Here is a 55,622-nt window from a genome sequence, read left to right as displayed (position 1 = left end):
GCTGGCCTTGGTGTGCGGTAATTCGGTGATCTGGAAACCGTCGGAGAAAACCCCGCTGACCGCCCTGGCCTGCCAGGCATTGTTCGAGCGCGTACTGGAGAATTTCAGTGATGCGCCGCCGTACCTGAGCCAAGTGATCATCGGTGGCCGCGATGCTGGCGAAGCGTTGGTGGATGACCCCCGCGTCGCGTTGATCAGCGCTACCGGCAGCACCCGGATGGGGCGCGAAGTCGCACCGAAAGTCGCGGCGCGTTTTGCCCGCAGCATCCTCGAACTGGGTGGCAACAACGCCATGATCCTGGCCCCGAGCGCCGACCTGGACATGGCAGTGCGGGCGATCCTGTTCAGCGCCGTCGGCACCGCCGGCCAGCGCTGCACCACCTTGCGCCGTTTGATCGCCCATGAATCGGTGAAGGAGGAGATCGTCACGCGCCTCAAGGCCGCCTACTCGAAAGTGCGCATCGGTCATCCGCTGGAAGGCAACCTGGTAGGGCCGCTGATCGACAAGCAGAGCTTCGACAACATGCAGGATGCGCTGGAACAGGCCCTGAGCGAAGGCGGTCGGGTGTTTGGCGGCAAGCGCCAGCTCGAAGACCAGTTCCCGAACGCTTACTACGTTTCGCCGGCCATCGTCGAAATGCCCGAGCAAAGCGACGTGGTGCGCCACGAAACGTTCGCGCCGATCCTCTACGTGGTCGGTTACAAGGATTTTGCTGAAGCGCTGGATTTGAACAACTCCGTGCCCCAAGGCCTGTCGTCGTGCATCTTCACCACTGATGTGCGTGAGGCCGAGCAGTTCATGTCGGCGGTGGGCAGCGATTGCGGCATCGCCAACGTCAACATCGGCCCGAGCGGCGCGGAGATCGGCGGAGCCTTTGGTGGCGAAAAGGAAACCGGCGGCGGTCGCGAGTCCGGCTCCGATGCGTGGCGCGGCTATATGCGTCGTCAGACCAATACCGTGAACTACTCGCTGGAATTGCCGTTGGCGCAGGGGATTACTTTCGACTGAGAACCGGTCAGCGAAAGCTCTCTGTGGAAATAGTCCCCCTGTGGGAGCGAGCCTGCTCGCGAAAGCGTCGGATCAGCCAATATGAAGGTTGGCAGATGAAACCGCTTCGCGAGCAGGCTCGCTCCCACAATTGAATTCAGTGTTTGTTAGGTTTCTGTTGGAGTCTGGCAATGCCGTTACGCGAAGAATGTCTGTGGGAAAAGCTGACGCCACAAAGGCCCGAAAACACCGCGCTCAAAGGCGAGGTCACGGTAGATGTCTGTGTGATCGGCGCTGGTTTTACCGGTCTGTCAGCGGCGGTGCACTTGCTCGAACAGGGCAAACGCGTGGCAGTGCTGGAAGCCCATCGGGCCGGACATGGCGGCTCGGGGCGTAACGTCGGGCTGGTGAACGCCGGCCTGTGGATCCCGCCGGATGATATCGAGGCCGGTTTTGGCGAGGCGGTGGGCAGCCAGCTCAACCGCATGCTCGGGGCCGCGCCGGCCTTGGTGTTCAGTCTCGTCGACAAATACAACATCGATTGCCAGCTGCGCCGCGAAGGCACCCTGCATATGGCCCACAACGCCCGGGGCGAGGCGGACCTGCGCAGCCGCGAAGAACAATGGAAACGCCGTGGCGCGCCGGTGGAACTGCTGACCGGCCAAGCCTGTGCCGAGGCTACCGGCACCGACAGGATCGCCGCGGCATTGCTTGATCGCCGCGCCGGCACGCTCAACCCGATGGCCTACACCAGCGGGCTGGCCAAGGCGGCCAAGGACCTTGGCGGCCAGTTGTTCGATCATTCGCCGGTCACGCGCCTGGAGCGCCAGGGCCAGCGCTGGTCAGTGCAGACTGCCCAGGGTTCGGTGCTGGCCGAGCAAGTCGTGATCGCGTCCAACGCCTATACCGAAGGCGACTGGACCGAACTGCGGCGCAATTTCTTTCCCGGATATTACTATCAGGTCGCTTCGGTCCCACTGACCGACGCGGCCGCCCACCGCATTCTGCCGGGTGGGCAAGGTTCCTGGGATACTCGCCAGGTATTGAGCAGCATCCGCCGGGACAAGGACGGTCGCTTGCTGCTGGGCAGCCTGGGCAATGGCAACCGTAAGCCAACCTGGTTTCTCAAGGCCTGGGCGGACCGGGTGCAGCAGCATTATTTCCCTTACCTCAAGCCTGTGGAGTGGGAGTGCACCTGGACCGGTTGCATTGCGTTCACGCCCGACCATCTGATGCGCCTGTTCGAGCCGGCGCCAGGCCTGGTGGCAGTCACCGGCTACAACGGTCGAGGCGTGACCACCGGCACCGTGGTCGGCAAGGCATTCGCCGACTATCTGTGCCACGGCGATGCCAAGGCATTGCCGATCCCTTTCGCGCCCATGCAACCCTTGGCCGGCGTGGGCCTGCGCAGTTGCCTGTATGAGGCGGGCTTTTCCCTGTATCACGCGGGCCAGTGCCTGCGAATCGTCATCTGATTGTTGAAAAGTGTTACGGGCAGCGGCGTTTTTCAACACAGCGGCTAGCCTGTTATGGTGCGGGCTGTAGCAGCCGCGCACCGGCAGTGTGCAGTTAGGTGACGCAGGTTGTTACACAGTGGTTGCACGCCGTTTCGTATGGCGGTTGCAATGATGGCTCATGGAGGGTTTCACCTACTTGTAAAAACGGTTGCACCTCGTCCGGTTTAGACGGTTGCACGCCCTGTGAAAAAGGGCCCGAAACAGTCGAAATAACAATAAAGCAGCGACTTTTTTAAGAATAAAAAACCGATGGCACGGCCCTTGCTCTTAGCTTTTCAGTGAAGTGAAGTCGCAGTGCCAACTAAAAAAAACCTTGGAGCACCACCTCATGTCCCAGACGTTTTACAAGAAAGGCTTTCTGGCCCTCGCAGTGGCAGCTGCGCTGGGTGTTTCTGCGTTTGCCCAGGCTGACATCAAGATCGGTGTAGCGGGTCCCATGACAGGCGCCAACGCGGCATTTGGCGAGCAGTACATGAAAGGTGCGCAAGCGGCGGCAGACGAGATCAATGCCAAGGGCGGCGTGAACGGGGAGAAAATCCTCTTGGTCAAAGGCGATGACGCCTGCGAGCCGAAGCAGGCCGTTACGGTAGCCAAGGATCTGGCCAATCAGAAAGTGGCGGGAGTTGTCGGTCACTTCTGCTCTTCCTCGACCATCCCGGCTTCCGAGATCTACGACGAAGCCGGCATCATCGCAATCACCCCGGGTTCGACCAACCCGGCTGTTACCGAGCGCGGCCTGAGCGCCATGTTCCGTATGTGCGGGCGTGATGACCAGCAGGGCATCGTCGCCGGCGACTACATCGTTGACGTGCTCAAGGGCAAGAAAGTCGTCGTGCTGCACGACAAGGACACCTACGGGCAGGGCCTGGCGGATGCGACCAAGGCTCAACTGGCCAAGCGCGGTGTTACGCCAGTGCTGTACGAAGGCCTGACCCGTGGTGAGAAAGACTTCAGCACCATCGTCACCAAGATCCGCGGCGCTGGGGCCGATGTCGTGTACTTCGGTGGTCTGCACCCGGAAGCCGGTCCGCTGGTTCGTCAACTGCGTGAGCAAGGTCTGAAAGACGTCAAGTTCATGTCCGACGACGGTATCGTGACCGACGAACTGGTCACCACCGCTGGCGGTCCGCAATTTGTCGACGGCGTCCTGATGACTTTCGGTGCCGACCCGCGTCTGCTGCCAGACAGCAAGGCTGTAGTGGACGCATTCCGTGCCACGGGCACTGAGCCGGAAGGCTATACCCTGTACGCCTATGCTTCGGTTCAGACCCTCGCGGCTGCCTTCAATGGCGCCAAGAAAAACGATGGCGAAGCTGCGGCCAAGTGGCTCAAGGCTAACCCGGTCAAGACCGTCATGGGTGAGAAAACCTGGGACAGCAAGGGCGACCTGAAAGTCTCCGACTACGTGGTCTACCAATGGGACAAGGACGGCAAGTACCACCAGTTGGAAAAACAGAAGTAAACGCGATCGGCTAGATCCCCTGATTCATGTGGGAGCGAGCCTGCTCGCGATGGCGGACTGACAGGCGACATCTTTGTTGAATGTCAGTCCTCATCGCTGGCAGGCCAGCTCCTACAAGGGGGATGCAGTGCTCTGACTGACATTGCTCCGACGTAAATCTGTATTTTCCCTAGAAGAACCGCACACTCAAGAGTGTGCAGGTTCTCACTGCGTGAGATTGCGTTATGGATGGTATTTTCCTGCAGCAACTGGTCAACGGCCTGACCCTCGGGTCGGTCTATGGCCTGATCGCCATCGGCTACACAATGGTCTATGGCATCATCGGCATGATCAACTTCGCCCATGGCGAGGTTTACATGATTTCTGCGTACCTCGCGGCGATCAGTCTGGCTCTGCTGGCATACTTCGGTATTGAATCCTTTCCCCTGCTGATGCTCGGTACGCTGATCTTTACCATCGTCGTTACGGCGGTGTATGGCTGGGTCATCGAGCGTGTCGCCTACAAACCTCTGCGCAACTCCACCCGACTGGCACCGCTGATCAGCGCCATCGGTATTTCGCTGATCCTGCAAAACTACGCACAGATTGCCCAGGGCGCGAAGCAACAAGGCGTTCCAACCTTGCTGACGGGGGCTTGGCGTGTCGAAGTCGGCACAGGATTCGTGCAACTGACTTACACAAAAGTTTTCATTCTGATCGCCGCGTTTGCGGGGATGGCCCTGCTGACCTACATCATCAAGTACACCAAGCTCGGCCGCATGTGTCGCGCGACCCAGCAAGACCGCAAGATGGCTTCGATCCTGGGGATCAACACCGACCGGGTGATTTCCTACGTGTTCATCATTGGTGCGGCCATGGCGGCCCTGGCCGGCGTGCTGATCACCATGAACTACGGCACGTTCGACTTCTATGCCGGTTTCATCATCGGCATCAAGGCATTCACTGCGGCGGTACTCGGCGGGATCGGCTCACTGCCTGGCGCGATGCTTGGGGGAATCATTCTCGGGATCTCCGAGTCGCTGTTTTCCGGTCTGGTCAATTCGGACTACAAAGACGTCTTCAGCTTCTCGCTGCTCGTTCTCGTTCTGGTCTTTCGGCCCCAAGGCCTGCTTGGCCGTCCTCTTGTGTCGAAGGTGTAAGCGATGTCCTCAACCACCAAAAAAACCATTGATATCAAAAGAAGTCTGGTTGACGCGATTCTTACCGGTCTGGTTGCCCTTATTGTGTTCGGTCCGATTGTTGGCGTGGTCCTCGACGGCTACGGCTTCAATCTGGAAACGACCCGGGTGGCGTGGATTGTTGCCATTGTCATGGCTGGTCGCTTTGCCCTGGGCTTGTTCCTGCAAACGCCCAAGGGTCTGAAAATTCTTGAAGGTTTTGAAAGCACCGGCTCCGGGGTTCATGTCCTGCCCCCCGATTACAAAACCCGGTTGCGCTGGATCATCCCGCTGGTAGTCGTCATCGCCGTGGTGTTCCCGTTTTTCTCCAACTCGTACCTGTTGGGCGTGGTCATCCTTGGGCTGATCTACGTGCTGCTGGGCCTGGGCCTGAACATTGTGGTCGGCCTGGCCGGCCTGCTTGACCTGGGTTACGTGGCGTTCTACGCCATCGGCGCCTACGGGCTGGCGCTCGGTTACCAGTACCTGGGGTTGGGGTTCTGGACGGTGCTGCCACTGGCGGCAATCACGGCGGGGCTGGCCGGCTGCATCCTCGGCTTCCCGGTGCTACGCCTGCACGGTGATTATCTGGCGATTGTGACCCTGGGGTTCGGTGAAATCATCCGGCTGGTCCTCAACAACTGGCTGAGCCTGACCGGTGGCCCGAACGGTATGCCGGCGCCATTGCCAACCTTCTTCGGTCTCGAACTTGGAAAAAGGGCGAAGGATGGCGGCATACCCTTCCATGAGTTTTTCGGCATTGCCTACAACCCGGACGTGAAGTACTACTTCATCTATGCGGTGTTGTTTCTCGTCGTGCTGGCCGTGCTGTATATCAAGCACCGTCTGACCCGGATGCCGGTCGGTCGTGCCTGGGAAGCCTTGCGCGAGGATGAAATCGCCTGCCGCTCAATGGGGCTGAATCACGTGCTGGTCAAGCTCTCGGCGTTCACCATCGGGGCCTCGACGGCTGGCCTGGCCGGTGTGTTTTTCGCCACCTATCAAGGTTTCGTCAACCCGACCTCATTCACCTTCTTTGAGTCGGCCCTGATTCTCGCCATCGTGGTGCTGGGCGGCATGGGCTCGACCATCGGGGTGGTGATTGCGGCCTTCGTGTTGACCGTGGCCCCGGAACTGCTTCGCGGTTTCGCGGAGTACCGCGTGCTGCTGTTCGGCGTGTTGATGGTATTGATGATGATCTGGCGCCCACGCGGCCTGATCCGCATCAGCCGTACCGGTGTGACGCCGCGCAAGGGGGTAGCGCCATGAGCGAAGTCGTACTGAAAGTCGAAAACCTGATGATGCAGTTCGGTGGCATCAAGGCCCTCAGCGACGTCAGCCTGCAAGTCAAGCGCAACTCCATCTTCGCCCTGATCGGCCCCAACGGCGCGGGCAAGACCACGGTGTTCAACTGCCTGACCGGTTTCTACAAGGCTTCGGGCGGCAAGATCGAACTCAACGTGCGTGGCGAGCAGACCAACGTGATCAAGTTATTGGGCGAAGCGTTTCGCCCGACGGACTTTGTCTCGCCAAGGTCTTTCGCCAGCCGGCTGTACTACAAGATGTTCGGCGGCACCCACCTGGTGAACCGCGCCGGCCTGGCGCGAACCTTCCAGAACATTCGCCTGTTCAAGGAAATGTCGGTGCTGGAAAACCTGCTGGTGGCCCAGCACATGTGGGTCAATCGCAGCCTGGTGGCGGGCATCCTCAACACCAAGGGTTATCGCCAGGCTGAAAGCGATGCCCTGGATCACGCCTTCTACTGGCTGGAAGTGGTGGATCTGGTGGATTGCGCCAACCGCCTGGCCGGTGAGCTTTCCTACGGCCAGCAGCGCCGCCTGGAAATCGCTCGGGCGATGTGTACGCGTCCGCAGATCATCTGTCTCGACGAACCGGCCGCCGGCCTCAATCCCCAGGAAACCGAAGCACTGAGCGCGATGATCCGGCTGCTGCGCGACGAGCACGATCTGACCGTGGTGCTGATCGAACACGACATGGGCATGGTGATGAGTATTTCCGATCACATCGTAGTGCTGGATCACGGCAACGTGATTGCCGAGGGCGGTCCCGAGGCGATTCGCAACGATCCGAAGGTGATCGCGGCTTACCTGGGCGCCGATGAAGAGGAATTGGTATGAGTGGGCCTATCCTCGAACTCAAGGAGCTGGACGTGTTCTACGGGCCGATCCAGGCCCTGAAGAAAGTCTCGATGCACATCGGCGAAGGCGAAACCGTGAGCCTGATCGGCTCCAACGGTGCCGGCAAGTCCACGCTACTGATGTCGATCTTCGGCCAGCCCCGCGCAGCGGGTGGGCAGATCATCTACCAGGGCGTGGACATCACCCACAAGTCGTCGCACTACATCGCCTCCAACGGTATCGCTCAATCGCCGGAAGGGCGCCGGGTGTTCCCCGACATGACCGTCGAGGAAAACCTGCTGATGGGCACCATTCCTATCGGTGACAAATACGCCAGCGAAGACATGCAGCGCATGTTCGAGCTGTTCCCGCGGCTCAAGGAGCGCCGCAACCAGCGAGCCATGACCATGTCCGGCGGCGAGCAGCAGATGCTCGCCATCGCCCGGGCCTTGATGAGCCGGCCGAAGTTGTTGCTGCTCGACGAGCCGAGCCTGGGACTGGCGCCGATCGTGGTGAAGCAGATCTTCGCGACCCTGCGGGAACTGGCGTCCACCGGCATGACTATCTTCCTGGTGGAGCAGAACGCCAACCACGCGCTCAAGCTGTCCGACCGGGCCTATGTGATGGTCAACGGAGAAATCCGCCTGACCGGCAGCGGCAAGGAACTGCTCGCTAACGAAGAGGTGCGCAACGCGTATCTTGGCGGGCATTGAGGCGGCAGTTGCAATGAAAAAAACCGGCGAGTGATCGCCGGTTTTTTATCTATATCCACAAACCCTGTGGGAGCGAGCTTGCTCGCGATAGCAGTAGATCAGTCGATATCGATGCTGACTGAACCAAAGCTATCGCGAGCAAGCTCGCTCCCACAGGGTTTTTATGTATTTTTCGAAATTGTGGACAACAATCTTGAAGCTCTGCGAAACCGCGACATAAAGTCGCCGCAAACAGTTGTTTTGTCACGGTTTTGACTTGTCCCCGTTTGCTGTGGAACTGGCTGTGGGTAACGTGGGTGTACTTGGCTGTAACCCTTTGATTACGCGGCTTTCAGCGTGGTGAGCATTTTTTGATCAGGCGGTTTTGGTCATTCGGAAGCGGCAGTTGTCAACAGTTTTCTGAGCGTCATTGGCGTTCGGAAAACTGTCAGCGAGCCTGTGGATAAGTCTGTGACTAAACTCTGGAAAGACCGCGCGGAGCAGCGTCGTTGCTGGCTTGGCGCCATCGTCTATCTCGCCTCGGCTTATAGCAGATAACTTCGGCTGCACAACCTCACTTGGTGGGTCAAGCGAAAAAAATTTCCAAATGTCCCGCAAAGCCTTATACACAGCGGCTTCCAGTGTTTGTACTTGCCCCCGATTATTGTGGACGTGCCTGTGGATAAGATGCGCGCAACCCTCTGCAGCCCTTGTTTGGCAAGGCCTGGACTCGATTGGTTATTTTATGAGCAGCAGTGCAGGCAAAAACGCGCCCTCAAGCCTTGCCCATGGCGTGTCAGGGCGGGCATGCTGTGGGCCGATTTCCATTAATGGTTTGAAGCCCAAGCAAGGAGAACACGATGTCCGACACCCTGTTTATCACCGGCGCGACGTCCGGTTTTGGTGAAGCCTGTGCCCGTCGTTTTGCCGAGGCCGGTTGGAAACTGGTGCTGACCGGTCGTCGTGAAGAGCGCCTCAGCGCCCTCTGTGCCGAGTTATCGAAGCAGACCGAGGTCCATGGCCTGGTCCTGGACGTGCGTGATCGCAAGGCCATGGAAGAGGCCATCGCTAGCCTGCCGTCTTCGTTCGCCAAATTGCGCGGCCTGATCAATAACGCCGGCCTGGCCCTGGGCGTCGACCCCGCGCCCAAGTGCGACCTCGATGACTGGGACACCATGGTCGACACCAATGTGAAGGGCCTGATCTACAGTACTCGCCTGCTGTTGCCGCGGCTGATCGCCCATGGTCGTGGCGCCGGGATCATCAACCTGGGCTCCATTGCCGGCAACTACCCGTATCCGGGCAGCCACGTGTATGGCGCGAGCAAGGCGTTCGTCAGACAGTTCTCGTTGAACCTGCGCTGTGACCTGCAAGGCACCGGCGTGCGGGTGAGCAATATCGAACCGGGGCTGTGCGAGAGCGAGTTTTCCCTGGTGCGCTTCGGTGGTGATCAGGAGCGCTACAACGCGACTTACGCCGGCGCCGAGCCGATCCAGCCGCAGGACATCGCCGAGACCATCTTCTGGGTGCTCAACACGCCGGCGCACATCAACATCAACAGCCTGGAGCTGATGCCGGTGAGCCAGACGTGGGCTGGGTTTGCCATCGAGCGCAACAAGGCCTGACGGGTTTTCGAGATAGCTTTTTGTGGTGTGGGAGTTGCTCCCTCACCACAAAGGTGTGTCAGGCCAGATAGTCAGCCAGCCCGCGATAGCAGGTCAGCAGGTGATAAGGCGTAGTGGACGGCATATCCCGGCGGCTGACATTGCCGTTGGCATCAAGACATTCGTTCCAGCCCAGGGGATGCAGGAAATGTTGCTGCAACGCCCGTAACTGGCGCAGCAACGTCCCTTCGCTGCCAGGGCGCAGCGTGAGTGCCCGCAGGTATTCCGCCTGGGCCCAGATGCGTGGGGTTGCATCGCGCGGAGCCGTCTGCGGCTCCAGGGCCAGCATGGCGCAAACGCCAGCGGTGCCCGGATCGACGCCTTGTTGTTCGGTATCGCCGAAGCTGCGTTCCAGGGCCATGTGCAGTTTGCCGCCACGCAACAAGGGCGATGAGGCCAGCAGGAAATACCACTCGAACTGATGTCCCGGCTCGAACCAGTTATCCACAGCCTTGAGCGGTTTCTCCATCATGACTTGCCGTTGCGGATCAACGAAGCACTTGAGCATCCCCTCGCACAGGCTCAGCAACGCTTGGTGAACAGCGGCATCGTCGCGAACCGCAAGGGTCGCGAGAAAAGCCTCCGCCAGATGCATCAGCGGGTTCTGCAGCGGGCCGGTTTCGGCTGTCGACCAGTCGCGGCCAAGGCTGGCTTCGTAGAGACCGTCGCCAGTGGCGAAGCGTCGCGCGATGATTTCCAGGGCCGCATTGAGCACCGACTCCACCAGCGGCTCGCGAACCTTGCCCCAGTAATGGGCGCAGGCGAACAGGATGAAGGCGTGGGTGTACAGATCCTTGCCGGTATCCAGCGGTATCCCCTGCGGGTCGATGCTGTAGAACCAGCCGCCATGCTCGGCATCGTGGAAGTGCCGTTGCAGCGAGCGAAACAGCGCGGCGGCCCGCTCCTCGGCCTGCGGCACTTCGCCGATCAGGCTGGCGAACACATACAACTGCCGCGCACAGGCCATGGCGCGATAACGCTGGGGCGGCAGCGGCTTGTGCTGGGTATCCAGGGACTCATAGGGCAACGCCAGCTCGGCATTCCAGCCCGGACCTTGCCACATCGGCACGATCACATCGTGAAACTGCTGATGCACCGTGGCGAACAGCGTGGTCAATTCGGGTAGAAGGGCGGAGCGGGAGGCTTCAGGCATTGGCGGACGTCGTCACGGCGGGGGGCGTTTGCGCGACATGGTAGCAGAGTGACCGACTCTAGATAGGTGGCACCTGTAAGTCCGTCATCGCGAGCAAGCTCGCTCCCACAAGGGCCGGTGCACACCGATCAGACTGTGGGGGCAGGCTCCAACACAGGGGGCGGCATACGCCGATCAAACTGTGGGAGCGAGATTGCTCGCGATGAGGCCCGTGCGGGCGATAGAGATTCAGCTAGCCAACAACCAGACCCCAGCCGCCGCCGAAGCAGCCCCGGCCAACCTGATCACTGGCGCCGCCGCGCGTGGCAACACGCGAACCAGCGCAAAGCCCGCGCCGTGCAGCGCCGCCGTCGCGGCGACGAACCCCACCGCATAGGCCCACGGACTCGACATGTCCGGCAGCTCCAAGCCATGGGCCACGCCATGGAACAGCGCAAATATCGCCGTCGCACCGACTGCCAGGCTCAGCGGCGGACGCACCGCCAGCGCCACCGCCAGGCCCAGGGCCAGCACCGAGGCGGCGATGCCGCTTTCCAACGCTGGCAGATTCAGGCCTTCGAAGCCCAGCAAACCACCGAGCAGCATCGTCCCGACGAAAGTGCATGGCAGTGCCCAGCGCGCGGCGCCTTGTTGTTGGGCCGCCCACAAGCCGACCGCCAACATCGCGAGCAGATGGTCGAGCCCGCCGATGGGGTGGCCCAGGCCGGCGATCAGGCCGTTATCGCCGTGACCGGGGTGGGCAAAGGCCAGAGCCGGAGTCAGTAGCAAGGCGAGGGCGCCGAGGATACGTTTGAATGTCATGGATAGGCTTCCTTGTTCGAATGGGAAAAGTCACGCGGCGCTCAGCAGGCCCTGGCGCTCGATGAAGGCGATGATGTCGTCCAGGCCCTGGCCGGTCTTCTGGTTGCTGAACACGAAGGGCTTGCCGTTGCGCATCCGCTGGGTATCGCTGTTCATCAGTTCCAGGGAGGCGCCCACCAATGGCGCCAGGTCAATCTTGTTGATCACCAGCAGGTCGGATTTGCAGATGCCCGGCCCGCCCTTGCGCGGCAGCTTGTCGCCAGCCGATACGTCGATCACGTAAATGGTCAGGTCCGATAGCTCGGGGCTGAAGGTCGCGGACAGGTTGTCGCCACCGGACTCGACCAGGATCAGGTCGAGGCCCGGGAAGCGCCGGTTCAACTGGTCCACCGCTTCAAGGTTGATCGAGGCATCTTCGCGAATCGCCGTGTGCGGGCACCCGCCGGTTTCCACGCCGATGATCCGCTCCGGCGCCAGGGCTTCGTTGCGCACCAGGAAGTCAGCGTCTTCACGGGTGTAGATATCGTTGGTGACCACGGCCAGGTTGTAGCGCTCGCGCAAGGCCAGGCAGAGAGCCAGGGTCAGTGCGGTCTTGCCGGAGCCTACCGGGCCGCCAATACCGACGCGCAAAGGTTGTGTATTCATGTGTCTCTCCTATGAACGGAACAGGCGGCTGTACTGGCGCTCATGGGCCATGCACGCCAGGGACAGGCCAAACGCGGCACTGCCGTAATGGTCGGGGTCGATGTTCGAGGCGATCTGCTGGGCCTGTTGCAGCAACGGCAGCAGTTCGCTGGTCAACCTCTGCGCGGCTTGCTGGCCCAACGGTAGGGTTTTCATCAGCACCGCCAGTTGGTTTTCCAGCCAGCTCCACAACCAGGCGGCGAGGGCATCCTCTGGCTTGATGTCCCAGGCACGGGCCGCCAGGGCCCAGCCCAACGCCAGGTGCGGTTCGCTGCGCTGTTCAAGGAAGCTGCGCGCTGCGCTGTCGAGTTCCGGCAGGCCCGCCAGCAGTTGTTGCAACGAGTAGCCCATCTGCCGGCTTTCCTGGTACAGCTCGCGGGTTTCCCGGCTGGCACGGTGTTGTTCACAGAGTTCCAGCAGCGCGTGCCAATCGTCGGCAGCGGCCGCCGTGCAATGAGCCAGCAGCAAGGGCGCTTCGAAACGCGCGAGGTTCAGTAGCATCTGATCGCTGATCCAGCGGCGTGCTTCATCGGGCGTCTTGACCAGGCCGTTATCTACAGCCATTTCCAGGCCTTGGGAGTAGCTGTAGCCGCCAATCGGCAGTTGCGGACTGGCCAGGCGCAGCAGCGCCCAGGCCGGGTTCATGAACGCACGCCGAACTGGTGCAGGCGCGGTGCGTAATTGAAATCTTCGTCGCCGTGCCGGGAATGATGATGGCCGCCGCCGTAGGCGCCGTGTTCCGGCTGGAACGGCGCTTCAATGGATTCGACGCTGGCGCCCAATTGTTCGAGCATCGCCTTGAGCACGTAATCGTCCAGCAGGCGCAGCCAGCCATCGCCCACCTGCAAGGCAACGTGGCGATTGCCCAAGTGGTAGGCGGCACGGGTCAGTTCGAACGCATTGGCACAGGTAACGTGGAGCAATTGTTCAGGGCGGGCGCAGACACGCACGATGCGCCCATCCTCGGCCTGAAGGCATTCAGCGTCGTACAGCGGCGGCTGGCCTCGCTCCAAGAACAATCCCACGTCTTCCCCCGCGGCACTGAAACAGCGCAGACGGCTTTTGCTGCGGGCGTCAAAGGTCAGGTGCAGCTCGGCGTCCCAGCGCGGTTGAGTGTCGATTCTGCGGTGGATAACCAGCATCGGAGTGCTTCCAGCAATGAACGGTGCTGTGTTTAGAGCAAGGGGCTTGCCAATCGAAGGGGATGTAGGAAATGGCGGGGATGGCGTTCCTGAATGGGGCGGGTTTCGTGCCGTTATGGTGCGCCTGGCGAAATCGTGCACCACTTCGAATCACGCACAAAACATCGTGGGAGCGAGCCTGCTCGCGAAGCGGTGCACCGGGAAATTCAATGCTGGCTGACCCAGCGCTTCGCGAGCAGGCTCGCTCCCACATGGAAGGTGGTGGGGTGGGCGATTATTCGGTGCTACCCAACCCGTGCCAATGCTTGAGGCCGATGAAGATGAACCGCAGTTGCTGGGTGATCTTTGCCTGGGGGGTGAGATGTTCGGGAAGTGCTTTGGCGGGCGGGTCGATGATGTCCGGCAGGGTGGCGAAGACACTTTTGACGACGAGGTCGGCCATCACGCTGAGTCCCGCAAGATCCAGGTGCTGCAATTTGGGCATCAATGCCAGGTCGGCGGCGAGGTCCGAGCTGATGTCTTCGCGCAGCTTCGCGATGGCCTGGCGTACCGGTAGGGAGCCGCCGTACTGCTCGCGGGCCAGGAACAGGAACTGCGATCGGTTGGCATGCACCACGTCGAGAAAAATACGCACAGACGCATCAATGATGCCGCCCATGACAAATTCGTTGTGGCGCACCAGCCGGATGGTTTCGCGAAACGTCTGCCCGACTTCGCTGACGAGCGCCAGGCCAAGCTGGTCCATGTCGTCGAAGTGTCGATAGAACCCGGTGGGTACGATGCCGGCTGTCTTGGCGACTTCGCGCAGGCTCAGGCTGCCGAATCCCCTGCCGCACTCCATCAAATGGCGCGCTGCATCCATCAGGGCATTTCGGGTCTGTTGTTTCTGTTCGGCGCGGGGAAGCATTGCAGGCTGACTTCCAGGTCATGGGAGCGATGCACTCTAGCAAATCGTCTTTGGCGGCGTCGAACGATAGGGAGGGATCAGTCGGGAAAACGAGAGGCTTGAAAAGTCAAAAGCCCGATTCAGGGAATCGGGCTTTTTTGCGGGCCACCATGGGCTCAGCTCACTGCACTGTTGCGTTCGATTACACGGTCACCACCGCCTTCGGCAAGGGTTTGGCCTTGTGGAGTGCGATCGGAACCGTCAGCGGCCAGGGTTTCGCCCAGTGGAGTGCGATCGGAACCGTCAGCGGCCAGGGTTTCGCCCAGTGGAGTGCGATCGGAACCGTCAGCAGCCAGGGTCTGGCCTTGTGGGGTGCGGTCGGAACCGTCAGCTGCCAGGGTCTGGCCTTGTGGGGTGCGGTCGGAGCCGTCAGCCGCCAAGGTCTGGCCTTGTGGAGTGCGGTCGGAGCCGTCAGCTGCCAGGGTCTGGCCTTGTGGGGTGCGGTCGGAACCACCTTCGACCAGGCCTTTCTCTTCCAGGCGGTCACGGCCACCTTCGGCTACGGTCTGGCTATAGACAGAATGGCTGTCCTTGACTTGTGGCGTGGCCTGTTCGGAAGCTGGCAAGGCGAAGGCGGTAGAAGCCAGCAGGGAAAGGGAAAGGCTCATCAGTAATTGGCGTTTCATGATCGTTGCTCCTCGAGAGGGCTGGAAAGTGGGTACGAGGGCAATGCTACTCTCGATAAGTCGATATAAAAGTTCATAAACACAATGGTAATAATCAACGGAATTGATTGTTCTGCGGGAAGGCTCTAGAACGGGCCTTTCAGAGGGGCAGTTTTGCCCTGGAGTGGGTAGTTTGTACCCACTCGCGCCCAGCAAAAGTGCGGGCGCGGTAACAGGTAGCTGTCGAAACGGTCAGGTTCCGAGGCGTTTTTTCGTGCCGGTCGTCGCGCTTGGTGGTAAACCTGTCGGCCGTTTCGGCAGTCCAATCGTTTATCGGCAGTGAGCCAGTAGCGGTTCGTGTTGCCCCAGGCGTCGCGGTCCGCACGCCATATTGTCAGGAGCCTTGTGCATGACGCGCACCTCAAAAATTTTCGCCTGGGGCTTTGCCTGCCTCATCGCCCTGCTGGCCGCGCTTGTGCTGGTCATCGCTTTCTTCGACTGGAACCGCCTCAAGCCCACGCTCAACGCGAAGGTTTCCGAGGAGTTGCATCGTCCATTCGCAATCAATGGCAACCTGGCGGTGATCTGGCAGCGCGAACCGCAGGAAGGCGGCTGGCGCGCCTTTGTGCCATGGCCCCATGTCGTGGCCGAAGATCTGAGCCTGGGAAACCCGGACTGGTCGAAAACCCCGCAAATGGTCACGCTCAAGCGCGTCGAGCTACGTATCTCGCCCTTGGCCCTGTTGGCCCGGCGGGTGGCGATCCCGCGCATCGACCTGACCGAACCCAACGCCAGCCTGCAGCGCCTGGCTGATGGACGTGCCAACTGGACCTTCCAGTTCGATCCGAAGGACCCGGACGCCGAACCGTCCAGTTGGTCGGTCGATATTGGTGCCATCGGCTTTGACAAGGGGCATGTCACGCTGGATGACCAGACGCTCAAGACCAGGCTCGAGGTGTTGATCGACCCGTTGGGCAAGCCCATTCCGTTCAGCGATATCGTCGGTGAAAAGACCGCGAACAAAGCCCGGGAACAAGGTGCGGCGCCACAGGACTACGCCTTTGCTTTCAAGGTAGACGGGCAGTATCAAGGACAGAACCTGAGCGGTTCCGGCAAAGTCGGTGGCTTGCTGGCCTTGCAGGATGCATCGCAACCCTTTCCCCTGCAGGCCCAGGCGAAGATTGCCGACACCCGCATCGAGCTGGCCGGCATCCTTACCGACCCGAAGAACCTTGGTGCCCTGGACCTGCGTCTGAAACTGGCCGGTAAAAGCCTGGCCAATCTTTACCCGTTGACTGGCGTGACACTGCCGGATTCTCCACCCTATGCCACCGATGGTCGCCTGATCGCCAAGCTCCACGAACCGGAGGGGGCGCAGTTCCGCTACGAGGCGTTCAACGGCAAGATTGGCGAAAGCGATATTCACGGCGACCTGGCTTATGTTTCCAGCCAGCCGAGGCCGAAACTCACTGGCGCGCTGGTATCCGATCAGCTGTTGTTCAGCGACCTGGCGCCGCTTATCGGCGCCGACTCCAACACGCAACAGAAGGCGCGTGGCGGCGCCAGCAAACAACCGTCCGACAAGGTCTTGCCGGTGGAGGAATTCCGCACTGAGCGCTGGAGCGTAATGGATGCCGACGTGGAGTTCACCGGCAAGCGCATCGTCCACAGCGAGCAGTTGCCCTTTACCGACCTCTACACTCATTTGCTGCTGAACAATGGCCAGTTGAGCCTTGAACCCTTGCGCTTTGGCGTGGCTGGTGGTCGTCTCGATGCGCAGATTCGCCTAAATGGACAGACCCGGCCCCTCGAAGGCCAGGCGAAACTGACCGCGCGAGGCTTCAAGCTCAAGCAGCTTTTCCCGGGTTTCGAACCGATGAAAACCAGTTTCGGCGAGCTCAATGGCGACGCCGATCTGTCCGGCCGAGGTAATTCGGTAGCGGCGTTGCTGGGCACCGCCAATGGCAACTTGAAGATGCTCATCAATGACGGCGCTATCAGTCGGGAGTTGATGGAGCTGGCTGGGTTGAACGTTGGCAACTATGTGGTGGGAAAAATCTTCGGCGACAAGGAAGTGAAGATCAATTGCGCGGCGGCTGATTTCGGCATCAAGACCGGCCTGGCGACCACTCGCCTGTTCGTATTCGATACCGAGAACGCGATCATCTATATCGATGGCACGGCGAATATGGCTACGGAGCAACTGGACCTGAGCGTCACCCCGGAGTCCAAGGGCTGGCGGTTGATTTCCCTGCGTTCGCCGCTGTATGTACGAGGCACCTTCGCCAAGCCCGCCGCCGGGGTCAAGGCCGTGCCGCTGATGTTGCGTGGGGCCGGGATGGTCGCGCTGGGTGTCATCGCCGCGCCGGCGGCGGGGTTGCTGGCGTTGGTCGCTCCCAGCGGCGGCGAGCCGAACCAGTGTGCACCGTTGCTTGAACAGATGAAGGCTGGCAAGGCGCCGAAGACAGTAAAGGATTGATTGCGCCTGTGAAGTAGCGGATAACCGCGCCGAAGGCGGGCAGGAGAAATTTGCCGATTGTATTAGGCGCGGTTGGTTAGTTGGTTAGTTAGTTAATCGAATTGTAACGCTATCTTGATTTTTAACGAATCGGATAGGGTTGCATACGTATGCCTGGGTGTTGGTAATAAGCGGTCATGGATGAAGTGTGGTAAGTCTGGGCTTGGGTGATTAAGTTGTTGTTGTGCAGCCATGTGGCTGCACAACAACCACCTATTAAAAGGATAAGTGTCATGAGTATTTTATTGCCCGGCGCCGATGAGAGCAGGCGCTTTTTTGATTCGGTAAGGCTTGCGCCCGTCGCTCTTGCCGATTTTTCCGCTGATGCACCAAAAAATGCCCGCTTTACAAAGGCTGCAGATTCGGCAACTCAGTCGGTTTCCAAGGCGGACGTGTTATTGGCCAATGAGCATCCCGCCATTATCGGGTTCACCGACAATCTGGATGAAGATAAAAAGCAGGCGGCGGCGGACAGTATTCATTTTGCTGAGCGTTATGCCACTTCCCAGTTCAACAAGAACGTGCACCCCGTCCAGTGGCACGCGCACTATGCTACTGCAATGAGGCATTGCGGATGGACGATGACCAGCAGCAAATATCAGGAACTCACGACTTCACAAACAAGCCTGACGATGGATGCCATCGTTCTTAATATTATCCAGGCGGTGGCGGGACGAAACGCTCCGGCGATGCTGCAACTTCTGAGTGACGTATTCGGTCGGTTGCAATCCGATGAAAAGCTGGTCAGTCTTTTTGATAAAAACAGTCAGAAAGGTGCGGACAAGGATTTCAGGATTGTGCCCTGCATCCAATCCGCAACTGGAACAGCGATAACCGCTTTTCTGGCTGTCGACTGCAGTCTTTCTTCCCGTCAAGGTGGAGCTTGGTTCTGGAAGTGGAAAGTGTCGCGGCTTCGAATGAAACGCGTGGCTACGATGGTCGAGCTCAATATGGGCTTGCATGATCGGAATAGGGACATGATCTACCAGAAACTGGATAAGAGCTCCGAAGATTTTTTCAACGGGGTCAGCTTATAAGCGCCCATGGGGTTGTCGAATGAGCAACCCGTCTTAGAAGGTGGTTGTCATGTTGAATGAGGAAACTCTGCTGCTTCCGGAAGGGCTGTTGTCGATTTCGTCAGGGGTGCCGAAGGAATGGCGGCAGAAGTTGAAATATTCGTTGCTCTATTCGCATCTGTATGCTCGCTCGACCGGTGATAAGTTCGTTGCTCCGGGGAAGTGGCGCTCGGGTTATTCCCGCGCCATGGAAAATCTGGAATGGGCGACCCTGGCGAATAAAGCGTCCAGTTTCGCGCCGAAGGACGAGGCGGTCATTGTGCTGAGCGACTTGCTCAGGGAAAGATTGATATCAGATGTCGAGCCGCAGGCGCAGCTTGATCGGCTGGTAGCCAGTGTTGAGGATGCGCTGGGTTCAGAGGCATTGGGTGCTGCGATCAGGGAGCAGTTGCTTTCAGCTGCTCAGGGGAAGGACAACTCCGATACGACTATTTTTGTGCATATCAGCCTGATAGGCGTCGGCCTTGTTGTTTATACGGTATCTGTGAGGTTTCGCACCTCGCAATATGTTGATGAGCTTTTTTTCCAGCAGCGCTTCGCAGGCAAGCATGTAATGGGACAGGTCAGTGTGAATGTTTCCACAAGGCAACTCAGTACAGCCCGTTACGAAAGAAACGGAATTGAACAAAAGGTGCGGCGCGGCCTGCCGGCCACCGCGGACTCATTGATTGTCGAGCTTGCTTCAGCGGGCACTGCAGAGCCTCAAACTTTGCCCGCATGATTGCTCTGGTTCTGGCTGATACGGTCCTGGAACAGTTTTATCGAACTCGTCAGGGCGTGCCCGGACTGCCGCGCCTCTTCCTCCAGCCATTTGAAAAACGCTCGTACTGGCGGATGGCGTTCCCGGCCCGGAACGCATAAGGCGCTGTAGCCCGCGCCGTTGACTTGGAGGTGCGGGCGGTAAGCGACCAACAAACCGCTGGCGACGCTTTCGGAAACCAGGACGTTGCTCGCCAGGACCAGGCCTTGCCCGGCAATCGCCGCTTGCAGGGCGTAATGCTCCTCGTCGTATTCGCGTATGCAGGGCTGACGGGTCAGCCAGGTTTCTCCCGCCCGCGCACACCAGGCGTCCCAGCCATGGGCATACAGCTTGGTGTTGTGCCATCGCACACTGATCAACGTCGTCGGTTGTCGGGTCGCCAGAGCGGCTATTTGCTCAGGTGAACCGTATACACCGAAGTACTCGTCGAACAGACACATGCCATACAGGTTCGGGTAGTTCTCCAGGCTATAGCGCACCACCATGTCCACGCTGGCGTCCTGGTGCAGGTCGATCACTTCGCAGTGCGTGTCCAGGCGGACATTGATGGTGGGATGGCGCGCGTAGAACCGACCCAGGCGCGGCACCAGCCAAAGCGCCGCGAACGCTGCGGTGGTGGAAATCGTCAGATGCGCGGTGCTGCGTTGCGGGCGCAGGGTATCGACGGTTTGCGCCACTTCCAGCAAGGCACCGTGCAGGCTGTGGAACAAGCGTTGGCCACCGTCGGTAAGTCGCACCTGACGAGGCAGGCGCTCAAAGAGTTGCACGCCTAGCCAGGTTTCCAGTGAGCGGATCTGATGGGAAATCGCCGTGGGCGTTACCGATAGCTCAGCCGCCGCGGCCTTGAAACTGAGCAATCGTGCAGCGGATTCGAAGGCACGCAACGCATTGAGCGGTAGGGCAGCAAACATCTGGAATCTCCAATAGATGAGAACAGTTCATCTCGATCAACTAACGCTCATTTGAGCTGATGCAGGCTTGGGCTTCAGTCTGCAAGCCATTCGTGGTTTCCAGTGTAGTCACAATCCAGGAGTTTCAGATGAGCAAGATTCTTGTAGTGCATGGCAGCCCTCGCGGCGAGCGTTCCCATTCCCGGCGTCTGACGGAGGCTTTCATAGCGGCTTGGCAGGCCGCCAATCCACATACCCAACCGACTCGCCGCGAGGTCGGCCGGACCGTCATTCCTCCGGTCAACGAAGCCTTCATCGCCGCGGCGTTCCACTCCGAGCCTCAGGCGCGGCCGTTGACCATGCAGGCCGACCTGGCCTTGAGCGATGCGTTGGTGGCGGAGCTGCAGGCCCATGACCGGCTGGTGATTTCCACGCCCATGCATAATTTCGGCGTGCCCAGCGGCGTGAAGGCCTGGATCGACCAGATCGTGCGCATTGGCGTGACGTTCAACCACAGCCTGGATAACGGCGTCTCGCAATATGAACCGCTGGTGTTGGGCAAGAAGGCCCTGATCGTGACCAGCCGTGGCGATTTCGGCTTCGGCCTTGGAGGCTCGCTGGAATCCATGAACCACGCCGATACGCTGCTGCGCACGGTCCTCGGATTTATCGGCATCAGCGATGTGACGGTGGTGGCCGCTGAAGGAGAGGAGTCGGCCGAGCACAGCTTCGCACGGTCCTATGCAGAGGCCGAGCAGCGCTTGCTGGCGCTGGCGCGGACATTCTGAGCGGGGCTCGATCGGTTCAATGGGAGCTGGCGCCGGCGCCTTAAATTGACGGCGCGGGCCGAAGTGGCGGGTGTGTCATAGACTGGTCATCATCGGTACCGATGCTGACCACCTCTTGATCACAAGGACGTCGCCATGTCGCAACGCTGCGCCACTCGCTACCCGCTGGTGCTGGTCCCGGGCATGCTCGGGTTCATTCGCCTGGTGTTGTATCCGTATTGGTATGGCATCGTCGAGGCGTTGCGCCGGGGTGGAGCCGTGGTGGTCGCGGTGAAGGTTTCGCCATTGCATTCGTCCGAAGTTCGCGGCGAGCAATTGCTGGCACGGATCGAGGAAATTCTCAGGGAAACCGGCGCGCAAAAGGTCAACCTGATCGGCCACAGCCAGGGCGCCCTCACTGCCCGCTACGCAGCCGCCCTGCGCCCGGATCTGGTGGCCTCGGTCACATCGGTGGCGGGCACCAACCACGGGTCCGAACTGGCCGATTACCTGCAAGACCATTATCCGGCCGACAGCGCCAAAGGGCGGTTGCTCAGCGCTTTGCTGCGGCTGATCAACGCGTTGATGAGCCTGCTCGACACCGGCTATCACGGACCAAAATTGCCGGTGGACATTCGCGCCTCCCACGCCTCGCTGACGACTGCCGGCGTGGCGTTGTTCAACGAGCGTTATCCACAAGGCCTGCCGCAGACTTGGGGCGGGCAGGGGCCGGAAGAAGTCAATGGCGTGCGTTATTACTCGTGGTCCGGGACTCTGCAGCCGGGCAAGACCGACAGGGGCCGCAACCTGCTCGACGGTACCAATCGCAGCTGCCGGCTGTTCGCGCGCACCTTCGTGCGCGAAGCCGGGCAGTGCGACGGCATGGTCGGGCGCTACAGCTCGCACCTGGGCGCGGTGATTCGTGATGATTATCCCCTGGACCATTTCGACGTCGTCAATCAGTCGCTGGGGCTGGTGGGCAGGGGGGCGGAACCGATCCGGTTGTTTGTCGAGCATGCGCAGCGGTTGAAGGATGCCGGGGTGTAGGGCATCAGCACGACCGCGTTATCGTTCTTCGCGAGCAGGCTCGCTCCCACAGTGGCTCTGCGCCGTGCCCCTTGTGGGAGCGAGCCTGCTCGCGAAAGCGGTAGATCATGCAATGGAGATCCGGCGATGAAGGTGTAACAGGCGTTGTCTACACTGCACTTCATCGCTGTCCTTCTCGGGCGGCAACCAGGAGAAACACCATGAAGATGCTGCGTGTCCCTTTGTTGATGATCGGCCTGCTGCTGTGTTCCCAGGGCTTCGCCGCCACCGCCCAACAGACCAAGATGACCACCTGCAACGCCGACGCCACCGCCAAGGCCCTCAAGGGTGACGAGCGCAAGGCTTTCATGAGCAACTGCCTGAAGGCCACTCCGGCCGCTGCTGAACCCAGCACCCCGCAGGAACGCATGAAGACCTGCAATGCCACGGCGACGACCCAGGCCTTGAAGGGCGATGCGCGCAAAGCGTTCATGAGTGATTGCCTGAAGAAAAAGTAAGCGTTGAATCCGAGGAGGCTTCATCGCGAGCAGGCTCGCTCCCACAGCGGCTTTGCAGTGCTCGGTCTGAGGTGGGAGCGAGCCTGCTCGCGAAGAGACCGGTGCGAGAAACAAAAAAACGCCTGAACCAGGACCCAGGTCGGCCGATACAATCCCTAGTGCTGCCAGCGGAACGCTGGCAGACTGCCGATCCTTTCATGTCGTTTTTTTGTCCTGGGGCTGTATGCCAACGTTTTCTCAGCGTCATGTGTTGTTGGTGATCAGTTGGGTGATCATTTTTGGTGGGTTGCTGCTGGTATTGCCGCTGCGCCTGTTGCCGAGCCTGTTGGCCGGGCTGCTGGTGTTCGAGCTGGTCAACATGCTCACCCCGCAGCTGCAACGACTGATCGAAGGCCGGCGTGCCCGCTGGCTGGCAGTAGCGTTGCTGGGCACGCTGGTGGTCAGTGTGCTGAGCCTGATTTTCGCCGGGGCCTTCAGTTTCCTGCTGCACGAAGCGGAAAACCCGGGCGCCTCCCTGGATAAATTCATGGGTGTGGTCGACCGCGCCCGTGGGCAATTGCCGCCGTTCATCGACGCCTACCTGCCGGCCAGCGCCGCCGAGTTCCGGGTGGCGATCGGCGACTGGGTGAGCAAGCACCTCAGTGACCTGCAACTGGTGGGCAAGGACGCGGCGCACATGTTCGTGACGTTGCTGATCGGCATGGTGCTGGGCGCCATCATCGCCTTGCAGCGCATCCCCGACCTGACCAAGCGCAAGCCCCTGGCCGCCGCGCTGTTCGACCGACTGAACCTGCTGGTAAAGGCGTTTCGCAACATCGTTTTCGCCCAGATCAAGATTTCCCTGCTCAACACCTTCTTCACCGGGATATTCCTGGCGGTGGTGCTGCCGCTGTTTGGCATTCAGCTGCCGTTGACCAAGACCCTGATCGTGATGACGTTCCTGCTGGGTCTGTTACCGGTGATCGGCAACCTGATGTCGAACACCCTGATCACCATCGTCGCCCTGTCGCTGTCGATCTGGGTGGCCGTGGCGGCGCTGGGTTACCTGATCGTGATCCACAAGCTCGAATATTTCCTCAACGCCCGCATCGTCGGCGGGCAGATCAGCGCCAAGTCGTGGGAGCTGCTCATGGCGATGCTGGTGTTCGAAGCCGCGTTCGGCCTGCCGGGTGTGGTGGCGGGGCCGATCTACTATGCGTATCTCAAGAGCGAGTTGAAGCAGGTGGGGATGGTTTGATCCAAAGGATGTGCTGTCTGATCTGGCGCCATCGCGAGCAAGCTCGCTCCCACAGTTAACCGGGTTTTTCAGGAGGATGCGGTCAAGTGTGGGAGCGAGCTTGCTCGCGATTCAGGCGCCTCGGTCTCAGATCAGACCTGGCTGCCGTACCGCTTCATCGCCTCGATCGCCAACCCACTGCCGATGCTGCCGAAGATATTACCTTCCACGTGCCGCGCCTGGGGCAGCATTGCCGCGACGCTGTTGCGCAGCGCCGGAATGCCGCTGGAGCCGCCGGTGAAGAACACCGTGTCGACTTGATCAACCCGCACGTTGGCATCGTTGAGCAGTTGCGTGACGCTGTTGCGCACTCGCTCCAGCAGGCCGTCGATCGCCGATTCGAACAAGGCGCGGCTCAGGTCCACGCTCAGGCCCGGCTCGATCCGGTCCAGGGCCACGTGGCGCTGGTCGGCGTGGGTCAGCTGAATCTTGGTTTCCTCCACTTCCATTGCCAGCCAATGCCCGGCACGCTGTTCGATCAGCTTGAACAGCCGGTCGATACCGCCGGTGTCTTCGATGTCGTAGCGCATGCTGCCCAGGGCCAGCGTGGACTTTTGCGAATACACGGCGTTGATGGTGTGCCAGGTCGCCAGGTTCATGTGATGGCTGGTGGGCATGTAGGCGCCGCTTTTCATTCGGCTGCCGTAGCCGAAGAGCGGCATCAGGCCTTGCAGGCTGAGCTGCTTGTCGAAATCGGTGCCGCCGATGTGCACGCCGCCGGTGGCGAGGATGTCGGCGTGACGGTTGTCGTGCATGCGGCGCTCGGGAGACAGGCGCACCAGGGAGAAGTCCGAAGTACCGCCGCCGATGTCGACGATCAGCACCAGCTCTTCTTTTTCGATGGTCGATTCATAATCGAACGCTGCCGCAATGGGTTCGTACTGGAAGGAGACTTCCTTGAAACCGATGGCCCGCGCCACGTCCACCAGAGTGTTCTCGGCTTCCTGGTCGGCCATTTCATCGTCATCAACGAAAAACACCGGACGCCCCAGCACCACTTCTTCGAATTCCCGCCCGGCGGTGGCTTCGGCACGCTTCTTCAACTGGCCGATGAACAACCCCAGCAGATCCTTGAACGGCATCGCCGTGCCGAGCACGCTGGTATCGTGCTTGATCAGCTTGGAACCCAGCAGGCTCTTGAGCGAGCGCATCAGCCGGCCTTCGTAGCCTTCCAGGTATTCGTGCAGTGCCAGGCGACCGTAGACCGGGCGACGTTCCTCAAGATTGAAAAAGACCACCGAGGGCAAGGTGATCTTGTCGTCCTCCAGCGCGATCAACGTTTCCATGCCAGGGCGCAGCCAGCCGACGGTGGAGTTGGACGTGCCGAAGTCGATACCGCAGGCACGCGCCGGGGATGGGTTTTTCATGTCTTTCAGTTCCGGTCGTAAAAACGGCCGCGCAGTGTATGCCAGTGCGACGCGGATTCGAAGGCCGGTTGTCCACTAATTCGCAAACCCCGGCCTTGAAAGACCGCGTCGGCCCCCCAAACTTGCTGGCATGGGTCTGGTGGCACAGGGCGGTACAAGATCCGCCGCCAGCTGCCGATAAACTTCTGATGCACCGTCCGGTCACAATCTTGAGGCCGGTCAACCCGCTGTCCGGTCATCCGGGCATGCCGTGCGTGGCGGTGCGACATCGATAACGGATGGTGATGCTTAGATGGATTTCAAAGACTATTACAAGATCCTGGGTGTGGAGCCGACGGCCGACGACGCCACGATCAAGGCCGCCTATCGCAAACTGGCGCGCAAATACCACCCGGATGTGAGCAAGGAGAAAGACGCCGAGACCAAGTTCAAGGACGTCTCCGAGGCGTATGAAGCGCTGAAGAGTGCGGACAAACGCGCCGAGTACGACGACTTGCGTCGCTATGGCCAGCACGGCCAGCCGTTCCAAGGACCGCCGGGGTGGCAGAGCCGTGGTGGTTTTGGCGGACAGGACACTGGCGATTTCTCGGATTTCTTCAGTTCGATCTTTGGCAATCGCGGGCCGGGTTTCGGTGGCGGACAATCGGGTCGCAGCGCCGGCCGTCGGGGGCAAGACGTGGAAATGGAATTACCGATCTTCCTGGAAGAGACCCTGTCGAACGAATCGAAGAAGGTCAGCTTCCAGGTGCCGCAGTACAACGCCGCGGGCCAGCATGTGAGCAATACCAGCAGAAGCCTGAACGTGAAGATCCCGCTGGGAGTGACCGATGGCGAGCGCATCCGCCTCAAGGGCCAGGGCGCGCCCGGCATCGGTGGCGGCGGCAATGGCGACTTGTACCTGACCATTCGTTTCGCCCCGCACCCCAAGTTCGATGTCGAAGGCCAGGACCTGATCATCACTTTGCCCCTGGCGCCGTGGGAGTTGGCGTTGGGCACCGAGGTGGCGGTGCCGACCCTCACCGGCAAGATCAACCTCAAGGTGCCGGCCGGCAGCCAGAACGGCCAGCGCATGCGCGCCAAGGGCCACGGCCTGCGTAACAAGGCCGGCGAGCGCGGTTACCTGTTCGTGCAGCTCAAGGCCGTGATGCCCAAGGCCAGCGACGAGTCGGTCAAGGCGCTGTGGGCGGAGCTGGCGAAGAAAGCCGCGTTCGATCCGCGGGAGAACTTCTGAACCGAGGATCATGGCTAGACTCGACAGTTGAAGCATTGGGAGAAGCAGACCATGAACAACCCGATCATTGAACTGAACCTGATGGAATTCTGTGAGGCCGCCGCGTTGGCCGATGTCCATGTGATTGAAATCGTGGCACACGGCATTCTCGAGCCCCACGGTGCGACCCCGACCGACTGGCGATTCACTGATTACGAACTGGTCCTTGCCCGGCGCGCCGCCAGGCTGCGGCGCGAGTTGGAGTTGGAGTGGGACGGTGTCGCCCTGGCGCTGGACCTGCTGGAAGAGGTGCAGCAACTGCGCAGCGAAAACCGCATGCTCAAGCAGCGGCTGGGGCGGTTGGTCGAATGAGGCAGGTGCGGACATAAAACCCTGTGGCGAGGGAGCTTGCTCCCGCTCGGTTGCGCAGCAACCGCCAAAAAGCGAGGACTGCTTCGCACCCCAGCGGGAGCAAGCTCCCTCGCCACGGAGTTTGCGTTCGGCCGGTTATCCACTCAAAACAGAAAATACCGCTGCGCCATCGGCAGCACATCCGCCGGTTCACACCACAACAGTACGCCGTCGGCCTTGACCTGATAGGTTTGTGGGTCGACGTCGATGCTTGGCAGGTAGTCGTTGTGGATCAGGTCGGTCTTCTGCACATCGCGACAGCCTTTCACCACGGCGATCCGTTTCTTCAAGCCCAATTGCTCCGGCAGGCCCGCTTCGGCGGCGGCCTGGCTGATGAAGGTCAGGCTGGTGGCGTGTCGTGAACCGCCGTAGCTGGCGAACATCGGCCGGTAGTGCACCGGTTGCGGTGTCGGAATCGAAGCGTTGGCATCGCCCATCAGGCTGGCGGCAATCGCCCCACCCTTGAGGATCAAGGTCGGCTTGACGCCGAAGAACGCCGGGCGCCACAACACCAGGTCGGCCCATTTGCCGACTTCGATGGAGCCCACCTCATGGCTGATGCCATGGGTGATCGCCGGGTTGATGGTGTACTTGGCGATGTAGCGCTTGATGCGGAAATTGTCGTTGTCGGCGCCATCACCGGGCAGGGCGCCGCGCTGCTTTTTCATCTTGTCGGCGGTCTGCCAGGTGCGCGTGATGACCTCGCCGACGCGGCCCATGGCCTGGCTGTCGGAGCTGATCATCGAAAACGCGCCGAGGTCGTGGAGAATGTCTTCGGCAGCGATGGTTTCACGGCGGATGCGGCTTTCGGCGAAGGCCACGTCTTCGGCGATGCTCGGGTCCAGGTGATGGCAGACCATCAACATATCGAGGTGCTCGTCGATGGTGTTGCGGGTGAACGGTCGGGTCGGGTTGGTGGAGCTGGGCAACACGTTAGGAAAGCCGCAAGCCTTGATGATGTCCGGCGCATGTCCGCCACCGGCGCCCTCGGTGTGGTAGGTGTGGATGGTGCGGCCCTTGAACGCCGCCAGGGTGGTTTCGACGAAGCCGGATTCGTTGAGGGTGTCGGTGTGGATCGCCACCTGCACATCGTACTGGTCGGCCACGCTCAGGCAGTTGTCGATGGCCGCCGGCGTGGTGCCCCAGTCTTCATGCAGCTTCAGGCCGATGGCCCCGGCCTTGACCTGCTCGATCAGCGGCTCCGGCAGGCTGGCGTTGCCCTTGCCGGTGAAACCGATGTTCATCGGGAACGCGTCCGCGGCCTGGAGCATGCGCGCCAGGTGCCACGGCCCGGAGGTGCAGGTGGTGGCGTTGGTCCCGGTAGCCGGGCCCGTGCCGCCGCCGATCATGGTGGTGACACCGCTCATCAATGCTTCTTCGATCTGCTGCGGGCAGATGAAGTGGATGTGGGTGTCGATGCCGCCCGCGGTGAGGATCATGCCTTCGCCGGCGATCACTTCGGTGCTCGCGCCGATGGCGATGGTCACGTCGGGCTGGATGTCCGGGTTGCCGGCCTTGCCGATCGCCGCGATGCGTCCGTCCTTGAGGCCGACATCGGCCTTGACGATGCCCCAGTGGTCAATGATCAGTGCGTTGGTGATCAACGTGTCGACCACCTCGGCGGCCAGCAACTGGCTCTGGCCCATGCCATCGCGAATCACCTTGCCGCCGCCGAACTTCACTTCTTCGCCGTAGGTGGTGAAGTCCTTTTCCACTTCGATCCACAACTCGGTATCGGCCAGGCGAACCTTGTCGCCGACGGTGGGGCCGAACATGTCGGCGTAGGCTTGTCTCGAAATCTTCATGTGCTCGCCTTGAGGTTCTTAAGTCGTATGCAGTCCATTGTGGCGAGGGAGCTTGCTCCCGCTGGGCTACGTAGTGGCCCTCGCTTTTTTGCGGTTGCTGCGCAACCGAGCGGGAGCAAGCTCCCTCGCCACAGAGGCATTTCAGTCCAGATCGCCCATGACCCGCCCGGCAAACCCGAACACCCGCCGGTGCCCGGCCAGGTCCACCAGTTCCACCTCGCGGCTCTGGCCCGGTTCGAAGCGCACCGCCGTGCCGGCCGGGATGTTCAGGCGCATGCCTCGGCTGGCGGTGCGGTCGAAGGCCAGGGCGTCGTTGGTTTCGAAGAAATGAAAGTGCGAGCCGACCTGGATCGGCCGGTCGCCGCTGTTGGCGACGTTCAGCTTGAGGGTACGGCGACCGACGTTGAGCTCGATGTCGCCGGGCTGGACCTGGTACTGGCCTGGAATCATTGCGGTTGCCCCAAAGTCTTGTAGTAAATGGCGGTCGGGCTGTAGGTCCCGTCCGGGCTCTGGCAGTAGTCGGGCAGTTCGCCGACGCGGGTGTAGCCCATGGCGCGGTAGAACGCCTCGGCCTCGGAACCGGCCTCGGTGTCGAGGTACAGCAGGCCGCGCTTGTGCTGGCGCGCACCGAGCTCCAGGGCATTCATCAACTGCTGGCCGAGGCCGCGGCGGCGGGCATCGCCGCGCACCAGCAGCTTCTGCACTTCGGCGCGGTTGAGGCCGTTGGGCTTCTGGCACAGCGCGAGCTGGACGCTGGCTTGCACCTGCTCGTCCTTGACCACCACCCACAGCAGCAGATGGCCCTGGTTGAGGCTGGCCTGGACCTCGTCGAAATAGGCGCGGGCCTGGACGGCATCGAGGTCAGCCATGAACCCCACGCTGGCGCCATAACCCACGGCGTCGAGCAGCAGATCAATCAAGCCCTGGCGGTAATGCGCGAAGCTTTCAGCGTGGACTCGGCGCAACTGGGCGGCGTTCATCGGTATCACTCCTTGTCGATGGCGGGCGGTGGCGCCCCGGGATTGAGGACCAACTGCATGAAGGTCAGGTCCAGCCAGCGACCAAACTTGGTGCCCACCTGGGGCATCTGCCCGGTGATGGCAAAACTGGCCCGCTCGTGCAGGCGAATCGACGCCGTGTTGCCGCTCTCGATGGCCGCAACCATCACGTGTTTGCCGCAGGCCCTGGCGCGCTCGATCAGCGCACTCATCAGCAACGGGCCGAGGCCATTGCCACGTTGATCGCTGCGTACGTACACCGAATGCTCCACGGTGTGGCGGAAACCGTCGAACGGCCGCCAGTCGCCGAATGAAGCGTAGCCGAGCACGTCACCTTCGGCGTCGTTGATCACCAGCACCGGATAACCCTGGCTTTGCCGGGGCGCTGAACCAGGCCTGGCGATTGCCCAGGTCCACCGCCTGTTCGTTCCAGATCGCCGTGGTGTTGAGGACCGCATCGTTGTAGATGTCACGGATCGCCGGCAGGTCGGCAGGGCGGGCGTCACGAATGTGATAAGTCATGCCGCGACCTCAGGCGATGGGCTGGTGGACGGTCACCAGTTTGGTGCCGTCGGGGAATGTCGCCTCGACCTGGATCTCGGGGATCATTTCCGGGATGCCTTCCATCACCTGCTCGCGGCTCAGCAGCGTGGTGCCGTAGTGCATCAGTTCGGCCACGGTCTGGCCGTCACGAGCGCCTTCCAGCAGCGCGGCGGAAATGTAGGCCATGGCTTCCGGATAGTTGAGCTTCAGGCCACGAGCCAGGCGCCGTTCGGCGACGAGGCCGGCGGTGAAGATCAGCAGCTTGTCTTTTTCGCGTGGGGTCAGGTCCATGTGCAGTCCAGTAAGGGCAGATAAATAATTTCGCTGTAAACGCCGATCCCCTGTGGCAGGAGATCATTGTGGGAGCGAGCTTGCTCGCGATAGCAGTGTTTCAGTCGACATCAATATTGAAAGTTCCATCGCTATCGCGAGCAAGCTCGCTCCCACAGGAAAGCAGATTCATGTACTCCAGATTCTCGGTGGCACGGCTTCTCGTCCGAGCAGCGCGGGCCTGAGCAAGCGCCACAATTCAATCAACCACCCGCGCGCCAGTAATGCCTCGCTCGCCAGGCAGCGGGCGACGACCAGGCCGGGCAACTGGGTCAGGTCGCCGCGCACGGCATGGCCGAGGGATCGGCAGCGCTCCAGCAGCTCGCTGTCGATCTCGCCGGTCACCAGCAACGTCGCAAACACCGGGTCGCCGCCCAGCCCGATGGGGGAATCGAGCAAGCCGTCACCGCCGACAATGCGTTGGCGTTCATGCCACAACAATTGGCCGTCGCGGCGAATGTCCAGCCGCGATTGAAAGTGGCCGAGATCGAAGCGTTCGCCGCTGGCCGGTCGGCCGAGGGCAACCATGTCCCAGTAGAACAGCCGGGCGTCGCCCTGCAGATCGATGCAGGTGCTGAGTTCGGCCTGGGCCGCGCTGAAGACGATGGTTTCCTGAGGCAGCCATTCCAGGGTCGCACCGCCAGCCACGCTCAGTTTCAGTTGCTGGTACGCCGGGCTGGCCGCGCGGTACCACTTGGCCGCGCCGGGGCTGGTCAGTTGCGCCCAGGCACCGGGGCCGACGTGGGCCGAGATGTCCAGCCGATCACCGCCGGCAATCCCGCCGGGCGGGTGGACGATGATGTGCTGGCAGACTTCGGGACCTTCGGCGTACAGGTGTTTCTGCACCCGCAATGGACCCTTGTGGCGACGCTGGACCGGACGCGTGCAGTCGCCGAATCGGGCATAGCCCAAGTCCAGCTCGGCGTGCCAGCTGGGGGTGAACAGGGCGGATGGCGATACAGGTAGGTTCATGATTTTCTGATTATCGTCGGGACGCCAAGACTAGATCGTTACCAGCCCGCGCACACCCTCGACTTGCATATTTTCGCCGCGGCCTTGCTGGACGATCTCGCCCCGGGACATCACCAGGTACTCATCGGCCAGCTCGGCGGCGAAGTCGTAGAACTGCTCCACCAGCAAGATCGCCATGTCGCCCCGGGCCGCGAGTTTCTTGATCACCGCGCCAATCTCCTTGATCACCGACGGCTGGATGCCTTCGGTGGGCTCGTCGAGAATCAGCAGGCGCGGCCGGCTGGCCAGGGCCCGGCCAATGGCGAGCTGCTGTTGCTGGCCACCAGACAGGTCACCGCCGCGGCGTTGCTTCATCTGTAGCAGCACCGGGAACAGTTCATAGATGAAGGCCGGTACTTCCTTGGCCTCGGAACCCGGGAAACGCGAAAGACCCATCAGCAGGTTTTCTTCCACCGTCAGCCGAGCGAAAATTTCCCGGCCCTGGGGCACATAGGCGATGCCGGCATGTACCCGCTGGTGCGGCTTGAAGCCGGTGATGGCCTTGCCTTCCCAACTCACCACGCCTTCCTTGGCCGGCAGCAGGCCCATCAGGCATTTGAGCAGGGTGGTCTTGCCCACACCGTTGCGGCCCAGCAGGCACGTCACCTCGCCGACCTTCACGTCGAACGACAGGCCCCGCAGGATGTGGCTACCGCCGTAGTACTGGTGCAGCTTGTCGACTTGCAGCATGTTCCAGACTCTCCTCAAGTCCCCTGTGGGAGCGAGCTTGCTCGCGATGACTGCGGCACATTCAACACATGTGCAGGCTGAACTACCGCTATCGCGAGCAAGCTCGCTCCCACAGGGAACAGCATGTGTCGTTCTAGCGACCGAGATACACCTCGATCACCCGCTCATTGTCCTGCACCTGTTCCAGCGACCCTTCGGCCAACACGCTGCCCTGGTGCAGCACGGTGACGTGATCGGCGATCGCGCCGACGAAGCCCATGTCGTGTTCCACCACCATCAGCGAATGTTTGCCGGCCAGGGATTTGAACAGCTCGGCGGTGAAGTCGGTCTCGGCGTCGGTCATGCCCGCCACCGGTTCGTCGAGCAGCAGCAGTTGCGGGTCCTGGACCAGTAGCATGCCGATCTCCAGAAATTGCTTCTGCCCGTGAGACAGCAACCCGGCGGCGCGATTGACCGATGCGGCGAGGCGGATGGTTTCGAGCACTTCGCCGATACGGTCATGTTGCTCGCCGGTCAGTTTCGCCCGCAGGCTGGCCCATACCGATTTGTCGGTCTTGAGCGCCAGCTCCAGGTTCTCGAACACGCTCAAGGCTTCGAACACCGTCGGCTTCTGGAACTTGCGGCCGATACCGGCCTGGGCAATCTGCACTTCGCTCATGCTGGTCAGGTCCAGGGTTTCGCCAAACCAGGCCTTGCCGTGGCTGGGTCGGGTCTTGCCGGTGATGACGTCCATCAAGGTGGTCTTGCCGGCACCGTTGGGGCCGATGATGCAGCGCAATTCGCCGACGCCGATGTACAGGTTCAGATCGTTGAGCGCCTTGAAACCGTCGAAGCTGACGCTGATGTCTTCCAGGGTCAGGATGGTGCCGTGGCGGGTGTTCAGGCCTACGCCAGCAGCTTGGCCGAGGCCGATCGCATCGCGGCTGCTGCCCTGGTCCCGATTGGCATCGACAGGGGGCTCAATAATCGGTTCGAGCATGAAGTCCGCCGTGGGTGTGATTCGCATCATTCGCCCCTTTTCTTCAGCAAGCCGATCACGCCCTTGGGCAGATACAGCGTCACGACAATGAACAACGCGCCGAGGAAGAACAGCCAGTACTCAGGAAACGCCACGGTGAACCAACTCTTCATGCCATTGACCACGCCAGCGCCCAGCAGCGGTCCGATCAGCGTGCCGCGCCCGCCAAGGGCCACCCACACGGCCGCTTCGATTGAGTTGGTCGGCGACATTTCGCTGGGGTTGATGATGCCCACCTGCGGCACGTACAGCGCCCCCGCCAGGCCGCACAACACTGCGCTGAGCACCCAGACGAACAGCTTGAAACCACGCGGATCGTAGCCGCAGAACATCAGGCGGTTTTCCGCATCGCGCAGGGCCGTCAGTACCCGTCCGAACTTGCTGCGGGCCAGGCGCCAACCGATGAACAGGCTCGCCACCAGCAACAGCACCGTGGCAAAAAACAGCACCGCGCGGGTGCCCGGCTCGGTGATGCCAAAGCCCAGTATCGAACGGAAATTAGTGAAGCCGTTGTTGCCGCCAAAACCCGTCTCGTTGCGGAAAAACAGCAGCATCCCGGCGAAGGTCAGGGCCTGGGTCATGATCGAGAAATACACGCCCTTGATCCGCGAGCGGAACGCGAAGAAGCCGAACACCAGCGCCAGTAGACCCGGTGCCAGCACCACCAGGCACAGCGCCCAGAGGAAGCTGTCGGTGCCGGCCCAGTACCAGGGCAGTTCGGTCCACGACAAAAACGTCATGAACGCCGGCAGGCCGTCACCGGCGGCCTGGCGCATCAGGTACATGCCCATGGCGTAGCCGCCCAAGGCGAAGAACAGGCCGTGGCCGAGGGAGAGCAGGCCGGCGTAGCCCCAGACCAGGTCCAGCGCCAGGGCGACGATGGCATAGCAGAGGATCTTGCCGACCAGGGTCAGCGTGTAGGCCGAGACGTGCAGCGGATTGTCCGCCGCCAGCAACGACAGCAACGGCAGGCTCAGCAGCACGGCGAGGATCACCGCGCCGACGGCAACGGTGAGTTTGGGACCGGCCTTTTGTGTGGCCGTGAGCATCAGGGGCTGGTTCATCAGTCGATTACCCGTCCTTTGAGCGCGAAGAGGCCTTGCGGACGCTTCTGGATGAACAGAATGATCAGCGCAAGGATCAGGATCTTGCCGAGCACGGCGCCGATCTGCGGTTCGAGGATCTTGTTGGCGATGCCCAGGCCGAAGGCGGCGAATACGCTGCCGGCCAACTGGCCGACGCCGCCGAGTACTACCACCAGGAACGAGTCGATGATGTAGCTCTGTCCCAGGTCCGGGCCGACGTTGCCGATCTGGCTCAAAGCCACGCCGCCGAGCCCGGCGATGCCCGAGCCGAGGCCGAAGGCGAGCATGTCGACCCGCCCGGTGGGCACGCCGCAGCAGGCGGCCATGTTGCGGTTCTGGGTTACCGCGCGGACGTTCAGGCCCAGGCGCGTCTTGTTCAGCAGCAGCCAGGTCAGCACCACCACGAACAGCGCGAAGGCGATGATCACGATGCGGTTGTACGGCAGCACCAGGTTCGGCAGCACCTGGATCCCACCCGAGAGCCAAGCCGGGTTGGCGACTTCGACGTTCTGCGCGCCGAACACCAGGCGCACCAGCTGAATCAGCATCAGGCTGATGCCCCAGGTGGCGAGCAGGGTTTCCAGCGGGCGCCCGTAGAGGTGGCGGATCACCGTGCGCTCCAGCGCCATGCCGATGGCCGCGGTGATGAAAAACGCCACCGGCAGGGCGATCAGCGGGTAGAACTCGATGGCGTTCGGGGCGAAGCGCTGGAACAGCATCTGCACCACGTACGTGGAGTAGGCTCCGAGCATCAGCATCTCGCCGTGGGCCATGTTGATCACCCCGAGCAGGCCGAAGGTGATTGCCAGGCCGAGGGCGGCGAGCAGCAGGATCGAGCCCAGGGACATGCCGCTGAAGGCCTGGCCCAGCAACTCGCCGATGAGCAGCTTGCGCTTGACCTGGCCGAGGCTGGTTTCAGCGGCGGTGCGCACGGAGGCATCGGTTTCGACGCCGGGTTCGAGCAGCGTTTCCAGGCGGGTGCGGGCCAGCGGGTCGCCGGTTTCCCCCAGCAGGCGGACGGCGGCCAGGCGCACGGAAGGGTTGGCATCGACCAGTTGCAGGTTCGCCAGGGCCAGGCTCAGTGCGGCATGCACGTCTTCGTCCTGCTCGCCGGCCAGTTGCCGATCAAGGAACGCCAGTTGCGCGGGGCGGGCACTTTTTTGCAATTGCTGCGCGGCAGCCAGGCGCACACGGGCGTCCACGGCGAGTAGCTGGTGGCTGGCGAGAGCGGTTTCGATCAGCCCGCGCAAACGGTTGTTCAGGCGCAGGGTCTTTGGCTGGCCGTCGATGGTCAATTGGCCTTGCTGCAAGGCATTGATCAGCTCGACGCGCGCCGGGTCGGGCTGCGCGGCCCAGGTTTCCAGGAGCTTGGCCTGCTGGGACGGGTTGGCGGCGACGAAGTCTTCGGCTTCGCCGGCGTGGGTCGCCAATGGCAACAGCAGTGCCAGGGCGAGGATGAGGCGGTAAAGGGCGGTGGGCATAGCGAGTCGCCTTACGCGGACAATGTGGGAGCGAGCTTGCTCGCGATGGCGGTGGTTCAGTTTCATCAATGTTGAATGTGAGTCCGCTATCGCGAGCAAGCTCGCTCCCACAGGGAGTTGTGTCGGCCCTGAGCGTCGTCCTCGGACCGACACCCATGGGCTCAGTTGCTCTTCACCGCATAGTCAGGCTTCTTGTCGTTGCCGGCGATGAACGGGCTCCATGGCTGGGCGCGGATCGGCCCTTCGGTCTGCCAGACCACGTTGAACTGACCGTCGGCCTGGATCTCGCCGATCATCACCGGCTTGTGCAGGTGATGGTTGGTCTTGTCCATGGTCAGGGTGTAGCCCGACGGCGCGGCGAAGGTCTGGCCGGCCAGGGCTTCGCGGACTTTGTCGACATCGGTGGACTTGGCTTTTTCCACCGCTTGCGCCCACATGTGGATGCCGACGTAGGTGGCTTCCATCGGGTCGTTGGTTACCGCTTTGTCGGCGCCCGGCAGGTTCTTGGCCTTGGCGTAGGCTTTCCACGAATCGACGAATTTCTTATTTGCCGGGTTATCCACGGATTCGAAGTAGTTCCACGCCGCCAGGTTACCCACCAGCGGTTTGGTGTCGATGCCGCGCAGTTCCTCTTCGCCCACCGAGAAGGCCACGACCGGTACATCGGTGGCTTTCAGGCCCTGGTTCGCCAGCTCTTTATAAAACGGTACGTTGGAATCGCCGTTGACCGTGGAGATGACGGCGGTCTTGCCGCCGGCCGAGAATTTCTTGATGTTGGCGACGATGGTCTGGTAATCGCTGTGGCCGAACGGGGTGTAGACCTCTTCGATGTCCTTGTCCGCCACGCCTTTGGAGTGCAGGAACGAACGCAGGATCTTGTTGGTGGTGCGCGGGTAGACGTAGTCGGTGCCCAGCAGGAAGTAGCGCTTGGCGCTGCCGCCTTCTTCGCTCATCAGGTACTCCACCGCCGGGATCGCCTGCTGGTTTGGCGCGGCGCCGGTGTAGAACACGTTCGGCGACATCTCTTCGCCTTCGTACTGCACTGGGTAGAACAGCAGGCCGTTGAGTTCTTCGAACACCGGCAACACGGATTTGCGCGACACCGAGGTCCAGCAGCCGAACACTACGGCGACCTTGTCCTGGGTCAGCAACTGGCGGCCCTTTTCAGCGAACAGCGGCCAGTTCGATGCCGGGTCCACGACCACCGCTTCAAGCTTCTTGCCGTTCACGCCACCCTTGGCGTTGATCTCGTCAATGGTCATCAGCGCCATGTCCTTGAGGGACGTTTCGGAGATCGCCATGGTTCCGGACAACGAATGCAGGATGCCGACCTTGATGGTCTCGGCGGCCTGGACGGTCCAGGCCATGCCCATCGCGGCAATGCTTGCCGAGAGTGTAAAAGCCTTGATCAAGCTACGACGCTTCATTGTGCGATCTCCGTGGTCTTTATGTTTTTCTGGATGGCAGATGCAAACGCTGAAAGCGCTTTTGCAAGGGGTGTGCCCGGTCGGGGAAAGGCTTTGAAATGCGGGGTCGACGGTGAGAGAGGGAAGTGACGATGCACCATCAGCGAACACATCGTTGGTGCTGGTGCAGGATGGCGCTCCGCATTGGGGCGCGGATGAGGTTGACCCAAGGTGAAATTATCGCCCGCCCGTCTATGCTGACTCTTCTGCCATTGCGAAGTGGGAAAAACCGTTTGAATTACTCTGGCGCTGCAAGCTATTTTCTTCTCGACGAGACGGCAGTATTTGCCGTGTTGCCTGAAGTCAAACCGGCCGGGCATCCGCAATGGATGCACGTGACGCATCTGCGCGAAGCGAGATATTCGCTGATTCTCACCGCCGGGGAACATCTGCGAAGTAGCCCGCTGGATGTGTTTTCCGATTCCAGACTCTACATGCGTTTTTCGGCGGCGCTGCCAAGCATCAGTGTCGACGGGCTCACGTGTTCAGTTGTTTTTGTCGATGATCCAGGTCAAGCCGAATACCCACTCGGAATCTTTCATATCTGCGGAGGATCTACGCCGTCGGAATGGCGGTTGGTCGATCTGGATCTGGCCTGGTTGGCGGGGAAACGTGGCCGTCTCTTGGTAACGTGCGGGCCAGGGGCAAAAAATGACCCTACAGCCGACTGGTTGGCGATAGCTGACTTGTGTGTTGCCAGGGAAGGAGTGATGAAGCTTCTCCTGGCGAAAACACACCATCGGATGCGCGTGAAAAACGAGATAGCACACTTCAGCAGCGTCTACCGGAACGAGTTTTACTCGAACGTTCAGGAGCGACAGCGTGAAGCGGCCATGGGCGTTGCTCGCAACGTTCGCCGATTGAATGGACTGGCTCCGGCGCAAGGGCAGGGTGCCCAGTCCGAGATGGTGATTCTGGAGCCGTTTGAAGGAGAGGTCGCCTACTCCTATGCCACTCGTATGCTGAGGGCGAACGTCCCGCAAACGCCGCCCGATTTTCAAGCGAGGCTGCGTCGGAAAGTCAGGGATCACGGTGCAATAAAAGTCCTGTCGATCTGCAGTGGTGCCGCGCGGATCGAAGCTGGTTTGTCGGCGGCTGTTCCCGAAGGCGTTGAATGGTCACTGCTGGATATCAATGAAGACCTGCTTCACATCGCGGCGAAGCAGTTTTCTTCAGGGGTTGGCCTCGATCTGATCGTGGCCGATGCGAATAACCTGGTGCCTACCGGTGAGCAGTGGGACGTTATTATCTGCGTCTCGGCATTGCACCATTTGATCGAGCTGGAAAAAGTGATGCTCTTTATCTCCCATAGTTTGAAAAACGATGGCGAGTTCTGGAGTGTGGGTGAGGCCGTGGGGCGCAATGGCAATCGCTTGTGGCCTGAGGCAATAATTGCAGCTGATGCAGCGTTCTCGGCATTGCCGGCACGCTACCGGCTAAACGCCGATACCCAGGTTGTCGATGCGGTCATTCCAGACAAGGACCACTCGATCGGGTGCTTCGAGGGCATTCGAAGTGAGGAAATTACCGCGCTCCTCGAACGTTGGCTCAAGCCGGTGGATGTTTACCGTACCAACTGCTTCCTCTGGCGAATGGTCAATCTCGCCTACAGTGGAAATTTTGATCTTGCGAAAGCCGAGGACCGGGCATTGGTCATTGCTATGGTTCGAGCGGAGCTGGAGCATTTTCGAAATGGCGGCCTTGGTACCGAGCTGTTCGGCGTGTACAAGAGGAAGCATCTTTTCAGCGACGGCGCATCAGACCAATAAAGAACAGCCCACCGATAGCGGCTGTAGCGACCCCGATCGGCAAATCCTCCGGCGCGATCAGCGTGCGAGCCGCCACGTCCACCCAAACCAGGAACAGGCTGCCCAGCAGCACGCAGGCCGGCAGCAGCCGACGATGCTCGGCGCCCGCCAGACGTCGGGCGATGTGGGGCACCATCAGCCCGACAAAACCGATCGAGCCGCTGATGGACACCAGTACGCCGGTCATCAAGGACGCGATCAGGAAAATCCATAGCCTCACCTTTGCCGCGTTCAGCCCCAGGGTCACGGCGGTCTGCTCCCCGGCCATCAGCGCGTTCAACGGCCGGGCCATGCCCAGCAGCAACACCAGCCCCAGCAATACGCTGGCGGCTGGCACCGCGAGCAGTTCCCAGCGTGCCAGGCCCAGGCCGCCGAGCATCCAGAACATCACCGCCGAACTGGCGCGATGGTCTCCGAGGAACAGCAGCAGGTTGGCGGCCGCCATCATCACGAACGACACCGCTACGCCGCACAGCAGCAGGCGATCGCTCTCCAGGCGACCCTGGCGGGCAGCGATGGCCAGCACCAGCAACATACTCAACAGCGCGCCGATGAAGGCGGCCAGCGGCAGGGTCAGCAAGCCGATGATCTCGCCGACATGCAACACCACGATGACCGCCCCGAGGGTGGCGCCGGAGGTGACGCCAAGCAGGTGCGGATCGGCCAGCGGGTTGCGTGTCACCGCTTGCAGCACCGCGCCGATCAACGCCAATCCTGCGCCTACCAGCGCCCCGAGCAGCAGGCGCGGGACGCGGATCAGCCAGACGATGTGTTCCTGGCCGGCCGTCCAATACACCTCGCCGACACCGAAGGCCTTGTGCAGCAGCAGGTCCCAGACCACGGCCACCGGTACCCGCGCCGGCCCGAAACCCAGCGACACCACGCACGACACCAGTAACAGCGCGCCGAGCAGTAGCAGCAGTGCACCATAGCGACGATCGTTCATTGGCCGTGGAAACCCCGCGCCAGGGTTTGCACCGCCAGCACGTTATCGATACCCGGCGTGGCCTGCACGTAAGGGATCACGACGAAACGCTGGTGCTTGATCGCATCGACTGATTGCAGGGCCGGGTTGCTCGACAGGAACTGCTGTTTCTGCTCGGCACTGACTTCGCCGTAATCGACGATCACGATGACCTGGGGATTACGCTCCACCACGTTTTCCCAGTTGACGCGGGTCCAACTGGCGTCCACGTCATCCAGAATGTTGCGCCCCCCGGCCGCGTCGATCAGGGCCTGGGGCATGCCCAGGCGGCCGGAGGTCATGGCCCGGTCTTCGCCGCTGTCATACAGGAACACCCGCGGTTGTCGGGTTGGCAGGTGCTTGCGCACTTCGGCCACCTGGGCCTGCATCGTGGCGATCAGCGCGTTGGCGCGATCCTGGACGTCGAAGATTTTCCCAAGGTTGCGCAGGTCGTTGTAGGTGTCCTCCAGCGAGGCTGCCGGGCGTTTCATCACGAACGCGCAGGACTCGGTCAGTTCGTAGACGTTGATGCCCAGCGGTTGCAGGGTCTGCGGAGTCAGGTCGCCGCCGACGCGCATGCCGTAGTCCCAACCGGCGAAGAAGAAATCGACGTTGGCGTCGAGCAGGGTTTCCACCGAGGGATATTTGGCGGCCAGTTCTGGCAGCCCATCGAGGATTTTCGCCATCTCCGGCGTCACCGATTTCCAGCCGCTGATGCCGCTGTAGCCGACCATGCGTGGCTTGAGCCCCAGGGCCAGCATCATCTGGGTCATGTTGATGTCATGGCTGACGGCGTGCCGAGGGGCCTCGTTGAACACCACCTGGCGGTTGCAGCTCTGGATTGTCAGCGGGTAGCGGCTGGCCTCGGCCTGGACATGCAAACTTGCCAGCAATAACGGAAGCAACAGCAGGGGACGCAGGATCATGGTTGGGTTATCCAGGTGATTCGTGGGTAGCCGGCCAGCGGGTGTTCGTCCACCAGGGCCGCGACGCCGAACACTTCGCGCAACAGGTCGACAGTGAGGACGTCCCTGGGCGTGCCGCTGGCGACGATACGTCCGTGTTCGATCACGTACAGGCGGTCGCAGAACGCGGCGGCAAGGTTCAGGTCATGAATGCTGGCGAGGGTGCCGATGCCCAGGCCCTTGATCAGTTGCAGCAACTGCAATTGATAGCGCGGGTCGAGGTGATTGGTCGGTTCGTCGAGGATCAGCAACTGCGGCTGCTGGGCCAGGGCGCGAGCGAGGATCACCCGTTGTTTCTCACCGCCCGAGAGCGTGGCGAATGCATGGTCGCCAAAGCCTGCAAGCCCGGCCGACTCCAATGCCTGGAGCACCAGTCGGCGATCTTCTGGATTGTCACCATCGAACAGACCCTTGTGCGGCGTGCGCCCCATCGCGACCACCTCTTCCACCGTCAGGCCGAAGGCGTCGGGAAACTCTTGCAGCACCACGGCGATGCGTTGGGCGCACCAGCGCGAGGGCTGTTTCCAGACGTTGTGGTGTTCGAGTCTGACCTCGCCGCTTTCTGGCCGGCTGAAGCGGTAGGCGCAGCGCAACAGGCTGGTCTTGCCGCTGCCGTTGGGCCCGATCAACCCGACAAACTCCCCGGCAGCCACTTGCAACGTGGCATCACGCAGTTGGAACTGGTGATGGCAGTGGCCATGGCCCAGCGGCGTCCAGGCGAGGTGGGAGAGGGTTAGCGAGGTCATGCATTTACTCAAATCATGGGCGGCGCGCGGGTCCCTTGTGGGAGCGAGCTTGCTCGCGATAGCGGTGGTTCAGCTTGCATCATTGTTGGAGTACTGCCGCCATCGCGAGCAAGCTCGCTCCCACAGGGATAGTGTTTATGTTCGAAAGGCGGGCGCGATTGTAGAGCTTTCCCGCCGCTTTCCGTTAACGCGCAATTCTCAGCTTGAAGATGAAGCGGCCTCAGGCTGGCGATTGAACCGGGTAACAAGCCGGTCCAGCAGCCACACCACCACCAGCGACGCCCCCACCAACGGGAACACCACCGCCAGGGCCAACATGATGAACACCCCGGTCTTCCACGTCGGCAGGTCGTGGCGTAGTGGCGGCACGCCCAACTTGCCCTGGGGCCGGCGTTTCCACCAGATCACCATGCCGCTTACGGCGCTGAGCAGGATCATCAGGCAGACCAGCAGGACGATGATCTGGTTCACCGGGCCGAACATCTTGCCTTCGTGCAGCATCACCCCGGTTTCAGTGGCACGGGCAACGAGGTTGTAGTGCTCCCAGCGCACGTCGGCCAGGACTTTTCCGGTGTACTGGTCGACGTGCAGGGTCGCGTCGTTGCGCGGGTCATCGGCGAACACGGCGATGGTGAACACACCCGAGGCGGTCGTCGGCAGGGTGATGCTGTAGCCGGGTTCGACCTCGCGCTCGGTGGCGATGTCCTGCACCGCTTGCAGGCTGACGGTGGGTGCGGCGGGACCTTCGTGCCTGCCGCCATGGGCCATGTGCTCGGCGTGGTCGCCGGACATCGGCATTGGCGTGTTCTCCACCGCCCAGGGCACGGTCTGGCGGTGGGCATTGTTGAGGCTGCCGGCCTCGATGTCGGACTTCGGTACGTCGTTCCACATCGCCGCCGGGAAGCGGTTCCAGAGGTCGGCGTATTGCTTGCCCCAGAAGCCGGTCCAGGTCATGCCGCTGAGCAGCATCACCAGCAGGAACGCCGCGCCCCAGAAACCGACAACGATGTGCAAGTCGCGCCAGAACACCCGACCGCGAGCGCTCCAGCGCGGCCATAGCACGCCGGCCGAGGATTGCCCGCGCGGCCACCACAAGTACAGTCCGGAAACCACCAGCACCACGCCCCAGCCGGCAGCCATTTCCACCAGCCGGTCACCGACGGTGCCGATCAGCAATTCGCCGTGAATCGCCCGGGCCATGGCTTGCAGGTTGTCTTTCGCGTCCTGCTCGCCAAGCACGTCGCCGTGGTACGGGTCGATGAACACATTCAGCTCCCGGCCCTTGTCGACCACCACGAATTGCGCGCTGCGCTCGGCGTTGATCGGCGGCAGGTACTGTTTGACCTGGCCTTCGGGGTAGGCCTGGCGGACCTGCTTGAGCAGGTCGTCCGCCGCCAGGCTGTGATGCCCGGCCGGTACGTTCAGCAGGTTGCCGTACATCAATGGATCGAGTTGCGGCTTGAACAGGTAGATGATCCCGGTCAGGGCCAGCATCACCATGAACGGCGCCACGAACAGCCCGGCATAAAAATGCCAGCGCCAGGCCAGGTTGTAGAAATTGGGTTTCGGTTGGCTCATTGCAAAGCGCTCCGCAGGGCAAATTCGGTTGTCATGTTGTGCGGCTGCCGGGCAGCCGATAGCAGGTGAGCCTTGACTAAACACAGACCCCGTGGCGAGGGAGCTTGCTCCCGCTGGGCTGCGCAGCGGCCCTTGGTTTTTGCGGTTGCTACGCAACCGAGCGGGAGCAAGCTCCCTCGCCACAAGGTCAGGTGTCAGGTCTTGCCTGCGTCGTCAGGCACTCATCCGTGTCCAGGGCAGCGTTGGGCTGTCCTTTGCGACCGGGTGAGCAGGTGCGGGCTTATGCGTCGAGGGGCGGTGCGCGGGTGCGGGCGCCCGGAAAGAACGTCGGCCGGGCATGACCCAGGCGCGGGGAAGGGCTGGTGTAGGTATGGCTGGGAGGGGTATCGAAGACGGCGAATATGTGGCCGCCAGGCAGCGCCGGGCAGTTGAACAGCAGGCTGCAATAACCGCATTTTTCCCACAACGCGTGGTGTTCGCTCTGGGGCGCGCAGTGCTCGGTGGCCGGCGCTTCGTGCACCGGCATGTCCATGCTCATTTCCATATCCATGCTCACGGACACAGGCATGGACATGCGCTGATCCATCGGCATCGACTGGGAAACCAGTGGTCCGATAAAGATCATCAGCATGGCGAACAGGCTGATCCAGCTGCCGCGTGTCAGGCTCATGGGCTGACGGCGGTGCTTGGATGGGCTGGCGCGACGAGGTTGCATAGGCGGCTACGTCTACTGGGCGTGCTGGTGTGTCTGGGTGCCGTCGGGTGCTTTTTTCTGCACCGCGACATCCACCGTCACGTCCCCGGCCTTTTCGAAATGCAGGGTCATGGGGAAACGTTTGCCGTCGCTGAGCAAGCTACGGTCCTTCAGGTCCAGCAACATCACGTGATAGGCCATCGGCGCGAAGGTGACGGTCGCACCGGGGGCGATGGCAACGACGGGCACCGGTTGCATTTTCATCAGGTCGTTTTGCATCACATGTTCATGAAGCTCGGCCTTGCCGGCAATCGGCGAGTCGACGCCGAGCAGTTTGTCGGCGGTGGCGCCGCCGTTGTGAATCACGAAGTACGCGGCCACGGTTGGCGCGTTGGGTGGCAACTCCTGGGACCACGGGTGGGCGATTTCAAGCTCGGCGGCCTGGTACTGGTGAGCCTGGGCGAAGCCAACCGGGAGCAGCAGGGCGGCCAGCAGGATGAGTCGGTTCAACATGGCAATTCTCCGGAACGATTCAGGACGCAGTTTCATGCGGGAAGAATCAGGCCAGAGGCGAAGCACGGGGGTTGAGGCTGGGCCATTGCTGGCGCGGGGTCGGGCTGTCGAGCGTTGCGTGGGCCGTACCGCGATCGGCCCGTTGTGCGTCCAGATACAACTGCGGGGCGTGCCCGCCGAGCGCCATCAGCGGCGCCGGGCCTGAGCAGCACCAGCAATGCTGCATCGTCGAGTGATTGTCTTTCTGTGGCGTGCCTTGTTCCAGCTTGCCCAGGGAAACCGCCAGCATCTTCGTACCGCTGGATGAGCAGAAACTGCCCCACAGCATTTGTTCCGCTGGCGTACTGGCGGCTGCACCGGCGCTATTGGAAAGCGGCATGGCAAGCATGTTGAACAGCACTGCGAAGCAGGCGATCCAGGCAAATGCAAGCCGTTGTCGGGACATGGGGCAATCCGCTCGGTTGGGCGATCAGGTGGCGGTATTTAGCCTGATCGGTGTCGAGAAGTAAAAAGGCCACGTGCGGTGTAGGGTCGCAGGGCTGGTGTTAACAGTAGCAATGGATCTTCAAATGGTCGTCGCTCGTAACTTCAAGCCCAGAGCTTTCATGACTTTGATGATAGTTGTGAATTCTGGATTGCCCGCACTGCCCAGGGCTTTATAAAGACTCTCTCGCCCGAGCCCGGCATCACGGGCGATCTGCGTCATGCCTTTTGCCCTGGCGATATCGTTGAGAGCTGCGCGAACCAGTGCGCCGTCACCGCTATCTTCTTCAAAACAGGCATCCAGATAAGCGGCCATCTCCTCCGGCGTCTTGAGGTAGCTGGCTGCATCGAAACGTGTGAATTCTGCGGTCATGATTCACTCCTCATCACCCATGGCTTGCGCTATTTGAACAGCGCGTTTGATGTCCCGTTTCTGAGTTGACTTATCACCTCCCGCAAGCAGCAGGTAAAGCACGGAATCTCGACGGGCAAAATACACTCGGTAGCCTGGGCCCGAGTGAATGCGCATCTCATACACTGCGTTGCCGACCGGTTCGCAATCACCCAGATTGCCATGCTCAGCAGATCGAATCCTGGCAATGATGCGAGCTTTCCCTGTGACGTCTCTCAAACCGTCAAGCCAGCTTGAGAAGATTCGGGACTGTACAAATTCGATCATTGGATCGTATTCCTTGGGATACGCTGTGGCAAGCAGCGCTTTTCCAGGCGCGAGACGCATCGCTCATGCTTGATGACTGCCAGACGCTGCGGTGGGTATCAAGGAGCGGAACTATAGAGTTGAACGTCTTGGACGAAACAGCCGGCTGCGTCTGGAAAACCTGTGAGAAATGTCTCGCTGATCTGCTGAGTTCAAAAGCCGTTGGGTACGGATAAAGCGTCCAGCACCTCATTGATCGCTGCAAACTCCCGATCCACCCCCGCCAACACCGGCCGCTTCAACACCAGCACCGGCACTCCCCGCTCCCGGGCCACCTCCAGCTTCGGCTCGGTGGCCGTGCTGCCGCTGTTCTTGCTGACCAGCACATCGATTTGTCGCCGTTCGAACAGTTCGCGTTCACCGTCAATATGAAACGGCCCACGGGCGCCGATGACTTCGCAGCGTTCGTTGCCGGGGTAAACGTCCAGTGCTCGCAGGGTCCAGAACTGTTCGGCGGGAATTTCATGCAGATGCTGCAGCGGCTCACGGCCGAGGGTGAACAAGGGGCGGTGGAAAGGCTGCAAGGCCTGGATCAGTTCGTCCCAGTCGGCCACTTCGCGCCAGTCATCGTCGGCCCGTGGGCGCCAGGCCGGACGGCGCAGGGCCCAGCAGGGGATGGCGCAGGCGCGGGCGGCACGGGCGGCGTTGTAGCTGATTTGCGCGGCGTAGGGGTGGGTTGCGTCCAATAGCAGGTCGATGCCCTCGGCGCGAATGAATTGCGCCAGGCCTTCGGCGCCGCCGTAGCCGCCGACGCGCACCTGGCAGGTCAGGTCGGTGGGGACGCGACCGATGCCCGCCAGGCTGTAGATGTGTTCGGGGCCGAGCGTGCGAGCGATGGCCAGGGCCTCGGTGACGCCACCGAGGAGCAGGATGCGTTTCATTTCAAGGCTCCAGCGTGGCCGACGATTCCGCCCTGGCGGTCGATGGCGAAGACTTCGATCTGGACCTGGGCCGGGACCACGCTGCGAGCGAATGCCAGGGCGTGCTCGCACACGGCGTCACCGAGGGCGATGCCGACGGCGCTGGCCATCGCGAGGGCTTGCTGACTGGTGTTGGCTTGACGAATGTCGTGCTGCAACGTCTCATCGGCACCGATCGCCGCCGCCCATTCGGCCAATTGTGGCAGGTCGATGCTTGAGTGGCGGCTGTGCAGGTCCATATGCCCGGCGGCGAGTTTGCTGATCTTGCCGAAGCCGCCGCAAAGACTGAGCTTTTCCACCGGCACCTTGCGCACATGCTTGAGCACGGCGCCGACAAAGTCGCCCATTTCGATCAGGGCGATTTCCGGCAGGTTGTAGACCCGGCGCATGGTGTCTTCGCTGGCATTGCCGGTGCACGCGGCGATGTGCAGGTAGCCGTTGGTTTTCGCCACGTCGATGCCCTGGTGGATCGACGCTATGTAGGCGGCGCAGGAAAACGGTCGGACGATGCCGCTGGTGCCGAGGATCGACAGACCGCCGAGGATACCCAGTCGCGGGTTCATGGTTTTCAGCGCCAGGGCTTCGCCGCCCTCGACATTGACCGTGACTTCGAACCCTCCGGCATAACCGTTTTCATCGGCCAGGCGACCCAGGTGATCGTTGATCATTTTGCGCGGCACCGGGTTGATCGCCGGCTCACCGACAGCCAGGACCAGTCCCGGTCGCGTCACCGTGCCGACGCCACGACCGGCAACAAAACGCACGCCAGGTTCGGCGATCAGGCGCACCTGGGAAAACAACAGCGCGCCATGAGTCACGTCCGGGTCATCACCGGCGTCCTTGATCGTTCCGGCCTCGGCACCTTGCTCGGTCAGCCGGCAGAACTCCAGGCGCATCTGCACCTGCTTGCCCTTGGGCAGGACGATTTCCACGGCATCGGCCTCGGTGCCGCACAGCAGCAATCGCGCCGCCGCCAGGCTGGTGGCGGTGGCGCAGCTGCCGGTGGTCAGGCCGCTGCGCAGGGGGGCGGGTTGCTCGGCGGTTTCGTCACGCATCGAGAGGTTTCGTCAGGTCCAGCAAGGTGATTGGCAAGGCTTGGCGCCAGGTATCGAATTCGCCCAAAGGCTGGGCCTGGGCGACATGGATGCGGGTCAGCTCACCGCCGTGGCGTTCGCGCCAACTCATCAGTGTCATCTCGCTTTGCAGGGTCACGGCATTGGCGACGAGCCGACCGCCAGGCTTGAGCCGGGCCCAACAGGCATCAAGCACGCCTTCGCGGGTGACGCCGCCACCGATGAACACCGCGTCCGGACGCTCCAGGTTCTCCAGCGCCTGCGGGGCGCTGCCACGAATCAATTGGAGGCCGGGCACGCCAAGGGTGTCGCGGTTACGTTCGATCAAGGCTTGGCGGCCTTCGTCGGCTTCGATGGCCAGGGCTCGACAACTGGGGTGGGCGCGCATCCATTCGATGCCGATCGAGCCGCTGCCGGCGCCGACGTCCCAGAGCAGCTCGCCGGGGGTTGGGGCGAGGCGGGCCAGGGTGACGGCGCGCACGTCGCGCTTGGTCAGCTGGCCGTCGTGTTCGAAAGCAGTGTCCGGCAGGCCGGCCAGGCGTGACAGGCGCTGTGTCGACGGATCGGCCCGGCATTCGATGGCAATCAGGTTCAAGTCGGCGCCGGCTTCATCGGACCAGTGCGCAGCGCAACCGTCGATCCTTCGTTCTGCCGCACCGCCCAAATGCTCCAGCACGGTCATGGCGCTCGGGCCGAATCCGCGCTCGCGCAGCAGTGTCGCCACGGCGCCGGGGCTGTGGCGGTCGTTACTCAACAGCAACAGCCTGACGCCACTCGACAAGTGGGCATTGAGCGCCGCCAGGGGGCGGGCCACCAGCGACAGCGTGACCGCGTCCTGCAACGGCCAGCCCATGCGCGCCGCCGCCAGCGAGCAGGAGGATGGCGCGGGGATGACCTGCATTTCCTCGGCCGGCAGCTGTTTCGCCAGGCTGGCGCCGACGCCATAGAACATCGGATCACCACTGGCCAGCACGCACATCGGCTCGCCCCGTCGAGCCAGCAGCGGTTCCAGGGAGAATGGGCTGGGCCACAGCTCCCGCTCGCCGCGGATACACAGCGGCAGCAGTTCCAACTGACGGGCGCTGCCCAGAATCCGCGACGCCCGCAGCAAGGCATGGCGAGCCGTTCGGCCCAGGCCCTTGAAGCCTTCTTCACCGATGCCCACTACGGTCAGCCAGGGGGTCATCTCTGTTCCTCGAATAAATGGGTTGATCGCCACGCTTGTGCAGTCGCGAAACGGGTCGCCATCATACCGTGCCTCGACGGATCTGACGTGAACCATCCCCTGTGGGAGCGAGCTTGCTCGCGATGACGGCGTTACATTCAACATTAGCTTTTCAGACAGACCGCTATCGCGAGCAAGCTCGCTCCCACAGGGGATTCGCGGTGACAATGGGATTTATGTGCCCACCATCAGCAATCCGACCGGCAAGCTTTTCATGACCGCAGGCAAAGCAGGCATAATGGCGGCTGTCGCCGCTGCGGCGTTTCCTATTTACCGGTCCTGCCTTGAACGAACGTCCATCTTCCAACGTCATTCGCCCCTCGGGTTGTCCGGGGTTGCTGCGTGTCGTCCAGGCACTGGACGGAGGAATCTGCCGAATCAAGCTTGATGGCGGCGTCATCCACGCGGATCAGGCCGAAACCGTCGCGTGGGTGGCCGAGCAGTTCGCCGGGGGCGTGATCGAGGCCACCAACCGCGGCAACTTGCAGATCCGCGGTATCGGCCCTGAGCCGGACGCGTTGATCGAGCCGTTGCTGGCCGCCGGGCTTGGCCCGCGCACGACGGCCGGCGATGACGTGCGCAACCTGATGCTCAGCCCTTCGGCGGGCATCGACCGGCAGATGCTGTTCGACACCCGTCCGCTGGCGGCACAGATCCTCTTCACCCTGCAAACCCATGAGCGCTTCCACGAACTCTCGGCCAAGTTCGCCGTGCAGTTGGACGGTGGCGAAGCCTTGGCGATGCTCGAGCATCATCATGACCTGTGGCTTTCGGCGCTTGTCCAGCACGGCGAGCCCTGGCTTGCCTTTGGCCTGGCCGGTTCGCCATTGGACACGCCGGCGGGCAAGGTGCCCCTGGCCCAAGGGCATGCCCTGGTGGTAGCGGTGCTGGAGCTATTTCTCGAACTGGCCCGCCCGGACCAGAACCGCATGCGCCAACTGCTGGCTGAAGGTGCCGTGGATGAACTCATGACCCGGTTGACCGGCCGCGTGCCGCTGCAACCTTGCCTTGACTGGCGGCGGAGTGCGTCGCCCGGCGGCTTGCACATCGGTATTCACTCCCAGCACGACGAACGGGTCTATGTCGGCGCGGCGGCGCCCCTCGGCCGGCTTGATACGGTCATGCTGCGCGGCGCGGCGCAGTTGGCGCGGGAGAAGGGCGACGGCAATCTTCGCTTCACTCCCTGGCAAAGCCTGTTGCTGCCCAACGTGCGCCGCGAGGATGCGGATGCCGTGTTGACGCAGCTCGACGCGCTAGGCCTGTTGTGTTCGCTCGATCACTCCCTGGCGCAACTCATCGCCTGCACCGGCTCCAGTGGCTGTGGCAAAGGCCTGGCCGACACCAAGGGCGATGCCCGCCAATTGGCGGATCTGCTGCAACGTCGGGGCCAGGCTTTGAGCATTCATCTGTCCGGCTGCCAGCGATCGTGCGCGGCCGCCCACATCGCCCCGGCGACGTTGCTGGCGGTCGCCCCCGGTCGTTATGACCTCTATTTTCGTGATGCCGCGTTGCCGGGTTTCGGCGCGCTGCAAGCACACAATCTGACAATCGAAGCGCTCGGCCACTGGCTCGACGCTCATCCCCGGAGCCCCCTTGATGCTTGATTACATCCGCGACGGTCAGGAGATCTATCGCAACTCCTTCGCGATCATCCGCGCCGAGGCGAACCTGGCGCGCATTCCTGCCGATCTGGAAAAACTCGCGGTGCGGGTGATCCACGCCTGCGGCATGGTCGAGGCGGTCGATGGCCTGCAGTTTTCCGCAGGCGCAGGCGCGGCGGGGCGCCAGGCACTGGCGGCCGGTGTGCCGATCCTGTGTGATGCGCGGATGGTGTCCGAGGGCGTGACCCGGGCGCGCCTGCCGGCCAACAATCCGGTGATCTGCACCTTGCGCGACGACAGCGTGCCAGCCTTGGCCCGCGAGCTGGGCAACACTCGCTCGGCGGCCGCGCTGGAGCTGTGGCGTCCACATCTGGAAGGTAGCGTCGTGGTCATCGGCAACGCACCGACCGCGCTGTTCTATCTGCTGGAAATGCTCGATGCCGGCGCGCCGAAACCGGCCCTGATCCTTGGCTTCCCGGTGGGTTTTGTTGGCGCCGCCGAGTCCAAGGCCGCGCTGGCGGCCGACAGCCGTGGCGTGCCGTTCGTGATCATGCAAGGCCGCCTGGGCGGCAGCGCCATGGCCGCCGCCGCCGTCAATGCCCTCGCCACGGAGGTTGAATGATGCAGCAGCCTGGACGCTTGATCGGCCTCGGCGTCGGGCCGGGTGACCCGGAACTGATCACGGTCAAGGCCTTGCGCCTGCTGCGGGAGTCGCCGGTGGTGGCGTACTTCGTCGCCAAGGGCAAGAAGGGCAACGCCTTCGGCATCATCGAGGCCCATCTGCAGGACGCGCAGACCTTGCTGCCACTGGTCTACCCGGTCACCACCGAAGTGCTGCCGGCGCCGTTGTCCTACGAAGAAGTTATCGCCGACTTCTATGACACCGCCGCCGAGCAACTGGCCGTGCACCTGGATGCCGGTCGCGACGTGGCGGTGATCTGCGAGGGCGATCCGTTTTTCTACGGCTCCTATATGTACCTGCACGATCGCCTGGCCGAGCGCTACGAGGCCGAGGTCATTCCCGGCGTGTGTTCGATGCTCGGTGGTGCCTCGGTGCTGGGAGCCCCGCTGGTCTATCGCAACCAGAGCCTGTCGGTGCTCTCCGGCGTCCTGCCCCACGACGATCTCAAGCGTCGGCTGGCCGACGCCGATGCGGCGGTGATCATGAAGCTGGGGCGCAACTTCCCCAAGGTTCGGCAGGTGCTTGAGGAACTGGGTATGGACGGACGGGCGCTGTACGTCGAGCGCGCGACCATGGCCAACCAGAAAATCGTGCCGCTGGATGAAGTCGAGCCGATGTCTTCGCCGTACTTCTCGCTGATCATCGTCCCGGGCGAGCGGTGGCAGGGATGAGGAAACCGGCGGCAATTGTCATCCTCGGCCCGGGCAGCCTTGCGACGGCCCGACGAATCCAGCAGTGCTATCCCGATGCGCTGATCCATGGCCTCGTCGGGCGGGTGGAGGGCGATCGGCAATACCTTGAATTCGGCACCACGTTGCGCGAACTCTATCAACTGGACACGCCGATCATTGCGCTGTGCGCGGCGGGCATCGTCATTCGCACCCTCGCGCCGCTGTTGCTGGAAAAAGGCGTCGAGCCGCCGGTGCTGGCGGTGGCCGAGGATGGCAGCGCCGTGGTGCCGCTGCTGGGCGGTCTGGGCGGCGTGAATGTGATGGCCCGGGAAATCGCGACAGCGCTGCAAGTCGTTCCGGCGATCACCACCAGCGGCGAGTTGCGTTTTGGCACCTGCCTGCTCAATCCACCGAGCGGCTACAGCCTGGGCGATCTGGAGCAGGGCAAACGCTTCGTGTCCGACCTGCTGGCCGGCGAGCCGGTGCGGGTCGAAGGCGCGGCGCCGTGGCTGGACCAGGCGCAGTTGCCCCAGGATGCGCAGGCACGGTTGGCGATACGCATCGACAGCGCCGCGGGTGTGCCTGCGCCGGATGAATTGCGGATCTATCCGCGCAATGTGGTGGTCGCGGTGAGTGCCGGCACGCCGGACGTGTCGACTGCGGTCAGCGACGCGCTGCACCGAGCCGGCCTCGCCGGGCAATCTCTGGCCTGCCTGCTGGCGGCGGACAATGACATGGCCCGCGTCGAGTTGCACCACGCCGCGCTGGCGCTGGGCGTGCCGCTGCGCTTCGCCCAGGCGAGTGATGACAGTGAGCAATGGCTGGATGATGCGTTGGGCCAACCGGCTTCGTTGCAACGAATGGGCGGTGTGGTCATCGCCGTGGCTGAGCGGCCCGTCGACCCGCTGCAGCTTGGCCGTGCGCGCGGACGTCTGGCGGTGATCGGCCTTGGCCCTGGAGCGGCAGAGTTGATGGTCCCGGCCGTGCGTGCCGAACTCGATCGCGCCAACGATGTGCTCGGCTACGAGACTTACGTGCGCATGGCCGGGCCTTTGCGAGCCGACCAGGTGCAGCATTGCACCGACAACCGCGAAGAAATGCAGCGCGCCCGACATGCCTTCGAACTGGCGGCTCAGGGCCGGTCGGTGGTGGTGGTGTCATCCGGTGACCCTGGCGTATTCGCCATGGCTGCCGCCGTGCTGGAGGCGCTGCATGAATCGACCAATGCCGATTGGCACAACGTCGACCTGCAAATCCTGCCGGGCGTCTCGGCCTCCCTGGCCACGGCGGCCCAGGCCGGCGCGCCGCTGGGCCATGATTTCTGCGTGATGTCCTTGTCGGATAATCTCAAGCCGTGGTCGATCATCGAGAAACGCCTGGACCTGGCGGCCGAGGCCGACCTGGCCCTGGCGTTCTACAACCCGATCTCTCGTTCCCGTCCATGGCAACTGGGGCGGGCGCTGGAAATCGTCGCACAACATCGTACAGCGGACACTCCGGTGGTCCTGGGGCGTGACATCGGTCGACCAGGCCAGACCCTGCGCGTCACCACGCTCGGGCAACTGACCCCAGACCAGGTGGACATGCGTACCATGGTGCTGATCGGCTCTTCCACCACCTGCGTATTTCCGCGCGCTGAAGGTGGCGACTGGGTGTATACGCCACGTTGGTATGGCGACAAGCCAGGGGCATGAGTAGCGTCAGGGTGTCAGGTGATTTAATTTTTCATGGGGCGGTTCTGGCTGAGGTCGAATCGCTCCAAGTATTTTTACATCCGTCACGTCTAGAGTCCCAGCAGGCGGTTGAATTGCTACGGGGCTAAATATCCTTTTACCCCGGTAAAAATGATCTGCGCCGCCAGTGCGCAGACAAACAGCCCCATCAGGCGGCTGACGATCTGCAGGCCTTGATCGCCAAGGATCCGTTCGATGCGGCTGGACAGGTAAAGCACGACGCCAACGGTGAAGCTGGCGAGGGCGATGCTGATGATCGCCATGAGCTTGTCGTCCCAGTGCGGCTGGCTTACGCCCATCACCAGCAAGGCGCCGATGGTGCCGGGGCCGACGGTCAATGGAATGGTCAGCGGGACGATGGTTACGTCTTGCTGGACATTATCGGTCTGTACCGCCGACTTGCCCTGGGCCATGCCCAGTGCCGAAATGAACAGCACACTGCCGGCGCCGATACGGAATGCATCCACGGTGATGCCGAACACGCTGAAAATCACTCTTCCGAACAGGTACAGCAACACGCTGGACACCAGCGTCGCGGTCGCGACCTTCCAGGCCAGGCGACGTTGTTCCTTGCGCGAATAGCCGCGGGTCAGGCTGATAAAACACGACAGCACGAAGAACGGGCTATAGAGCACCAGCATTTTCAGATAAACGCTGAACAGCACATGGAGCATGGTGGAGGCTCGCGACGAATGAAATTGACGTGGAGTCTATCAGGCAGCGGGGTATCTGTCGGCTCGTGGCAAGGGCGAATGCAAGTACCGGAAGAGGTCACTTGATTATTACCGTTACTTGTAAGACGTTGAGTTTGATTATTCGCTGTTACAGTTGCGCGCTTGTTGTTATGAGGTCGGTTGAGTAAGTTTGTCTCGCGGATCCACGGAGGATCTTTATTAAATAAGGGAATGGTATGAGTGTTAAAGATTATTCTGTTGTAACCATGGCTGATCGTCTTGAGCGTCTGGGCGCTCATGATGTTGCGCCGGAAGAGTTCGAACTGTCGTCGCGTACGTATGCTGTTTCTTCCGGGAAGACGGCTGGCGAACCCGAGAAGCCGGATCGGGCCTCGGTTGTCGGTAACGGCATCCTGACTTTTGTTTCGGGGATGTCCGAACAAAAGCAGGCGGATGTCCAGCACTCTTATTTGTTCGCATCATTAGTGGCTAACAAGCGCTATCCAAAAGATGAACAGGGCAAAGAGTGGTATCAACTTTTCCTGGAAGTGATGCAGGATTGCGGCTGGATAATTCTGCAAAAGTACTACGACTCGACGGCCGCCTCGGGGAAAAGTTTCACGATGGATGAATTGGTGCTCAAAGTCCTCGGTTCGGCGCTGACGGCAGCCGCGATTCCCGGGCCTGCGTCCTTGCTAATGCTCAAGGTCGCCAGCGACGCCGTCGCATCTCTTGCAGCTCGTGACAAGCCACTTCGGGTGTTTAACCAGAACATCCAGGAGTCTGGCACGGGAGGGTTCGGCGTAGCCGCCTGCCATGAGACGCCTCATGGTGAAGTCATCATGGCGCTGGGGGCGGTACGTTTCATCAAACGTACGAACCAGACCCAAGTATTGTTTGTTAACTGGGACAGCAGCTCGGTCGATCTTTACCGTGGTGAAAGCCACATGACCATGGTGCCGACTGTCATTAACCGTACGCGCGCGATCATTATCGAGAAGCTCGGCGATCGGGCACAGCAAAAAATCGAGGCGTACGAACTCTGATTGAGATAACCACTTGGCGACTAGCAGCTAGTCGTCAACCCTAAAAAGAATAAGGTGGTGCAATGGATAACCATTATTCGGCTTTTATTAACGCCGGGGTTGTAGTGCTGTTGTCCCGAGATATGACGGGGCAGGAGAAAAGCGATGTGTTGGAATCGATATTATTTGCGCAGTTGGTTGCCAATAAAAAATACCCAGCTTATACCCAGGCACAGGAACGGTATGACGAGTACCGTGACGTATTGAAGAATGGCTGGTTGCAGGAAGCCGCCGCATGGGACAACTTCAAACTTGATGAGCAATCCAACTTAAATGCAGCGCATTGGATAGGGC

Annotated in this window: 56 protein-coding genes and 1 pseudogene (2 of these 57 cut by a window edge); 24 read left to right on the top strand and 33 right to left on the bottom strand. The window is 61.6% G+C overall.

All coding sequences use genetic code 11. From position 1 onward, the window contains the following. The 8 genes from PSH78_RS23625 to PSH78_RS23590 all read left to right on the top strand — a co-directional run. Positions 1-1,009: the 3' portion of an aldehyde dehydrogenase family protein gene (locus PSH78_RS23625; RefSeq protein ID WP_305497156.1), read on the top strand. It extends 482 nt beyond the left edge of the window; 1,009 of the gene's 1,491 nt are visible here — the last part of the coding sequence; its start codon lies off the left edge, out of view; the stop codon is at positions 1,007-1,009. 170 nt (positions 1,010-1,179) lie between these two features. Then, entirely contained in the window at positions 1,180-2,463 is a 1,284-nt protein-coding gene (locus tag PSH78_RS23620; RefSeq protein WP_305497153.1) for an FAD-binding oxidoreductase, read from the top strand. A 370-nt stretch (positions 2,464-2,833) separates the two neighbouring features. After that, positions 2,834-3,967 carry a branched-chain amino acid ABC transporter substrate-binding protein gene (locus PSH78_RS23615; RefSeq protein ID WP_305497151.1) on the top strand — a complete coding sequence of 378 codons (1,134 nt, stop codon included), beginning with the start codon at positions 2,834-2,836 and terminating at the stop codon, positions 3,965-3,967. Between the two features lie 224 nt (positions 3,968-4,191). Continuing rightward, entirely contained in the window at positions 4,192-5,106 is a 915-nt protein-coding gene (locus PSH78_RS23610; RefSeq protein WP_046064350.1) for a branched-chain amino acid ABC transporter permease, read from the top strand. A gap of 3 nt (positions 5,107-5,109) precedes the next feature. After that, positions 5,110-6,393, top strand: a complete 1,284-nt coding sequence (livM, locus tag PSH78_RS23605) for a high-affinity branched-chain amino acid ABC transporter permease LivM (RefSeq protein ID WP_305497150.1) — start codon at positions 5,110-5,112, stop codon at positions 6,391-6,393. Then, entirely contained in the window at positions 6,390-7,262 is an 873-nt protein-coding gene (locus PSH78_RS23600; protein WP_305497149.1) for an ABC transporter ATP-binding protein, read from the top strand. Before livM ends, PSH78_RS23600 begins: the two co-directional genes overlap by 4 nt. Beyond that, entirely contained in the window at positions 7,259-7,975 is a 717-nt protein-coding gene (locus PSH78_RS23595) for an ABC transporter ATP-binding protein (RefSeq protein ID WP_305497148.1), read from the top strand. Before PSH78_RS23600 ends, PSH78_RS23595 begins: the two co-directional genes overlap by 4 nt. Positions 7,976-8,814: 839 nt before the next feature. After that, complete coding sequence (locus tag PSH78_RS23590) at positions 8,815-9,579, top strand: SDR family oxidoreductase (protein WP_305497146.1); 765 nt, start codon at positions 8,815-8,817, stop codon at positions 9,577-9,579. Positions 9,580-9,637: 58 nt separating this feature from the next. Here the strand turns inward: PSH78_RS23590 and PSH78_RS23585 are convergent, their stop codons facing one another. From PSH78_RS23585 to PSH78_RS23555, 7 genes are all read right to left on the bottom strand, one after another. Further along, the gene (locus tag PSH78_RS23585; protein ID WP_305497144.1) at positions 9,638-10,771 is read right to left on the bottom strand and encodes an AGE family epimerase/isomerase; all 1,134 of its coding nucleotides are present in this window, start codon (positions 10,769-10,771) and stop codon (positions 9,638-9,640) included. A 228-nt stretch (positions 10,772-10,999) separates the two neighbouring features. Next, positions 11,000-11,572, bottom strand: a complete 573-nt coding sequence (locus PSH78_RS23580) for a HupE/UreJ family protein (protein WP_305497142.1) — start codon at positions 11,570-11,572, stop codon at positions 11,000-11,002. Positions 11,573-11,602: 30 nt separating this feature from the next. Beyond that, positions 11,603-12,217 carry an urease accessory protein UreG gene (gene ureG, locus PSH78_RS23575; RefSeq protein ID WP_305497140.1) on the bottom strand — a complete coding sequence of 205 codons (615 nt, stop codon included), beginning with the start codon at positions 12,215-12,217 and terminating at the stop codon, positions 11,603-11,605. Positions 12,218-12,226: 9 nt separating this feature from the next. Continuing rightward, entirely contained in the window at positions 12,227-12,901 is a 675-nt protein-coding gene (locus tag PSH78_RS23570; protein ID WP_305497138.1) for an urease accessory protein UreF, read from the bottom strand. After that, positions 12,898-13,398 carry an urease accessory protein UreE gene (gene ureE, locus PSH78_RS23565; protein WP_305497136.1) on the bottom strand — a complete coding sequence of 167 codons (501 nt, stop codon included), beginning with the start codon at positions 13,396-13,398 and terminating at the stop codon, positions 12,898-12,900. The genes PSH78_RS23570 and ureE overlap by 4 nt, the downstream gene beginning before the upstream one ends. A 274-nt stretch (positions 13,399-13,672) precedes the next feature. After that, positions 13,673-14,305, bottom strand: coding sequence for a TetR family transcriptional regulator (locus tag PSH78_RS23560; protein ID WP_305497134.1), 633 nt, complete (start codon positions 14,303-14,305; stop codon positions 13,673-13,675). A 155-nt stretch (positions 14,306-14,460) separates the two neighbouring features. After that, positions 14,461-14,970, bottom strand: coding sequence for a hypothetical protein (locus PSH78_RS23555; protein WP_305497132.1), 510 nt, complete (start codon positions 14,968-14,970; stop codon positions 14,461-14,463). A gap of 388 nt (positions 14,971-15,358) precedes the next feature. Here PSH78_RS23555 and PSH78_RS23550 point away from each other — a divergent pair, with 388 nt between their 5' ends. From PSH78_RS23550 to PSH78_RS23540, 3 genes are all read left to right on the top strand, one after another. After that, positions 15,359-17,428, top strand: coding sequence for an AsmA family protein (locus PSH78_RS23550; RefSeq protein ID WP_305497131.1), 2,070 nt, complete (start codon positions 15,359-15,361; stop codon positions 17,426-17,428). 272 nt (positions 17,429-17,700) lie between these two features. Next, positions 17,701-18,504, top strand: a complete 804-nt coding sequence (locus PSH78_RS23545; protein WP_305497130.1) for a hypothetical protein — start codon at positions 17,701-17,703, stop codon at positions 18,502-18,504. A gap of 49 nt (positions 18,505-18,553) precedes the next feature. After that, positions 18,554-19,264, top strand: a complete 711-nt coding sequence (locus tag PSH78_RS23540; RefSeq protein ID WP_305497129.1) for a hypothetical protein — start codon at positions 18,554-18,556, stop codon at positions 19,262-19,264. Here PSH78_RS23540 and PSH78_RS23535 read toward each other — a convergent pair. Beyond that, on the bottom strand, positions 19,246-20,214 hold the full coding sequence (locus PSH78_RS23535; protein ID WP_305497128.1) for a LysR substrate-binding domain-containing protein: 969 nt from the start codon (positions 20,212-20,214) through the stop codon (positions 19,246-19,248). The two genes, PSH78_RS23540 and PSH78_RS23535, sit on opposite strands and share 19 nt — an antisense overlap. 128 nt (positions 20,215-20,342) lie before the next feature. Between PSH78_RS23535 and PSH78_RS23530 the strand changes: the two genes are divergently transcribed. The 4 genes from PSH78_RS23530 (at position 20,343) to PSH78_RS23515 (ending at position 23,741) form a co-directional block, all read left to right on the top strand. Beyond that, positions 20,343-20,981 (top strand): FMN-dependent NADH-azoreductase, encoded by a 639-nt coding sequence (locus PSH78_RS23530; RefSeq protein WP_305497127.1) that lies wholly within the window; start codon positions 20,343-20,345, stop codon positions 20,979-20,981. A 135-nt stretch (positions 20,982-21,116) separates the two neighbouring features. Beyond that, on the top strand, positions 21,117-22,007 hold the full coding sequence (locus PSH78_RS23525; protein ID WP_305497126.1) for a triacylglycerol lipase: 891 nt from the start codon (positions 21,117-21,119) through the stop codon (positions 22,005-22,007). A gap of 200 nt (positions 22,008-22,207) precedes the next feature. Beyond that, on the top strand, positions 22,208-22,504 hold the full coding sequence (locus tag PSH78_RS23520; protein ID WP_305497125.1) for a PsiF family protein: 297 nt from the start codon (positions 22,208-22,210) through the stop codon (positions 22,502-22,504). A gap of 223 nt (positions 22,505-22,727) precedes the next feature. After that, a complete protein-coding gene (locus PSH78_RS23515) occupies positions 22,728-23,741 on the top strand; it encodes an AI-2E family transporter (RefSeq protein ID WP_305497122.1) in 1,014 nt (337 codons plus the stop codon). A gap of 131 nt (positions 23,742-23,872) precedes the next feature. Here PSH78_RS23515 and PSH78_RS23510 read toward each other — a convergent pair whose 3' ends face one another. After that, entirely contained in the window at positions 23,873-25,147 is a 1,275-nt protein-coding gene (locus PSH78_RS23510) for an Hsp70 family protein (RefSeq protein WP_305497121.1), read from the bottom strand. A 292-nt stretch (positions 25,148-25,439) separates the two neighbouring features. On the opposite strand from PSH78_RS23510, the gene PSH78_RS23505 reads away from it, so the two are divergent. Next, entirely contained in the window at positions 25,440-26,378 is a 939-nt protein-coding gene (locus PSH78_RS23505) for a DnaJ C-terminal domain-containing protein (protein ID WP_305497120.1), read from the top strand. A 51-nt stretch (positions 26,379-26,429) separates the two neighbouring features. Continuing rightward, a complete protein-coding gene (locus tag PSH78_RS23500; protein ID WP_305497118.1) occupies positions 26,430-26,729 on the top strand; it encodes a chaperone modulator CbpM in 300 nt (99 codons plus the stop codon). A 143-nt stretch (positions 26,730-26,872) separates the two neighbouring features. Here the strand turns inward: PSH78_RS23500 and ureC are convergent, their stop codons facing one another. The 11 genes and pseudogenes from ureC to urtA all read right to left on the bottom strand — a co-directional run bounded on the left by ureC (position 26,873) and on the right by urtA (position 37,156). Beyond that, positions 26,873-28,573 carry an urease subunit alpha gene (gene ureC / locus PSH78_RS23495; RefSeq protein ID WP_305497117.1) on the bottom strand — a complete coding sequence of 567 codons (1,701 nt, stop codon included), beginning with the start codon at positions 28,571-28,573 and terminating at the stop codon, positions 26,873-26,875. 141 nt (positions 28,574-28,714) lie between these two features. Beyond that, positions 28,715-29,023 (bottom strand): urease subunit beta, encoded by a 309-nt coding sequence (locus tag PSH78_RS23490; protein ID WP_305497116.1) that lies wholly within the window; start codon positions 29,021-29,023, stop codon positions 28,715-28,717. Continuing rightward, on the bottom strand, positions 29,020-29,553 hold the full coding sequence (locus PSH78_RS23485; RefSeq protein WP_305497115.1) for an N-acetyltransferase: 534 nt from the start codon (positions 29,551-29,553) through the stop codon (positions 29,020-29,022). Before PSH78_RS23485 ends, PSH78_RS23490 begins: the two co-directional genes overlap by 4 nt. A gap of 5 nt (positions 29,554-29,558) precedes the next feature. Then, positions 29,559-30,093: pseudogene (locus PSH78_RS23480) on the bottom strand (N-acetyltransferase family protein). A 9-nt stretch (positions 30,094-30,102) separates the two neighbouring features. Continuing rightward, the gene (ureA, locus tag PSH78_RS23475) at positions 30,103-30,405 is read right to left on the bottom strand and encodes an urease subunit gamma (RefSeq protein WP_003197350.1); all 303 of its coding nucleotides are present in this window, start codon (positions 30,403-30,405) and stop codon (positions 30,103-30,105) included. Between the two features lie 168 nt (positions 30,406-30,573). Next, positions 30,574-31,416 (bottom strand): urease accessory protein UreD, encoded by an 843-nt coding sequence (locus PSH78_RS23470; RefSeq protein ID WP_305497114.1) that lies wholly within the window; start codon positions 31,414-31,416, stop codon positions 30,574-30,576. A 30-nt stretch (positions 31,417-31,446) separates the two neighbouring features. Further along, entirely contained in the window at positions 31,447-32,145 is a 699-nt protein-coding gene (gene urtE / locus PSH78_RS23465; RefSeq protein WP_305497113.1) for an urea ABC transporter ATP-binding subunit UrtE, read from the bottom strand. A 133-nt stretch (positions 32,146-32,278) separates the two neighbouring features. After that, the gene (urtD, locus tag PSH78_RS23460; RefSeq protein ID WP_305501373.1) at positions 32,279-33,151 is read right to left on the bottom strand and encodes an urea ABC transporter ATP-binding protein UrtD; all 873 of its coding nucleotides are present in this window, start codon (positions 33,149-33,151) and stop codon (positions 32,279-32,281) included. Beyond that, positions 33,151-34,227 carry an urea ABC transporter permease subunit UrtC gene (urtC, locus tag PSH78_RS23455; RefSeq protein ID WP_305497111.1) on the bottom strand — a complete coding sequence of 359 codons (1,077 nt, stop codon included), beginning with the start codon at positions 34,225-34,227 and terminating at the stop codon, positions 33,151-33,153. The genes urtD and urtC overlap by 1 nt, the downstream gene beginning before the upstream one ends. Beyond that, a complete protein-coding gene (gene urtB / locus PSH78_RS23450) occupies positions 34,227-35,729 on the bottom strand; it encodes an urea ABC transporter permease subunit UrtB (protein ID WP_305497110.1) in 1,503 nt (500 codons plus the stop codon). Before urtB ends, urtC begins: the two co-directional genes overlap by 1 nt. A gap of 161 nt (positions 35,730-35,890) precedes the next feature. Continuing rightward, entirely contained in the window at positions 35,891-37,156 is a 1,266-nt protein-coding gene (urtA, locus tag PSH78_RS23445; protein ID WP_025211599.1) for an urea ABC transporter substrate-binding protein, read from the bottom strand. A gap of 194 nt (positions 37,157-37,350) precedes the next feature. Between urtA and PSH78_RS23440 the strand changes: the two genes are divergently transcribed. Next, positions 37,351-38,964 carry a bifunctional 2-polyprenyl-6-hydroxyphenol methylase/3-demethylubiquinol 3-O-methyltransferase UbiG gene (locus PSH78_RS23440; RefSeq protein ID WP_305497109.1) on the top strand — a complete coding sequence of 538 codons (1,614 nt, stop codon included), beginning with the start codon at positions 37,351-37,353 and terminating at the stop codon, positions 38,962-38,964. On the opposite strand, the gene PSH78_RS23435 is transcribed toward PSH78_RS23440, so the two are convergent. From PSH78_RS23435 to cbiE, 12 genes are all read right to left on the bottom strand, one after another. Next, a complete protein-coding gene (locus tag PSH78_RS23435) occupies positions 38,939-39,949 on the bottom strand; it encodes an iron ABC transporter permease (RefSeq protein WP_305497108.1) in 1,011 nt (336 codons plus the stop codon). The genes PSH78_RS23440 and PSH78_RS23435 overlap by 26 nt on opposite strands. Beyond that, the gene (locus PSH78_RS23430) at positions 39,946-40,893 is read right to left on the bottom strand and encodes an ABC transporter substrate-binding protein (RefSeq protein ID WP_305497107.1); all 948 of its coding nucleotides are present in this window, start codon (positions 40,891-40,893) and stop codon (positions 39,946-39,948) included. Before PSH78_RS23430 ends, PSH78_RS23435 begins: the two co-directional genes overlap by 4 nt. Beyond that, positions 40,890-41,678: an ABC transporter ATP-binding protein gene (locus PSH78_RS23425; protein WP_305497105.1), complete on the bottom strand. Its 789-nt coding sequence runs from the start codon at positions 41,676-41,678 to the stop codon at positions 40,890-40,892. The genes PSH78_RS23430 and PSH78_RS23425 overlap by 4 nt, the downstream gene beginning before the upstream one ends. 198 nt (positions 41,679-41,876) lie before the next feature. Beyond that, a complete protein-coding gene (locus PSH78_RS23420; protein ID WP_305497102.1) occupies positions 41,877-43,256 on the bottom strand; it encodes a PepSY domain-containing protein in 1,380 nt (459 codons plus the stop codon). A gap of 280 nt (positions 43,257-43,536) precedes the next feature. Beyond that, positions 43,537-43,971: a DUF2946 domain-containing protein gene (locus tag PSH78_RS23415; RefSeq protein WP_370871020.1), complete on the bottom strand. Its 435-nt coding sequence runs from the start codon at positions 43,969-43,971 to the stop codon at positions 43,537-43,539. 12 nt (positions 43,972-43,983) lie between these two features. Further along, positions 43,984-44,463, bottom strand: coding sequence for a copper chaperone PCu(A)C (locus PSH78_RS23410; RefSeq protein ID WP_305497101.1), 480 nt, complete (start codon positions 44,461-44,463; stop codon positions 43,984-43,986). Between the two features lie 46 nt (positions 44,464-44,509). Next, positions 44,510-44,908, bottom strand: coding sequence for a DUF2946 domain-containing protein (locus PSH78_RS23405; protein ID WP_305497100.1), 399 nt, complete (start codon positions 44,906-44,908; stop codon positions 44,510-44,512). 120 nt (positions 44,909-45,028) lie between these two features. Beyond that, positions 45,029-45,319: an addiction module antidote protein gene (locus PSH78_RS23400; protein ID WP_305497099.1), complete on the bottom strand. Its 291-nt coding sequence runs from the start codon at positions 45,317-45,319 to the stop codon at positions 45,029-45,031. A gap of 3 nt (positions 45,320-45,322) precedes the next feature. Beyond that, the gene (locus PSH78_RS23395) at positions 45,323-45,625 is read right to left on the bottom strand and encodes a type II toxin-antitoxin system RelE/ParE family toxin (protein ID WP_305497097.1); all 303 of its coding nucleotides are present in this window, start codon (positions 45,623-45,625) and stop codon (positions 45,323-45,325) included. Positions 45,626-45,816: 191 nt separating this feature from the next. Further along, entirely contained in the window at positions 45,817-46,545 is a 729-nt protein-coding gene (locus PSH78_RS23390) for a cobalt-precorrin-6A reductase (RefSeq protein ID WP_305497095.1), read from the bottom strand. Then, the gene (locus PSH78_RS23385) at positions 46,542-47,639 is read right to left on the bottom strand and encodes a cobalt-precorrin-5B (C(1))-methyltransferase (protein WP_305497094.1); all 1,098 of its coding nucleotides are present in this window, start codon (positions 47,637-47,639) and stop codon (positions 46,542-46,544) included. The genes PSH78_RS23390 and PSH78_RS23385 overlap by 4 nt, the downstream gene beginning before the upstream one ends. Further along, a complete protein-coding gene (gene cbiE, locus PSH78_RS23380) occupies positions 47,632-48,843 on the bottom strand; it encodes a precorrin-6y C5,15-methyltransferase (decarboxylating) subunit CbiE (protein WP_305497092.1) in 1,212 nt (403 codons plus the stop codon). Before cbiE ends, PSH78_RS23385 begins: the two co-directional genes overlap by 8 nt. Before the next feature lie 323 nt (positions 48,844-49,166). On the opposite strand from cbiE, the gene cobG reads away from it, so the two are divergent. Genes cobG through cobJ form a run of 4 tightly spaced genes read left to right on the top strand, consistent with a single transcriptional unit; the run spans position 49,167 to position 53,530 of the window. Continuing rightward, entirely contained in the window at positions 49,167-50,486 is a 1,320-nt protein-coding gene (cobG, locus tag PSH78_RS23375; RefSeq protein ID WP_305497091.1) for a precorrin-3B synthase, read from the top strand. Continuing rightward, entirely contained in the window at positions 50,479-51,105 is a 627-nt protein-coding gene (locus tag PSH78_RS23370; protein WP_305497090.1) for a precorrin-8X methylmutase, read from the top strand. The genes cobG and PSH78_RS23370 overlap by 8 nt, the downstream gene beginning before the upstream one ends. Then, positions 51,105-51,836 (top strand): precorrin-2 C(20)-methyltransferase, encoded by a 732-nt coding sequence (locus PSH78_RS23365; protein ID WP_305501368.1) that lies wholly within the window; start codon positions 51,105-51,107, stop codon positions 51,834-51,836. The genes PSH78_RS23370 and PSH78_RS23365 overlap by 1 nt, the downstream gene beginning before the upstream one ends. Next, positions 51,833-53,530 carry a precorrin-3B C(17)-methyltransferase gene (gene cobJ, locus PSH78_RS23360; RefSeq protein WP_305497089.1) on the top strand — a complete coding sequence of 566 codons (1,698 nt, stop codon included), beginning with the start codon at positions 51,833-51,835 and terminating at the stop codon, positions 53,528-53,530. The genes PSH78_RS23365 and cobJ overlap by 4 nt, the downstream gene beginning before the upstream one ends. Positions 53,531-53,646: 116 nt before the next feature. Here cobJ and PSH78_RS23355 read toward each other — a convergent pair whose 3' ends face one another. Further along, a complete protein-coding gene (locus tag PSH78_RS23355; protein WP_039593516.1) occupies positions 53,647-54,243 on the bottom strand; it encodes a MarC family protein in 597 nt (198 codons plus the stop codon). A gap of 236 nt (positions 54,244-54,479) precedes the next feature. On the opposite strand from PSH78_RS23355, the gene PSH78_RS23350 reads away from it, so the two are divergent. Together PSH78_RS23350 and PSH78_RS23345 are read left to right on the top strand one after the other, a co-directional pair. Continuing rightward, on the top strand, positions 54,480-55,289 hold the full coding sequence (locus PSH78_RS23350) for a hypothetical protein (protein WP_305497087.1): 810 nt from the start codon (positions 54,480-54,482) through the stop codon (positions 55,287-55,289). A 62-nt stretch (positions 55,290-55,351) separates the two neighbouring features. Continuing rightward, positions 55,352-55,622, top strand: partial view of a hypothetical protein gene (locus tag PSH78_RS23345; RefSeq protein WP_305497085.1) — the beginning only. It continues 452 nt past the right edge of the window; the window shows 271 of its 723 coding nt (coding positions 1-271); it begins with the start codon at positions 55,352-55,354; its stop codon lies off the right edge, out of view.

Source organism: Pseudomonas sp. FP198, from assembly GCF_030687895.1.
In the GTDB taxonomy this organism is placed as follows: domain Bacteria; phylum Pseudomonadota; class Gammaproteobacteria; order Pseudomonadales; family Pseudomonadaceae; genus Aquipseudomonas.
This window is presented reverse-complemented; position numbering and strand designations above follow the sequence as displayed.

Bases quoted from the DNA above. Each gene is read 5' to 3' on its own strand.
- PSH78_RS23620 (WP_305497153.1), top strand. From the start codon at position 1,180: ATGCCGTTACGCGAAGAATGTCTGTGGGAAAAGCTGACGCCACAAAGG.
- PSH78_RS23615 (WP_305497151.1), top strand. From the start codon at position 2,834: ATGTCCCAGACGTTTTACAAGAAAGGCTTTCTGGCCCTCGCAGTGGCA.
- PSH78_RS23610 (WP_046064350.1), top strand. From the start codon at position 4,192: ATGGATGGTATTTTCCTGCAGCAACTGGTCAACGGCCTGACCCTCGGG.
- livM (WP_305497150.1), top strand. From the start codon at position 5,110: ATGTCCTCAACCACCAAAAAAACCATTGATATCAAAAGAAGTCTGGTT.
- PSH78_RS23600 (WP_305497149.1), top strand. From the start codon at position 6,390: ATGAGCGAAGTCGTACTGAAAGTCGAAAACCTGATGATGCAGTTCGGT.
- PSH78_RS23595 (WP_305497148.1), top strand. From the start codon at position 7,259: ATGAGTGGGCCTATCCTCGAACTCAAGGAGCTGGACGTGTTCTACGGG.
- PSH78_RS23590 (WP_305497146.1), top strand. From the start codon at position 8,815: ATGTCCGACACCCTGTTTATCACCGGCGCGACGTCCGGTTTTGGTGAA.
- PSH78_RS23585 (WP_305497144.1), bottom strand. From the start codon at position 10,771: ATGCCTGAAGCCTCCCGCTCCGCCCTTCTACCCGAATTGACCACGCTG.
- PSH78_RS23580 (WP_305497142.1), bottom strand. From the start codon at position 11,572: ATGACATTCAAACGTATCCTCGGCGCCCTCGCCTTGCTACTGACTCCG.
- ureG (WP_305497140.1), bottom strand. From the start codon at position 12,217: ATGAATACACAACCTTTGCGCGTCGGTATTGGCGGCCCGGTAGGCTCC.
- PSH78_RS23570 (WP_305497138.1), bottom strand. From the start codon at position 12,901: ATGAACCCGGCCTGGGCGCTGCTGCGCCTGGCCAGTCCGCAACTGCCG.
- ureE (WP_305497136.1), bottom strand. From the start codon at position 13,398: ATGCTGGTTATCCACCGCAGAATCGACACTCAACCGCGCTGGGACGCC.
- PSH78_RS23560 (WP_305497134.1), bottom strand. From the start codon at position 14,305: ATGCTTCCCCGCGCCGAACAGAAACAACAGACCCGAAATGCCCTGATG.
- PSH78_RS23555 (WP_305497132.1), bottom strand. From the start codon at position 14,970: ATGAAACGCCAATTACTGATGAGCCTTTCCCTTTCCCTGCTGGCTTCT.
- PSH78_RS23550 (WP_305497131.1), top strand. From the start codon at position 15,359: ATGACGCGCACCTCAAAAATTTTCGCCTGGGGCTTTGCCTGCCTCATC.
- PSH78_RS23545 (WP_305497130.1), top strand. From the start codon at position 17,701: ATGAGTATTTTATTGCCCGGCGCCGATGAGAGCAGGCGCTTTTTTGAT.
- PSH78_RS23540 (WP_305497129.1), top strand. From the start codon at position 18,554: ATGTTGAATGAGGAAACTCTGCTGCTTCCGGAAGGGCTGTTGTCGATT.
- PSH78_RS23535 (WP_305497128.1), bottom strand. From the start codon at position 20,214: ATGTTTGCTGCCCTACCGCTCAATGCGTTGCGTGCCTTCGAATCCGCT.
- PSH78_RS23530 (WP_305497127.1), top strand. From the start codon at position 20,343: ATGAGCAAGATTCTTGTAGTGCATGGCAGCCCTCGCGGCGAGCGTTCC.
- PSH78_RS23525 (WP_305497126.1), top strand. From the start codon at position 21,117: ATGTCGCAACGCTGCGCCACTCGCTACCCGCTGGTGCTGGTCCCGGGC.
- PSH78_RS23520 (WP_305497125.1), top strand. From the start codon at position 22,208: ATGAAGATGCTGCGTGTCCCTTTGTTGATGATCGGCCTGCTGCTGTGT.
- PSH78_RS23515 (WP_305497122.1), top strand. From the start codon at position 22,728: ATGCCAACGTTTTCTCAGCGTCATGTGTTGTTGGTGATCAGTTGGGTG.
- PSH78_RS23510 (WP_305497121.1), bottom strand. From the start codon at position 25,147: ATGAAAAACCCATCCCCGGCGCGTGCCTGCGGTATCGACTTCGGCACG.
- PSH78_RS23505 (WP_305497120.1), top strand. From the start codon at position 25,440: ATGGATTTCAAAGACTATTACAAGATCCTGGGTGTGGAGCCGACGGCC.
- PSH78_RS23500 (WP_305497118.1), top strand. From the start codon at position 26,430: ATGAACAACCCGATCATTGAACTGAACCTGATGGAATTCTGTGAGGCC.
- ureC (WP_305497117.1), bottom strand. From the start codon at position 28,573: ATGAAGATTTCGAGACAAGCCTACGCCGACATGTTCGGCCCCACCGTC.
- PSH78_RS23490 (WP_305497116.1), bottom strand. From the start codon at position 29,023: ATGATTCCAGGCCAGTACCAGGTCCAGCCCGGCGACATCGAGCTCAAC.
- PSH78_RS23485 (WP_305497115.1), bottom strand. From the start codon at position 29,553: ATGAACGCCGCCCAGTTGCGCCGAGTCCACGCTGAAAGCTTCGCGCAT.
- ureA (WP_003197350.1), bottom strand. From the start codon at position 30,405: ATGGACCTGACCCCACGCGAAAAAGACAAGCTGCTGATCTTCACCGCC.
- PSH78_RS23470 (WP_305497114.1), bottom strand. From the start codon at position 31,416: ATGAACCTACCTGTATCGCCATCCGCCCTGTTCACCCCCAGCTGGCAC.
- urtE (WP_305497113.1), bottom strand. From the start codon at position 32,145: ATGCTGCAAGTCGACAAGCTGCACCAGTACTACGGCGGTAGCCACATC.
- urtD (WP_305501373.1), bottom strand. From the start codon at position 33,151: ATGCGAATCACACCCACGGCGGACTTCATGCTCGAACCGATTATTGAG.
- urtC (WP_305497111.1), bottom strand. From the start codon at position 34,227: ATGAACCAGCCCCTGATGCTCACGGCCACACAAAAGGCCGGTCCCAAA.
- urtB (WP_305497110.1), bottom strand. From the start codon at position 35,729: ATGCCCACCGCCCTTTACCGCCTCATCCTCGCCCTGGCACTGCTGTTG.
- urtA (WP_025211599.1), bottom strand. From the start codon at position 37,156: ATGAAGCGTCGTAGCTTGATCAAGGCTTTTACACTCTCGGCAAGCATT.
- PSH78_RS23440 (WP_305497109.1), top strand. From the start codon at position 37,351: ATGAGGTTGACCCAAGGTGAAATTATCGCCCGCCCGTCTATGCTGACT.
- PSH78_RS23435 (WP_305497108.1), bottom strand. From the start codon at position 39,949: ATGAACGATCGTCGCTATGGTGCACTGCTGCTACTGCTCGGCGCGCTG.
- PSH78_RS23430 (WP_305497107.1), bottom strand. From the start codon at position 40,893: ATGATCCTGCGTCCCCTGCTGTTGCTTCCGTTATTGCTGGCAAGTTTG.
- PSH78_RS23425 (WP_305497105.1), bottom strand. From the start codon at position 41,678: ATGACCTCGCTAACCCTCTCCCACCTCGCCTGGACGCCGCTGGGCCAT.
- PSH78_RS23420 (WP_305497102.1), bottom strand. From the start codon at position 43,256: ATGAGCCAACCGAAACCCAATTTCTACAACCTGGCCTGGCGCTGGCAT.
- PSH78_RS23415 (WP_370871020.1), bottom strand. From the start codon at position 43,971: ATGCAACCTCGTCGCGCCAGCCCATCCAAGCACCGCCGTCAGCCCATG.
- PSH78_RS23410 (WP_305497101.1), bottom strand. From the start codon at position 44,463: ATGTTGAACCGACTCATCCTGCTGGCCGCCCTGCTGCTCCCGGTTGGC.
- PSH78_RS23405 (WP_305497100.1), bottom strand. From the start codon at position 44,908: ATGTCCCGACAACGGCTTGCATTTGCCTGGATCGCCTGCTTCGCAGTG.
- PSH78_RS23400 (WP_305497099.1), bottom strand. From the start codon at position 45,319: ATGACCGCAGAATTCACACGTTTCGATGCAGCCAGCTACCTCAAGACG.
- PSH78_RS23395 (WP_305497097.1), bottom strand. From the start codon at position 45,625: ATGATCGAATTTGTACAGTCCCGAATCTTCTCAAGCTGGCTTGACGGT.
- PSH78_RS23390 (WP_305497095.1), bottom strand. From the start codon at position 46,545: ATGAAACGCATCCTGCTCCTCGGTGGCGTCACCGAGGCCCTGGCCATC.
- PSH78_RS23385 (WP_305497094.1), bottom strand. From the start codon at position 47,639: ATGCGTGACGAAACCGCCGAGCAACCCGCCCCCCTGCGCAGCGGCCTG.
- cbiE (WP_305497092.1), bottom strand. From the start codon at position 48,843: ATGACCCCCTGGCTGACCGTAGTGGGCATCGGTGAAGAAGGCTTCAAG.
- PSH78_RS23370 (WP_305497090.1), top strand. From the start codon at position 50,479: ATGCTTGATTACATCCGCGACGGTCAGGAGATCTATCGCAACTCCTTC.
- PSH78_RS23365 (WP_305501368.1), top strand. From the start codon at position 51,105: ATGCAGCAGCCTGGACGCTTGATCGGCCTCGGCGTCGGGCCGGGTGAC.
- cobJ (WP_305497089.1), top strand. From the start codon at position 51,833: ATGAGGAAACCGGCGGCAATTGTCATCCTCGGCCCGGGCAGCCTTGCG.
- PSH78_RS23355 (WP_039593516.1), bottom strand. From the start codon at position 54,243: ATGCTCCATGTGCTGTTCAGCGTTTATCTGAAAATGCTGGTGCTCTAT.
- PSH78_RS23350 (WP_305497087.1), top strand. From the start codon at position 54,480: ATGAGTGTTAAAGATTATTCTGTTGTAACCATGGCTGATCGTCTTGAG.